The organism is Paenarthrobacter sp. NPDC090520, from assembly GCF_044769205.1.
Lineage (GTDB): Bacteria > Actinomycetota > Actinomycetes > Actinomycetales > Micrococcaceae > Arthrobacter.
This window is the reverse complement of the sequence record NZ_JBIVXM010000001.1, coordinates 1-57671: the sequence shown is the minus strand read 5'-3', so window position 1 is coordinate 57671 and position 57671 is coordinate 1. Positions and strand designations below refer to the sequence as shown.

At 63.6% G+C, this 57671-nt stretch carries 51 protein-coding genes and 1 tRNA gene (1 of these 52 running past the window's edge); 14 read left to right on the top strand and 38 right to left on the bottom strand.

The annotated features are described in order from the left end of the window. The 3 genes from ACIQTZ_RS00260 to ACIQTZ_RS00250 form a co-directional block, all read left to right on the top strand. Positions 1-47: the final stretch of a hypothetical protein gene (locus ACIQTZ_RS00260; protein ID WP_402976432.1), read on the top strand. It extends 358 nt beyond the left edge of the window; only the last 47 of its 405 coding nucleotides appear in the window; its start codon lies beyond the left edge, outside the window; it ends in the stop codon at positions 45-47. Further along, on the top strand, positions 40-369 hold the full coding sequence (locus tag ACIQTZ_RS00255; protein WP_402976429.1) for a hypothetical protein: 330 nt from the start codon (positions 40-42) through the stop codon (positions 367-369). Before ACIQTZ_RS00260 ends, ACIQTZ_RS00255 begins: the two co-directional genes overlap by 8 nt. 262 nt (positions 370-631) lie before the next feature. Beyond that, entirely contained in the window at positions 632-2383 is a 1752-nt protein-coding gene (locus tag ACIQTZ_RS00250; protein ID WP_402976426.1) for a hypothetical protein, read from the top strand. A 60-nt stretch (positions 2384-2443) separates the two neighbouring features. Here the strand turns inward: ACIQTZ_RS00250 and ACIQTZ_RS00245 are convergent, their stop codons facing one another. The 8 genes from ACIQTZ_RS00245 to galU all read right to left on the bottom strand — a co-directional run bounded on the left by ACIQTZ_RS00245 (position 2444) and on the right by galU (position 8841). Further along, entirely contained in the window at positions 2444-2605 is a 162-nt protein-coding gene (locus tag ACIQTZ_RS00245) for a hypothetical protein (protein WP_402976423.1), read from the bottom strand. Positions 2606-2687: 82 nt separating this feature from the next. Then, positions 2688-3935 (bottom strand): PIN domain-containing protein, encoded by a 1248-nt coding sequence (locus tag ACIQTZ_RS00240; RefSeq protein ID WP_402976420.1) that lies wholly within the window; start codon positions 3933-3935, stop codon positions 2688-2690. Positions 3936-4131: 196 nt separating this feature from the next. Beyond that, a complete protein-coding gene (locus tag ACIQTZ_RS00235) occupies positions 4132-5181 on the bottom strand; it encodes a DUF6602 domain-containing protein (RefSeq protein ID WP_402976417.1) in 1050 nt (349 codons plus the stop codon). A gap of 158 nt (positions 5182-5339) precedes the next feature. After that, positions 5340-5412 (bottom strand) — tRNA-Ala (locus ACIQTZ_RS00230). Positions 5413-5448: 36 nt separating this feature from the next. Further along, a complete protein-coding gene (locus ACIQTZ_RS00225; RefSeq protein WP_402976414.1) occupies positions 5449-6249 on the bottom strand; it encodes an SDR family oxidoreductase in 801 nt (266 codons plus the stop codon). A 6-nt stretch (positions 6250-6255) separates the two neighbouring features. Then, positions 6256-7122 (bottom strand): hypothetical protein, encoded by an 867-nt coding sequence (locus ACIQTZ_RS00220; RefSeq protein WP_402977249.1) that lies wholly within the window; start codon positions 7120-7122, stop codon positions 6256-6258. Between the two features lie 152 nt (positions 7123-7274). Further along, positions 7275-7901 carry a GNAT family N-acetyltransferase gene (locus ACIQTZ_RS00215; RefSeq protein ID WP_402976411.1) on the bottom strand — a complete coding sequence of 209 codons (627 nt, stop codon included), beginning with the start codon at positions 7899-7901 and terminating at the stop codon, positions 7275-7277. A gap of 7 nt (positions 7902-7908) precedes the next feature. Further along, positions 7909-8841: a UTP--glucose-1-phosphate uridylyltransferase GalU gene (gene galU / locus ACIQTZ_RS00210; protein WP_400329321.1), complete on the bottom strand. Its 933-nt coding sequence runs from the start codon at positions 8839-8841 to the stop codon at positions 7909-7911. Between the two features lie 104 nt (positions 8842-8945). On the opposite strand from galU, the gene ACIQTZ_RS00205 reads away from it, so the two are divergent. The 3 genes from ACIQTZ_RS00205 to ACIQTZ_RS00195 all read left to right on the top strand — a co-directional run bounded on the left by ACIQTZ_RS00205 (position 8946) and on the right by ACIQTZ_RS00195 (position 10787). Further along, entirely contained in the window at positions 8946-9545 is a 600-nt protein-coding gene (locus ACIQTZ_RS00205) for a 5-formyltetrahydrofolate cyclo-ligase (protein WP_402976408.1), read from the top strand. Between the two features lie 146 nt (positions 9546-9691). Further along, positions 9692-9967 carry an FmdB family zinc ribbon protein gene (locus tag ACIQTZ_RS00200; RefSeq protein WP_402976406.1) on the top strand — a complete coding sequence of 92 codons (276 nt, stop codon included), beginning with the start codon at positions 9692-9694 and terminating at the stop codon, positions 9965-9967. A 67-nt stretch (positions 9968-10034) separates the two neighbouring features. Next, positions 10035-10787: a Flp pilus assembly protein CpaB gene (locus tag ACIQTZ_RS00195; RefSeq protein WP_402976404.1), complete on the top strand. Its 753-nt coding sequence runs from the start codon at positions 10035-10037 to the stop codon at positions 10785-10787. A 13-nt stretch (positions 10788-10800) separates the two neighbouring features. On the opposite strand, the gene ACIQTZ_RS00190 is transcribed toward ACIQTZ_RS00195, so the two are convergent. The 7 genes from ACIQTZ_RS00190 to ACIQTZ_RS00160 form a co-directional block, all read right to left on the bottom strand. Then, positions 10801-15084, bottom strand: coding sequence for an AAA family ATPase (locus tag ACIQTZ_RS00190; protein ID WP_402976401.1), 4284 nt, complete (start codon positions 15082-15084; stop codon positions 10801-10803). A gap of 148 nt (positions 15085-15232) precedes the next feature. Further along, entirely contained in the window at positions 15233-16822 is a 1590-nt protein-coding gene (gene guaA, locus ACIQTZ_RS00185) for a glutamine-hydrolyzing GMP synthase (RefSeq protein WP_402976398.1), read from the bottom strand. A 110-nt stretch (positions 16823-16932) separates the two neighbouring features. Continuing rightward, positions 16933-17433: a DUF3817 domain-containing protein gene (locus tag ACIQTZ_RS00180; RefSeq protein WP_400329305.1), complete on the bottom strand. Its 501-nt coding sequence runs from the start codon at positions 17431-17433 to the stop codon at positions 16933-16935. Beyond that, positions 17430-18293 carry an SURF1 family protein gene (locus tag ACIQTZ_RS00175; RefSeq protein ID WP_402976395.1) on the bottom strand — a complete coding sequence of 288 codons (864 nt, stop codon included), beginning with the start codon at positions 18291-18293 and terminating at the stop codon, positions 17430-17432. The genes ACIQTZ_RS00180 and ACIQTZ_RS00175 overlap by 4 nt, the downstream gene beginning before the upstream one ends. 68 nt (positions 18294-18361) lie before the next feature. After that, positions 18362-18850 carry a PTS sugar transporter subunit IIA gene (locus ACIQTZ_RS00170; protein WP_400269639.1) on the bottom strand — a complete coding sequence of 163 codons (489 nt, stop codon included), beginning with the start codon at positions 18848-18850 and terminating at the stop codon, positions 18362-18364. Positions 18851-18915: 65 nt separating this feature from the next. Then, positions 18916-20670: a glycerol-3-phosphate dehydrogenase/oxidase gene (locus ACIQTZ_RS00165; protein ID WP_400329300.1), complete on the bottom strand. Its 1755-nt coding sequence runs from the start codon at positions 20668-20670 to the stop codon at positions 18916-18918. Between the two features lie 169 nt (positions 20671-20839). Then, positions 20840-21976 (bottom strand): GuaB3 family IMP dehydrogenase-related protein, encoded by a 1137-nt coding sequence (locus tag ACIQTZ_RS00160; protein ID WP_397322005.1) that lies wholly within the window; start codon positions 21974-21976, stop codon positions 20840-20842. Between the two features lie 182 nt (positions 21977-22158). Here ACIQTZ_RS00160 and ACIQTZ_RS00155 point away from each other — a divergent pair, with 182 nt between their 5' ends. Genes ACIQTZ_RS00155 through ACIQTZ_RS00145 form a run of 3 tightly spaced genes read left to right on the top strand, consistent with a single transcriptional unit; the run spans position 22159 to position 24393 of the window. Then, entirely contained in the window at positions 22159-23058 is a 900-nt protein-coding gene (locus tag ACIQTZ_RS00155) for a WXG100 family type VII secretion target (protein WP_402976392.1), read from the top strand. A 49-nt stretch (positions 23059-23107) separates the two neighbouring features. Continuing rightward, complete coding sequence (locus tag ACIQTZ_RS00150) at positions 23108-23737, top strand: hypothetical protein (RefSeq protein ID WP_400329294.1); 630 nt, start codon at positions 23108-23110, stop codon at positions 23735-23737. Between the two features lie 5 nt (positions 23738-23742). Continuing rightward, entirely contained in the window at positions 23743-24393 is a 651-nt protein-coding gene (locus ACIQTZ_RS00145; protein ID WP_402944500.1) for a hypothetical protein, read from the top strand. On the opposite strand, the gene ACIQTZ_RS00140 is transcribed toward ACIQTZ_RS00145, so the two are convergent. The 9 genes from ACIQTZ_RS00140 to ACIQTZ_RS00100 form a co-directional block, all read right to left on the bottom strand. Next, positions 24390-26273: an ABC transporter ATP-binding protein gene (locus ACIQTZ_RS00140; protein ID WP_402976389.1), complete on the bottom strand. Its 1884-nt coding sequence runs from the start codon at positions 26271-26273 to the stop codon at positions 24390-24392. The two genes, ACIQTZ_RS00145 and ACIQTZ_RS00140, sit on opposite strands and share 4 nt — an antisense overlap. A gap of 91 nt (positions 26274-26364) precedes the next feature. Beyond that, positions 26365-27876 carry an IMP dehydrogenase gene (guaB, locus tag ACIQTZ_RS00135; protein WP_400329286.1) on the bottom strand — a complete coding sequence of 504 codons (1512 nt, stop codon included), beginning with the start codon at positions 27874-27876 and terminating at the stop codon, positions 26365-26367. Positions 27877-28089: 213 nt separating this feature from the next. Continuing rightward, positions 28090-30156, bottom strand: coding sequence for an acyltransferase family protein (locus tag ACIQTZ_RS00130; RefSeq protein WP_402976386.1), 2067 nt, complete (start codon positions 30154-30156; stop codon positions 28090-28092). Between the two features lie 14 nt (positions 30157-30170). Beyond that, complete coding sequence (locus ACIQTZ_RS00125; protein WP_402976383.1) at positions 30171-32234, bottom strand: acyltransferase family protein; 2064 nt, start codon at positions 32232-32234, stop codon at positions 30171-30173. Between the two features lie 262 nt (positions 32235-32496). Beyond that, positions 32497-33624 carry a flavin-containing monooxygenase gene (locus tag ACIQTZ_RS00120; RefSeq protein ID WP_402976380.1) on the bottom strand — a complete coding sequence of 376 codons (1128 nt, stop codon included), beginning with the start codon at positions 33622-33624 and terminating at the stop codon, positions 32497-32499. Positions 33625-33822: 198 nt separating this feature from the next. Next, positions 33823-35457, bottom strand: coding sequence for a LuxR C-terminal-related transcriptional regulator (locus ACIQTZ_RS00115; protein WP_402976377.1), 1635 nt, complete (start codon positions 35455-35457; stop codon positions 33823-33825). A 168-nt stretch (positions 35458-35625) separates the two neighbouring features. Then, positions 35626-37239: a chaperonin GroEL gene (groL, locus tag ACIQTZ_RS00110; protein ID WP_402944515.1), complete on the bottom strand. Its 1614-nt coding sequence runs from the start codon at positions 37237-37239 to the stop codon at positions 35626-35628. Positions 37240-37325: 86 nt separating this feature from the next. Beyond that, on the bottom strand, positions 37326-37622 hold the full coding sequence (gene groES, locus ACIQTZ_RS00105) for a co-chaperone GroES (RefSeq protein WP_018776625.1): 297 nt from the start codon (positions 37620-37622) through the stop codon (positions 37326-37328). A 194-nt stretch (positions 37623-37816) separates the two neighbouring features. Then, positions 37817-38239: a hypothetical protein gene (locus tag ACIQTZ_RS00100; protein WP_400329271.1), complete on the bottom strand. Its 423-nt coding sequence runs from the start codon at positions 38237-38239 to the stop codon at positions 37817-37819. A 67-nt stretch (positions 38240-38306) separates the two neighbouring features. On the opposite strand from ACIQTZ_RS00100, the gene ACIQTZ_RS00095 reads away from it, so the two are divergent. Next, positions 38307-39530 (top strand): SAM-dependent methyltransferase, encoded by a 1224-nt coding sequence (locus ACIQTZ_RS00095; protein WP_402976374.1) that lies wholly within the window; start codon positions 38307-38309, stop codon positions 39528-39530. Between the two features lie 105 nt (positions 39531-39635). On the opposite strand, the gene ACIQTZ_RS00090 is transcribed toward ACIQTZ_RS00095, so the two are convergent. The 7 genes from ACIQTZ_RS00090 to ACIQTZ_RS00060 form a co-directional block, all read right to left on the bottom strand. Continuing rightward, the gene (locus ACIQTZ_RS00090; protein WP_402976371.1) at positions 39636-39845 is read right to left on the bottom strand and encodes a hypothetical protein; all 210 of its coding nucleotides are present in this window, start codon (positions 39843-39845) and stop codon (positions 39636-39638) included. Between the two features lie 711 nt (positions 39846-40556). Then, positions 40557-40937: a hypothetical protein gene (locus tag ACIQTZ_RS00085; protein WP_402944525.1), complete on the bottom strand. Its 381-nt coding sequence runs from the start codon at positions 40935-40937 to the stop codon at positions 40557-40559. A gap of 152 nt (positions 40938-41089) precedes the next feature. Next, the gene (locus ACIQTZ_RS00080) at positions 41090-43042 is read right to left on the bottom strand and encodes an alpha/beta hydrolase (protein WP_402976368.1); all 1953 of its coding nucleotides are present in this window, start codon (positions 43040-43042) and stop codon (positions 41090-41092) included. A 7-nt stretch (positions 43043-43049) separates the two neighbouring features. After that, positions 43050-43457 carry a DUF6507 family protein gene (locus ACIQTZ_RS00075; protein WP_402976365.1) on the bottom strand — a complete coding sequence of 136 codons (408 nt, stop codon included), beginning with the start codon at positions 43455-43457 and terminating at the stop codon, positions 43050-43052. A gap of 115 nt (positions 43458-43572) precedes the next feature. Then, positions 43573-44385 carry a shikimate 5-dehydrogenase gene (locus tag ACIQTZ_RS00070; protein ID WP_402976362.1) on the bottom strand — a complete coding sequence of 271 codons (813 nt, stop codon included), beginning with the start codon at positions 44383-44385 and terminating at the stop codon, positions 43573-43575. Positions 44386-44462: 77 nt separating this feature from the next. Further along, positions 44463-44585 carry a type B 50S ribosomal protein L36 gene (gene ykgO / locus ACIQTZ_RS00065; protein WP_011693081.1) on the bottom strand — a complete coding sequence of 41 codons (123 nt, stop codon included), beginning with the start codon at positions 44583-44585 and terminating at the stop codon, positions 44463-44465. A gap of 25 nt (positions 44586-44610) precedes the next feature. Then, the gene (locus ACIQTZ_RS00060; protein WP_402976359.1) at positions 44611-45741 is read right to left on the bottom strand and encodes a GTP-binding protein; all 1131 of its coding nucleotides are present in this window, start codon (positions 45739-45741) and stop codon (positions 44611-44613) included. A gap of 146 nt (positions 45742-45887) precedes the next feature. On the opposite strand from ACIQTZ_RS00060, the gene ACIQTZ_RS00055 reads away from it, so the two are divergent. Then, complete coding sequence (locus tag ACIQTZ_RS00055; protein WP_402944535.1) at positions 45888-47039, top strand: glutamate--cysteine ligase; 1152 nt, start codon at positions 45888-45890, stop codon at positions 47037-47039. A gap of 24 nt (positions 47040-47063) precedes the next feature. On the opposite strand, the gene tsaD is transcribed toward ACIQTZ_RS00055, so the two are convergent. The 6 genes from tsaD to ACIQTZ_RS00025 all read right to left on the bottom strand — a co-directional run bounded on the left by tsaD (position 47064) and on the right by ACIQTZ_RS00025 (position 52324). Beyond that, positions 47064-48182: a tRNA (adenosine(37)-N6)-threonylcarbamoyltransferase complex transferase subunit TsaD gene (gene tsaD / locus ACIQTZ_RS00050; protein WP_402976356.1), complete on the bottom strand. Its 1119-nt coding sequence runs from the start codon at positions 48180-48182 to the stop codon at positions 47064-47066. Continuing rightward, positions 48179-48682 (bottom strand): ribosomal protein S18-alanine N-acetyltransferase, encoded by a 504-nt coding sequence (rimI, locus tag ACIQTZ_RS00045; RefSeq protein WP_402976353.1) that lies wholly within the window; start codon positions 48680-48682, stop codon positions 48179-48181. The genes tsaD and rimI overlap by 4 nt, the downstream gene beginning before the upstream one ends. Continuing rightward, entirely contained in the window at positions 48682-49353 is a 672-nt protein-coding gene (gene tsaB, locus ACIQTZ_RS00040) for a tRNA (adenosine(37)-N6)-threonylcarbamoyltransferase complex dimerization subunit type 1 TsaB (RefSeq protein ID WP_402976350.1), read from the bottom strand. The genes rimI and tsaB overlap by 1 nt, the downstream gene beginning before the upstream one ends. Further along, positions 49353-49928 (bottom strand): tRNA (adenosine(37)-N6)-threonylcarbamoyltransferase complex ATPase subunit type 1 TsaE, encoded by a 576-nt coding sequence (tsaE, locus tag ACIQTZ_RS00035; protein WP_400329229.1) that lies wholly within the window; start codon positions 49926-49928, stop codon positions 49353-49355. The genes tsaB and tsaE overlap by 1 nt, the downstream gene beginning before the upstream one ends. Next, positions 49925-51166: an alanine racemase gene (alr, locus tag ACIQTZ_RS00030; RefSeq protein WP_402976347.1), complete on the bottom strand. Its 1242-nt coding sequence runs from the start codon at positions 51164-51166 to the stop codon at positions 49925-49927. Before alr ends, tsaE begins: the two co-directional genes overlap by 4 nt. 63 nt (positions 51167-51229) lie before the next feature. Continuing rightward, positions 51230-52324, bottom strand: a complete 1095-nt coding sequence (locus ACIQTZ_RS00025) for a carbohydrate kinase family protein (RefSeq protein ID WP_402976344.1) — start codon at positions 52322-52324, stop codon at positions 51230-51232. 46 nt (positions 52325-52370) lie between these two features. Here ACIQTZ_RS00025 and ACIQTZ_RS00020 point away from each other — a divergent pair, with 46 nt between their 5' ends. After that, positions 52371-53789 (top strand): 6-phospho-beta-glucosidase, encoded by a 1419-nt coding sequence (locus tag ACIQTZ_RS00020; protein ID WP_402976341.1) that lies wholly within the window; start codon positions 52371-52373, stop codon positions 53787-53789. Here ACIQTZ_RS00020 and ACIQTZ_RS00015 read toward each other — a convergent pair. Then, positions 53786-54304 (bottom strand): GNAT family N-acetyltransferase, encoded by a 519-nt coding sequence (locus ACIQTZ_RS00015; RefSeq protein ID WP_402976338.1) that lies wholly within the window; start codon positions 54302-54304, stop codon positions 53786-53788. The two genes, ACIQTZ_RS00020 and ACIQTZ_RS00015, sit on opposite strands and share 4 nt — an antisense overlap. An 82-nt stretch (positions 54305-54386) precedes the next feature. Here ACIQTZ_RS00015 and mshA point away from each other — a divergent pair, with 82 nt between their 5' ends. Next, complete coding sequence (gene mshA / locus ACIQTZ_RS00010; protein ID WP_402976335.1) at positions 54387-55631, top strand: D-inositol-3-phosphate glycosyltransferase; 1245 nt, start codon at positions 54387-54389, stop codon at positions 55629-55631. A 71-nt stretch (positions 55632-55702) separates the two neighbouring features. Beyond that, on the top strand, positions 55703-57391 hold the full coding sequence (locus ACIQTZ_RS00005) for a formate--tetrahydrofolate ligase (RefSeq protein ID WP_402976332.1): 1689 nt from the start codon (positions 55703-55705) through the stop codon (positions 57389-57391). Positions 57392-57671: the final 280 nt, after the last annotated feature.

Genomic DNA, 57671 nt, shown 5'->3' with positions numbered 1-57671 from the left:
CCATCGAGGCCGCCCCCGATCTGAAGCAGGAGGCTAGCCATGGCTGATCATTCCGCAATTGATACCACTCAGGCCAAGTACCCTTGGAAGACAGCCGTGCGGACCGCGTTCCAGGTCGGCATTCCAGCCTTCGTGGGATTGCTGGTAATCTTGCCACCGATCTTGCAGGACGTTGTGAATACGTTCGGTCACCAGTTGCCGGCCGCGCTGACTGCTTGGCTGGTAGGGGCGGCCACAACTATCACGGCCACCTCGGCCCTCCTGGCTCGAGTCTCGGCTATGCCGAAGGTCATCGACTGGACTCGGAAGTTCTTGCCGTTCCTAGCTCCGGATAGAGCGAAGAGCAACACACCAATAGCAGGAGAATAGATTGCCTGATTACGCCTTCGAATCGGAACTCGTGGCGGATCCTTACGCCTTCGAGCGAGCAGCTAACGCCGCAATTACCGTCTACGATGTAGCGGATACCAACGAGACCACACCCCTAGCTCTGAAGGATCTGAAGGGGCTGGCGCTCGCTAATCCTCTCACTTCTTCTTCCGAGGCATTCGTGCCAGGATTTCTCGCCCCATCACCGCAAGTCCGCCTGGTCGGAGGCGGATTGAGGGTCATTCGGTCCAGCTTTGAGGGTATGCGAGTGGAAGCCGCGGCTTCGAAAGATGCTGCAGAGGCGGCAGAAGCCAAGGCTGCGGAGGCCGCGCTGAATGCACAGGCACCGACGGATGCGCAGGTGGATGCCGGCATTATCCGCGCAGACATCCCTGCTATTGCTGCTGAGGTTGTGGCCAGCAACCCGACTGTGGCGGCTTCGGCGGCGTCGATGGCCCAGTCCGCCACCGGACTCATACCAAAGTGGAAGGCAAGTACGGCTTACGCGGCGGGACAGATGGTTGTCGCTCCGAGCGGCGATTTGGTGACTGCCAAAGTCAGTTTCACCTCGGCCGCCGCATATTCGGATACGAACTGGAATCTTTCCGTTGCAGCATCCATGGTGGCCAGTTCGTTGAGGAATCGGGGAGTGCTGGCCAATGGAACGGACATCAATACCCTGCGTGAAACCGGCGTTTACCATATTGCTTCCTCGACGTCCGCGGCCACGATGCTCAACCTGCCATTCAATGTCCCCGGGCAGGTGTTGGTGACCAAGGACCCTGGTTCAACATTGGTAACTCAGAAGGGTATAGGCATCCCTCTCACAGGCGGGAACATCTCGTTGTGGTCGCGGACTACACGTTCCGCATCAACATGGGATTCCGCTTGGGAGTCTGATCGTCAGGTCAAGGGCCCGCTCCCTGAGGGGACAAACCTAGGGACGTTCCGAACCCCTGGGACTTGGATCATCTCTAACGCCACCTCGGCAGCGACCATGACCGGCCTCCCGCAGCTCAACGGGGTAACGCTGGCTGACGCCGCTGTACTCGAAATCGCCACCTTTCCCGGCCAAAGCGCTGGCCAGGAGAGAATCGAAATCTATGTGGCGGACGGGAACTACGCGCGCTTCAGCCGTATCGCCCGGACCGCGAGCGGTTCATGGCCGACTTGGCAGCACGACAACCCTGCGCCCACCGCACCGCCGGCGACGGTGGCCAGCGACGCGGGGCTGGCCAACTCGGTGCTCATCAGCAACTTCACCCAGAAGATGGGCGGACGACGCAGAGTCACAACCGCGACCATTGCTTTCAGGTTCGACCACGGCCTGGCGAACTTCAACGCCTATGTCCGCGCGATCTTCGAAGCATATGGCTGGAAGTACTCGCTGGCGCTTTGCTCCGGTCAGTGGGACCGGTCGGAGAATGTCGGCGTCACCCAGGCAATGGTGAATGCCTGGGTTGCTGCCGGGCTCGCGGAAATCTGGAACCACACCAAGGACCACGGTTCCGGGGACAACTCCGAAGCTGCCTGGAAGGCAGCCATCAAGGACGGACTCACGGAACTGGAATCGCAGCTCCCGGCCGCCGCTGGGAAGATCTTCGGACTTGCGCCTCCAGGTTCTACCGGCACCAACTTCGGGGACTTCATCTTCGGGCAGACCCTGCCCGAATTCACCGACACCGACGGCATTCGTTTCATCCTCCAGAATCACGCCGTTGTTGCCGGCTACCTGACCACCGAGAAACGCGTCCAAGATGGTATGGTCCGGCAAGGCATGGGCCACGCCACGATCGACAACAAAAACCTCGCCTACGTGCAGGGCTATGTTGAGCAAGCGAAGGCCACCAAGACGGCCATGCAATTCATGCTGCACCCGTCTCGAATCAACACGGCTGGCTACATGGACACGGCAACCCTAACCTCGATCACGGAATACATCCGCGCCGAGGAACTGGCCGGGCGCATCAAGATTGTCAGCCCCTACGAACAGTTGCTCTGCGACGTCGTGTAGGTGCCGGCGAATAGACCCCCACCCTCGCGGGGTGGGGGTCTATTCGTCGTTTATTGGTGGTTACCGATCCCAAGCTTCAAGTTCGTCTTCAGCTAAGCCAAGGCTCAGTGTGTAATCCATCTCAATGAAGTCATCACCAGTCTCCACCGGTTCCGGCCGATATTGATTTTCCGCCTGACTGTTCAAGTCAGCGGCGTTGGGCAATGAGGACTCGTTGTTCATGTTCTGGACCGTAGCGAACGGACCTTGACCTTCCCCGGGGGAAGTCTGAGAGTTCACTTCGTTTCAGATGGGCTGGCCAGGATCACGGCAGCATCCCTGACACTTCCAGCTGTGTTCGCCTATCGACCAAGTGGCAAATGGGGCTGCGGTAGTCTTCGGCCCGTCGCCGGCAGTGCTCGGCCTCCGCGCTTTCAGGAGGAAAGTACACCATTTGAGCTTCGAGAGCGTTGGCTCTGGATTCGATGACGTCTATTTCAGAGACAACTTGCGCGTGATCCACTCTTACGGCTTCGCGAAGGGCCAGATCCAGCGCAGTGTTATCAAGCTCACAGCCCTCTGCCACGCGGTTAAGCAGGAGTTGGCGAGCAGATGCAATTGCGTTCGGGGTTGCACCCACGGGATGCGCGAGTGTGACCTGATGCATGATGGAGTCTATCGTGAACTCACGAGATGCTGCTTGCGCCTCGGCAACAGCTTCCATTTCCTGCAACGCGGCTTCAACTTCGCCCTGACGGTCACTCCCCACGGTTTCGCGCACCAGCCTCTGGTAGAAGTGCGCGCTCTTCATGATCAGTATGTCCTGCCCAGTTTCCTCCCGGAACTCTTGGATCAGTTCGGGCCTGGGAATTGACGGGTGCAGCTTCATCCACCAGTCTTCCTTGCTATCCTCCGTGACAAAGATGACGTCCCTTTTCTCCGACGCCGCGTGCTCCATGAGCTGTTTCCAAAGCAGGTAGTCACCAAATTTTCGGTTCCCGGGTTTGTTCTTGGCGTCCATGTAGCCAGGCGGAACCTCTTCAGCGAATCGTTTGGCCCCGTCCTTGAAGAGGCCATCCAACTGCTGTTTCCCGGGCTTCGGGCCGATGCGGCCATCGAATAGCTGAGTGATGCGATCCAGAATGACGTCCGGGTTCTTCGGGTCAGTCAGTTCGCTAATCGCTTTGAGCTCATCAGTCAGCTCATCGAGGTAGGCCTCCAAGGCGCTGATTGATGCTCCCTGAGCCGCTGTAGCCTTCAGCCTGGACTGCGTGGGGAAATTGCCAAGCTCGTTCTTGAAAGTCGTGATCCTGTTGATCCGCTGCCTGTGCGCTTCGGTCTGCTTCGCACGTTGCTTATGGGTGTTTCGGTAGAACTCATCTGCGACCTGGTACGGAATCCAAAGGCGATTCTGACGCTGTGACAGAGCATCAAAGTGCTCGTTGGCCGTCGACTCACGGACGTCATAAAAGAACAGCAGAAGATTAGTGTCGAGGGTGATAATCCCCTCTTCCCAGATTCTCTCGATCTCCGTCGTCGTGGGCTTGTGATAACCGCGGAACAGGTCACGCATTCGGTCCTCCATCATTCAATACTTGGTTCAATTCAACCGGCGACTGCCAGTTGATCCTAATCGGCTTCTGGGGAGGCCCGTATTTGGTGCAGCATCCTCTGACTCCGCCGCAGCTGCTTGCGAGCGAGCTGGATCAGCAGAGAGACCAAGGACAGTGACTGTCCGAGATCTCACCCGTCTGACTTTGCCAAATTTGTCACCCCAAGCTACTACCGAAGTGGCGCGAGTTTTCGCCGTTCATGAATGGAGCGCCGGTATGGGTCGCGGCGGATTCGATGACCGGTTCTGTCAGAACTTCCGCGACATCCCAGCTTCTTTGGTTGGCAGAGCCGCTTACCAAGCCGCCTGTTTGGCTGAAGGAGTCCGCCAGAGCTTCAAGGTCGGGGTCGCTCATTCCGAGGTGAGTATAGAGAGCCGTAAGGAATACGGCTATGGCCTGGCCGCCACCCGCGTTTGGTGTGGGAATATGCGCGGTCGTCAACTGTCCGCCAGATAGGTCACCTTGGATGGCGAGGGCAAGGTCTGCGGGTAGGTTTCCGGTCGCTTCCCTTCCCAAGTTGAGCGGAGGAAAGAAATTAGTGAATTTGGCCCATGTTCCCAGATCGGGGACGCAGATAAGATCGATTGATTCTCGTGGGTGGTGAGCATGTTCCATGTCGCGGCGGAACAGTTCGCTGGACACGTTTTCAGCTGGGTGAGAATCGGGTTGTTTCCAGTCGTGCGAATGGGCGAGGAGCCCGTACGGAAACGGGCGGACTAATTCCCTTCGAAGGGATCCAACTCGCGGCGAGAGGCTCCTCTGAGTTTGAGCGCACCGTCTGGTTGCTTCTTCAATCGACGCTGCTCGTATTGTGCTCTTAACAGAAAATGCCGCGGCGACGCCGGCGGCCAGAACCTGCGGCTTGCGGCGCAGTGCAGTTGGGTAACCTGGTCGAAATACCACGATGTCAGTTTCGAAGGCCGTGTCGCCTGTATCCACTTCACCAATAATGTACTTCTCTTGGGCAACCTCATAGGTCGGGGGAAGCCAGTTGCGAAGAAATTCTGCCCAAGCGGTCTGTATTTCTTTGCCACCCTCCTGGGTGCGGCTCTTGTCCTTTGATGTTTGGCTGTAGATTCGATCCCAATCATCCGCCATCTCCTGCGCCGTTAGGCTCAACCAACGCATGTGGGCGTGATTCATCGTTTCAGTTGAATCTGCACCTTGAACATTCAACTTATCTGAACCGGTTTCTTGTTGTTCCATATAGCAATACTTACCACCGCGGATGGGCGGTGACTTGAGCACACAGTAGCCGTCGGGGATGAGCCCTGCGGTACGTTTGCGGTACGCCCAGTTTTGCTTGGAATTCAGAAAAGCCCGCCGAGCCTGCGTTTTCGCAGGTCAGGCGGGCTTTTTCTCTGTGGAGCTAAGGAGATTCGAACTCCTGACCTCTTCGATGCGAACGAAGCGCTCTACCAACTGAGCTATAGCCCCTGGACCATGCTGTACGGCGTGGCCAGTGTCCCTAGGCTATAAAGTTTCCCGGCGCTTTTCCAACCACGACACGTACGACTCCGTCCCGTACTTTTCTCCTGGCGCCAGGTTGAGCCCTGCACGGAGGTAGCGACCCATGGGGCCGGGCAACGGGAACCCGACTACCCGTCCATGTGATCGCGTGACCGCCTTCCAGGACAGTGCCATGTCCTGCATGCTCAGCACCTCAGGACCACCCACCGTCCTCATCCGGTGGTTCTTGGGGGAACGCGGCGCCAGTGCTTCCTCAAGCAACGCCCGGGCGACGTCCGAAGGCGAGATCGTCTGGAACCTGGCGCCTTTGAACACTGGGATAAGCCCTACGCGGGCACCGGCGGCAAACACCATCTCCACGAGGCTGTGGAACTGCGTTGCCCGCACCACCACGGTCTCCAAGGCCGAGTCGGCGTAGACGCGTTCCTTCGCGGCCTTGGAAACGTAGAAGGAGTAACTGCTCCTGTCGCAATTGATGATGGACAACGCCACCGCCTTGGGAACGCCCGCCTGGTGGGCGGCGCCCAGAAGCCGGGAACCGCCGTCGGCGAAGTGCTTTTTCGCCTTTCCGAACTGGCCTTCCAGGCAGTCGATCACGACGTCGGCACCCGCCACCGCGGCCGCTAACCCCACGCCGGTGGTGACGTCACCCGCGTAGTAGGTGGCGCCGTCGTGATGCTTCGCGGAACCGGCGGGTGGTACGTGGCGGCTGAGGACGTTGACCGTGTGCCCCTGGCCCAGCGCACGCCGCACTACTTCGCGGCCCACCTGCCCGGTGCCGCCGGCGACGGAGACCACCGCCATGGGCGGCTAGGCCCGGCGTCGCTGCAGGACGTCGTCCAGATTGCTCAGGGCGCTGTGCCCCTTGGCCGGAGTGCGAACCTGCGTGGCGGCATCAGCCTGCTCCGCACCCTGTTTGAGGACCGGCTTCCCGACGGGCTTGGGGGCCTCGGGGAGGACCAGCGGCTCCGGCGCAGGCCGGTTTGCCTTGGCTGCGCCAACGTAGGTGGGCTTGGGAACCTCAACGGGCTTCCACGGGGTGCCACCGTCTTCGGGTGCGGCCTCGGCAGATGTGTCGCCGGCGGCGAGGGCTACGGCCAGTGCCGCTTGACGAAGTTCGACGGCGGAAAGCCTCGCCTTTTCGCCGTCTGCCTCGGCATCGAAAACAGGAGTTTCCTTGGCCTCCATGGGCGGTTCCTTGGGCAGGTACCGGGCGGGAGTGGGAATGGATTCCTTTTGGGCAGCACGGCGTGCCCGGCGTTCGCGGAGATCACGCAAGGCAAGCTGCCGCAAAACGACGACAGCGAGCACGGCACCGAGGAATGACACCAACGGCAACCAGATGGAGCCCTGCCCAAAGAGCCGGACAATGCCGGAAACCACGGCCGTCAGGAGGAGGATCAGGCCGGACAAGGCCAACGTCAGACGGGCGTACCGGATAGTGAACGGGGTACCGGACGTTTTCCGGGGAGTCGCATCAGCCACGCGGGATTCCAGGGGCGACGCCTGTGCTGTGCTGTGCATGGTCTCCATCGGTTTCTCCTGCTGAGGTGCCAAGGCCAATACCACCCCTGGCTGCGTCTCGTCGGGCTCGTCCTCGAATGGCTCTCCCGGCCCGGTGGCCGTTTGGACCTGTGGCCGCCCTTTGCGTAAAACATAGGGCGCGACCCACACCATCCAGAGCGCGACAGTGACAACGAGTATCACTGAGCTGCTGAGAGGGAAGTCCACATTCAAAACCGTAGAAGCAAATCGTCAGGTGCCGTGGCATTCCTGCCGGTGTGTCGCCCGCGAGTCCCTAAATGATTCCCGGGAAGCCCCAAAAGGGCCTATGACCTGCCCTTTCTTCCTTCCCGCCAGCTTTCCAGGAGTCCGTGCGGAACTTCGTCGGAGGTCAGCGCGAAAGATCTGTGGTCTGCCCATTCCCCGTTGATGTGCAGGTACCTTTCGCGGTAGCCCTCGTCCCGGAAGCCGAGTTTCTCCACCACGCGCAGGCTGGGTGCGTTTTCCGGCCGGATGTTGATTTCCATGCGGTGCAGGCCAAGCGTCCGGAAGCAGTGATCCGTCGCCATCGCCACAGCGGTGGGAGCGATTCCGTGTCCAGCGCGGTCCTTGTCCACCCAATACCCCAGGGTGGCCATCATGGCCGAACCCCAGACGATCGAGGAAACCGTCAATTGCCCCACGATGCGCGGTTCCCGGAAGCCGGGTGTCCACTCGGCGATGATGAACGGCAGGGCGGTGGCCTGGCGCGCCTGTTGGTTCAGGGAGGCCACCATCTGGCGGTAGCTTGGGAGGCTCCCACCCGGTGCGGGGTTGGAGGCCTCCCAAGGAGCCAGCCATTCACTGTTACGCGAGCGGACCTCGGACCATTCCCGCTTGTCCCGGTAACGGATGGGCCGAAGCACCAGGTCTCCGCTTTCCAGCGTCACCGGCCAGATCGCAGAGCCGTACATCCGGGTGTTACTGGGGAAGGGTGGCAGTGAAGTCCGGCAGCCACTCGCGGAGCTCGGGACCAAGGTCTTCTCGTTCGCAGGCCAACTCGATGCAGGCCTTCAAGTAGCTCAGCTTGTCTCCGGTGTCGTAGCGGCGGCCACGGAAGACCACGCCGTAGACGCCGTAGCCTTCGCCCTCGCCGCGGGCCAGGACCTCGAGAGCGTCGGTCAGCTGGATTTCTCCGCCGCGGCCCGGAGCTGTCTTCTCGAGGACATCGAAGACGGCCGGGTGCAGCACGTAGCGACCAATCACGGCAAGGTTTGAGGGGGCTTCATCAACGGAAGGCTTCTCCACCAGTTGCTTGATGCGGACGTACCCCTCCTCGCCGTTCTCCTCGACGTCTGCGCAACCATAGGCGCTGATCTTGGACGGTTCCACTTCAATAAGGGCCACCACGGATCCGCCGGTCTTCTGCTGCACGGCGATCATTTCGCTCAGGAGATCGTCCTTGGGATCGATCAGGTCGTCGCCGAGCAGGACGGCAAAAGGTTCGTGTCCTACGTGCTGCTTTGCGCGGAGGACAGCGTGGCCCAGGCCGTTCGGGTCGCCTTGGCGTACGTAGTGGATGTCACCAAGGTTGGTGGCCGACTGGATGGCTTCGAGCTTGGACGTGTCACCCTTCTCCGCCAAAGTGGCTTCAAGCGCAGGAACACGGTCGAAGTGGTCCTCCAACGCACGCTTGCTGCGGCCGGTGATCATCAGGACGTCATGCAGTCCAACTTTCACGGCTTCTTCGACCACATACTGGATGGCTGGCTTGTCAACCACGGGCAGCATTTCCTTCGGCATCGCCTTCGTGGCGGGGAGGAACCTGGTACCAAGACCCGCTGCGGGGATGACGGCCTTACGGACAGCATTGTTATGGTGAGTCACCGGACTAATGTAACGGACGGAACACATCAAAAGGTAAACCCCCGCCGTGCCGGGACACACAAATTGTCGGTGAATTGGCTGGTTGGGGCACTGGCGCCCCAACCGGCAAAGCACCGACGGAACGGACAATCATGGCATCGAAGGAAGAAATACGTGCCGCCCGCAGGCTGCACCGTCGCACGCTGACTCCTGAGCAGATAGCAATCGCCGGCGACGCCCTCGCGGCCCACGGAACGGCGTGGGCCAAGGACGTTTCAGGCGGCGCCCCCGGGACTTTCACCGTGTACTTGGGCGTGGCCTTCGAGCCTCCCACCCTCCCCCTGATCGAGTCCCTGCACCAGGACGGCCACCGGATCCTGCTTCCGGTGTGCGAGCCGGACAGGCAACTGAGCTGGGTGTTCTGGACCCCGGAGACGGTCTTCCTCCGCTCGGAATACGCACCGATTGACGAACCGGAGGGCGAGCGGCACGGCGCGGATGCCGCCGCGCACGCCAACGGCATCTTCATGCCTGCCACGGCTGTGGACGGAGACGGCAACCGGATCGGCCAGGGCGGCGGCTACTACGACCGCTTCCTCCAAGGCCTCGGCGCCTCGGGCCGGCAGCCCCGCACCATCGCGGTGACGTACGACGACGATGTGTTGCCTTCCGGCGCCATCCCGGCCGAGCCTTTTGACCAGCCCGTCCCCGAGGCCCTCACGCCATCGGGAATTGTGCGGCTCGGCAGGTAGTTATGGTGGCGTACGGCCGGCAACTTCAGGGTGGCGGTTGAACAGCCGGATGATAGAATTGGCACTCAGGCCCTGCGACTGCTAAGGCGGAGATCCCTCCGCCCGAGGCTGCACAGGACCTGACGTTTGTCCTGAGGAGGAATTCAGTGCCCACATACGCATACGCCTGCAAAGACTGTGACCATGCCTTTGACATCGTCCAGTCGTTTTCGGACAGTTCGCTGACGAAGTGCCCGGAATGCCAGGGCGCCCTGCGCAAGAAGTTCAACAGCGTCGGTGTTGTCTTCAAGGGCTCCGGCTTCTACCGCACGGATTCCCGCGATTCCAAGGGCAGCAGCACCGTTTCTGCTGCACCTTCGGCTGCACCGGCACCGGCATCTGCACCGGCCGCCACGCCGGCGCCCGCCGCTGCCGCGAGCTAGACCCACTTATCCACATAGGGCTGCAGGCCACTGCCTGACGGCCGGTGACGGTGGTTAGCGTGGCGTCATGCCACACTCACCGTCCTCTCCTCGCTTTGCCCGAACGCGCCATGCACATGGCGGAGTCCGCACGCGCTACACGTCCGGGCGTCCGTCAGTGCCCGCGTCTGGCAGCCTCCCCCGGCTGCTGTTCCTTTCCCGCCTTGCCCGTCACCGCCGGCTGCTCGTAGCCCTTCTGCTGTGCGTGGCGGCCGGCATCGCCGTCCAGCAGCTCACTCCCGCCCCTGAGCACCGCATCAGCATTGTGGTGGCCGCCCGGGACCTGCCCGCGGGGACAAGTCTCAGCCAAGGAGACTTCATCAGCATGGGTGTCCCACAGGACATGGCAATTTCGGGGGCCATTGGCGACCCCGCATCGCTGGCCGGACGCCAGTTGTCTTCGCCCTTGGCCAAGGGACAAATTCCTACCGAAGCGAATCTCCTGGGGCCGGGTCTTCTCATAGGGGCGCCCGCAGGATCCGCAGCAGTTCCCTTGCGCATGGCCGATCCCTCGTCCATTCAGTTGCTCTCCCCCGGACAACTCGTCAACGTGGTGCTGACCCCTGCTGACTCCTACGAAGGATCCCGCCAGAACCAGACTCTCGCTGGCCCCGTCCCCGTGCTCTGGACGTCGGGCCAAGGCGGGAAGGCCGGGCCCTGGCTGGGAACAAGCGATACCGACGGCCTGGTCGTGGTAGCGGCAGACCCTCAGCAAGCAGAAAAGCTTGCCGGCGCATCCACGCAAGGCAAGCTCTTCTTCGTGCTCATCAATACCTCTTGATCAGCGTCCGGGATCAGCCCCAGTGAGGCGGCCGCTGCTCTTTCAGCCACTGATCGTGGTCGTAGCCGGACTCGTCGCCCCACCGGCGGGGGTCGTCCTCCGCGGCCTTGTTGGGCAGGATTCCCGCGGAGGCGGGCTTCACAGCCCCGGACTTCGAGTCTTCGTCCTCCGCGCTCTTTTCGGACTCCAAGCCCTCGTGGGACTCGTTCGCTTCACGGGACTCGTTCGCCTCACGGGTCTCGTTGGCCCTACCCGACTCCTGGTCGACGGAGGCCGGTTCTTCGGAACCGTCGGAAGCGTTCGACAGTGCTTCCTGGCCCATTTCCTCGGGCTGCCCGTCCTTCTGTGCAGGCTCCACGGCAGGTTCTTCAGTGCTCACTGGCTCTTCTTTCACAACTTCACGTTCCGTGTTGTCCGCGCGGTCCCGAGACCCGACCGCGGACGGGCGCGCCACGAAACCGTGGACGCTGCCCACGTCCAATTGTTCTACGTCCATGTCCAGGAAACCATGGTGCGGGACGGAGGTTGCTTGCGGCAGGTGGTTCTCAAGGCCCAAGTAGGAACCAATACGGTCAGCGCAGGAAGAGGGATCAGTGAACACCTCGATGGTCCACAGGGACATGTACCGCCAGCCCATCCGCTCCAGCAGTTGGGGGCGCAACCTGCTGCGTTCCCGGACGCTCATCCGCCGGTAACGCTCGGTGCCGTCGGATTCAATGGCCACGGGGGTGGGGACCTCGGCACCTTCCCGGCCAATCGTGTGGACCGGATCGGCGGCGGCAGCAATGTCCAGCACTCCGTCATAGAGGTGCCATACCCGCGCTCCCCGCGCCCGCAGGCGGTCGCCAAGATCGGCCACCAGCGGATCCTCGCCGAGGGCCTGCTCACTGGCCACGGCGCGGGATGCCGGCGTGCCCAGGTTGCTGTTCCCGGACAGTTCCCGGTCCAGCAACTCATAGAAGTCCACGGCACCGTGCGACAAGCGGTCCAGGTCCAGGTCTTCAGGACGGAAGCAGCTCAGCACGTGCAGGGAACGGCGGGCTCGGGTCATGGCCAGGGCAAAGCGGTTGCGTCCGCCATCAACGGACAATGGCCCGAAGGAATGCAGGGCTCGTCCGTGCGGCGTGCGGCCATATCCCAAGGAGAAGATCACATGGTCCCGCACCAGTCCCTGTGCGCGCTCCAGATCCACCACTCGGAAGGACTCCGGTCCCGCACCAAAGAAAGCAGAGAGCAACGGATGGTTGGGCAACTGGAGCCTGATCGCTTCACCGATGCGGGCCGCATGCCGCAGGCTCGCAGTAACCACGGCCAAGGACGTGCGGGGGCGCAGCCGGGCGTGCTCGAAGACAAGGTCCACCACGCGGTTGACCTCCGCCGTCACGGATTCCACACCCTCATGGTCCGCCCCGGGAAGTCCGGTACCGTCCGGGATGTACTCCACCAGGATGGAACGGTCCAAGCCTGTCACGGAGCTGCCGTCCGGGAGGCGCCGCAACCCGCCGTCGTAATAGTTCTTGCTGAGCTGGAGGACCAGGTCCTCGTCCACGGCCCGGTACACCCAGTTCAGTTGCCACGTCGGCAGGACCCTCGCCAGCGCGGTGAAGGCACTGTCCACGGGTTCGTGGCTGGCAACTCCGGCCACTGGAGGTTCTACTGCCACGCTGAAGGTTCGGGCGTTGGCGATCTTCGCGTCGCCGAAGGCAATGACCTGGCGGGCACGGGCGATGGCCGGGAGCACTGCCTGGAGGGACGTCGACTCGGCGTCGATGATCACCACGGCATCGAACTTCTGCTCAGCGGGAAGCACCCCCGTCAGCAGGTACGGGCTGACCGACCACACGGGGACCAACAGCGGCACCAGGTCGGGTGCCTGGGCGCTCAATGCCGGGAGTGTCACCCGGCCATCCTTGAGCAGGGCGCGGAGCAGTTCTGCCTGGCGCGGGTGTTCCACGATTCCTTGGCGCCACCGGCTGGCCAGCTGCCACCGCAGGCGTGCGGCACCACTGGCAATATGCGCTTGGTCGGCCAAGCGGAATTCGGCCTCCAGCTGCCGCAGCGAATCGCCGTCGGACATGGCAAGGTAGTCATCGCCGCTGATCATGGCTTCCAGCGCAGACTGCCACCACGCGAGGTCAAGCTCGGCCGCGACGGATGCGGCAGGGACTTCACGCGCGGCAAGGTCGGTCAGCAATTCGCCCAGTCCATGCTCACGCATCTGCTCAATCAGGAGGGTGCGTTCAGGAAGGGTTTCCAAGGTGGCGGTATCGGCTACAAGCCGTTCCAGCCGTTCCATGAGCTCCGTGTAGGGACTTCCGTGCAGGGAGCCGCCATCGGAGGTGTGCTGGAGGGCCTCGCCAAGACGCTGCAACTCGCCGTCGAGTTCGCGGTAAAGCGCCCCAAGGTCGGCAAGGCCGGAAGGCACGGCGGGATGCCGCTGGGTGGTGGCGTAGCCGGCCCACAACGCGCGCTGCTCCTGGACCAGGACCAGCGAGCTATGGAGATCTGCGATGTGGACACCTGGTCGCACGTATTCCTTGGCTACCCGGCGCAAACGGGAACGCTGCATGGACGGCATCTCAAGGTTGCGTTCGCGGCGCCAGGAAGAGCTCGCCGTAGCGGAGATGAGGTCATGGACGGGACGGTCGAAAATGTCCGGGGTGAACTTGTCCAGGCTCTCACGCACGGCAATCAGCAGCTCGAGTTGGGTACCCCACTCGGTGAACGTCTCCCCGAGCCGGATCTCGGCATGGTCGGCCAACTGCTTCATCCGGTCGCGAAGGACAGGAAGCTTCTCCTCGGCCAGCCGGGCAAGCTGTTGCGCTTCCTCGGTCTCTTTGCGCGTGACCAGTCGAGCACCGTACCAAGGGCTGGACGTGGATGCCTTGCTGAAGCTGCCCAGTTCCGCAGCGCGGCGCAGGCGGCCGGCCAGTTCCTCGCGGTCCTTGATGTTGTCCAGGACGCTGCGCTTGAGCCTCACGGTGGTGGACGGGGCCGGGTGGATGGACGTCAGCTCGGCGAGGGACTGCATGGCCTGGTACGGCGAGCAGCCCCACCGTTCACGCACGTTGTGCAGCGAAGCCACATGGTCCGTCAGGGCATGGCGGTGCCCCGTCAAGGTCTCGTGGAGGTTGCCCAGCTGGGGTTCCAGGGCTTTCTCGTTCCGCATGATGGCCCGGACCAGCTGACCCTTCAGCTGTTGCGGCGTAGTGCCGTTGCCGGGGCGGAAAAGCATCGATTCGAGCCCCAGGGTGTCAAGATGCGCAGAGAGGGCTGCGAGGCTCGACTGGCGCTCCCCCACCACCAGGACGGACTTGCCCTCAGCCACCAACGCACCAACCGCGTTAATGGCTGTCTGCGTTTGTCCGCTGCCGGGAGGCGTGCTGACCACCAGGGAATCGCCGGCGCGGACAGCATCCACCACGTACTGCTGGTCGGTGTCGGCGTCCAGGAGCAGGAGTTCGTCGGCGGGATCGCGCTCGTCCAGGCTGGGGAAACGACCGGCCTTGATCGGCTCGGGCTCCACGTCGCCGCCATTGGCCGCCGTAGCCAATGCGGCCACGGTGGGGTTGTTCATGTTGATCCAAGGATCGTCGAGGTTGCCGGAGAGGTCGGCAAGCGTGGTTACCAGCAGGTTGAACTCAACGTCCGCACCATGGATCGGTTGTACCAGCGTGGCGAGGCGGTCGAGGACCGGCTGCGGATCCAGCCGCGCGGTGTTGTACGCCATCCGTGCTACCGCGTTGACGTCGAACACAATGCCATGGACAGTCTTGAGGTGCCGAACCAAGGCGGGGTTCATCCGGGCCTGTTCGGTCAATTGCAGCTCGAAGTCGTCCTCTCCAGGACGGACGGTCAGCGTGATGGCGGTCAGCATGACGGGCGCCGAAACGCGCTGCGGTTTGCCTCCTACGGCGGAAGTCCACACCACGGTTCCAGCAGAAAGGTAGCCCGCCTCGATGCCACGGTCGTTGCCGAGTTCAAAGATCTTGGAACGGATATTGCGCGCGGCACGGGCAGCAACCAGGTATTGCTGGCGGTCCCGGATCAGCGTGGACAAGCGTGTTCGGCGTCCTGCGAGCAACTGTGCCAGGCCGGACGGGTGCGCCGTGCTGAGGTCGATTGCGCCTTCCGGCGTCTTGACAAAGCGAAGCATGGTGTCCGCCCCGGTAACGGGCTTAAGTCCAGACAGCCATTTCCGGAGCTCTTCGGAGTCCTCTTCGTGGCCTTGACCTAATGACACAACTTCTGCCTTCTTTTCTGAACTAGCTTTAGACGCCTTGGACCATACCGGCATACTTTCGAGGGTAGCGGGAATACGCCCGGAGCCCGCTCCGCAACACTGGACATGGCAAAATTCGCCGTCATTTCACAGTCCCGCAAAGCATGGTCCAGGCGGTCAGCACAATGGCCGGCCTCCCGAAGGAGACCGGCCATTCACACTGCTATTCCCACTCGATGGTTCCCGGCGGCTTGCTGGTCACGTCCAGCACCACGCGGTTCACACCGTCCACCTCGTTGGTGATCCGGTTGGAGATCCGGGCCAGGAGGTCATAGGGCAGGCGGGACCAGTCGGCCGTCATGGCGTCCTCGGAGGATACGGGACGCAGCACGATCGGGTGGCCGTAAGTACGGCCATCACCCTGCACGCCGACGCTTCGGACATCCGCCAACAGCACTACCGGCATCTGCCACACGTCGTTGTCCAGGCCGGCGGCGGTCAGTTCCGCACGGGCAATGGCGTCGGCCTTCCGCAGCAGGTCCAGCCGCTCCTTGGTCACTTCCCCCACGATGCGGATGCCCAGGCCGGGGCCAGGGAAGGGCTGGCGGCCGACGATTTCCTGCGGCAGTCCCAGCTGGGCGCCAACAGCGCGAACCTCATCCTTGAAGAGCGCGCGCAGCGGCTCCACGAGTTCGAACTGCAGGTCCTCGGGGAGCCCGCCCACGTTGTGGTGGCTCTTGATGTTCGCTGCACCCTCGCCGCCGCCGGACTCGACGACGTCCGGGTAAAGCGTGCCCTGGACCAGGAACTTGATCTTTTCGCCTTCGGCAGCGGCCTGGGCGATGATGGCCCGCTCCGCCTCCTCGAAGGCGCGGATGAATTCCCGGCCGATGATCTTGCGCTTGGTCTCGGGATCGCTGACCCCTGCCAGAGCGGACTGGAAGCGCTCCTGCTCGTTGGCAACGTAGAGGTTGACGCCGGTGGCGGCCACGAAGTCGCGCTCCACCTGCTCGGCTTCGCCTTCACGAAGAAGTCCGTGGTCCACGAACACACAAGTCAGCTGGTCCCCCACGGCACGCTGAACGAGTGCTGCTGCTACGGCCGAGTCAACGCCACCGGAGAGGCCACAAATAACCTTGGAGTCGCCGATTTGTTGGCGGATGCGCTCCACCTGCTCCTCAAGGATGTTCCCGGTAGTCCAGTTAGGGGTCAGTCCGGCACCCTTGAACAGGAAGTTCTCGAGGACATGCTGGCCAAGGACGGAGTGCTTCACTTCAGGGTGCCACTGCACACCGTAAAGGCGCTTCTCCTCATTGGCGAAGGCGGCCACTGGAGCTCCGGCGGTCGTTGCCAGCACCTCGAAGCCCTCGGGTGCCTCATGGACGGAGTCACCGTGGCTCATCCAGGTGTTCTGGGACACCGGGACGCCGTCAAGGATGGAACGTGCGTCGCCAACAAGGAGGGCCTCAGTTGCGCCGTACTCCCGCAGGCCGGTCTGGGCAACCTTGCCACCCAGGGCGTTGGCCATGGCCTGGAAGCCGTAGCAAATGCCGAAGACGGGCACTCCGGCCTCGAAAAGGTCCGCTCCAACGTTCGGAGCTCCTTCGGCGTAGACACTGGAGGGTCCGCCGGACAGGATGATGGCTGCCGGGTTCTTGGCCAGAAGCTGCTCGGTGGTGAACGTGTGCGGAACAATCTCCGAATACACATTCGCTTCGCGGACGCGGCGGGCAATCAGCTGCGCGTACTGGGCACCGTAGTCAACAACCAGCACCGGCTTCTGGGAAGTCTGGGGTGCGGTGGGAGTAGTCACCAAACAAGACTACTTTGCCGGGCCGCCCCGGTGCACACCGGGGCGGCCTTGAAGTGGGCAAATCCGGGGCGGCCGTAAGGCATCTCACATGCGTCGGGCCACGGAGGAGCCTAGTAGCGCTTGGAGGCCTGCGGATTAGCAGCGAGCTCGGCCTCAACCTGGGCGTGGAACTTCTTCTCCACGATGAAGGACATGAGCGGAACAACGCCACCTGCCGCCAGGAGAATCAGCTTGGAGAACGGCCAGCGCAGGAGCGACCACAAGCGGAAGTTGGAGATCAGGTACACCACATACATCCAGCCGTGGACGATCAGGACCGTGGTGGAAATGTTGAATCCGCCGATCACTCCCTTGGGCTCCGACTCGGCGAACCCGAAGCCGAACGGCTGTCCGGTCACGGCGTCGGTTCCGCCGGCGAAGAGGGACACCCCAAAGCCGTAACGGGCGATCAGTTCAGCGCACAGGAGGAGCAGCATGGCACCGGTGAGGTAGGCCATGACCTTGTAGAACTTCAACGCCGAACGGATCTGGGCTTCCGTTCCGCCGAACCGCCGCTTCTTGGGCTTGGGTCCGGACTGTTCGGGCTGGATGGCCGGTTTGGGCTCAATCATGGTTGCACCTTTTGTTCTGGCTCACTGTTGTTCGGCTCAGTTGCTTGTTGTTCCGGAGCTGGATGGTCGTCCGGCTCGTCCTCGTACTCGTCGTCATCGCCTTCGAGGCCACGGCGATAGTCGTCCGCCACCATCCGCCACCAGATGTACAGGGCGAATCCTGCGAAGACCACCCACTCCACGGAGTAGAACAGGTTGAGCCAATTGACCTGTTGGGCCGGGGGTTGGGCAGGAATGTTCAGTGCCTTGACGGCGTCGTTGGCAGCAACGGGTCCCGCGTCCGTGGTTTGGGAGGTTGCGGCAACGAATCCGGGGTAGCTGGACACTCCCCAGTCGTTGATGAGTTCCGCAACGGCGACAGCGGACGCACGGCCTGGACCGGCGTCGACATTTGGCACCGGCGCTTCAGACGGCAGCAGGCGGCCGGTCACCGTCACAGTGCCCGACGGCGGCTGGTCGGCTTGGGCGGGATCGGCCACCCAACCGCGGGCTACCGGAATCCAGGTCTGAGGCGACGCTGCGACGCCGCTGAGCTTGGGAGCGTTGTCCACTGCGAACGCCGAGACGATCCAGTAGCCCTTTTGGTTGTCGAAGAGCCTGCCTTCGACCAGAACCTGCTTACCGGCGTCGTAGTGTCCCGTAGCGCTGACCATCTGGTCCTGGACCGAGCCGGGGAAGAATTGTCCTGGCTTGAGGACGTCCACCAACGGCTTGACATCCTCCACGCTGGACGGCTCCGGCGGTTCGTGCTGCGTCGAGCGGCTCAGCTGCCACTGGCTGAGCAGCACGAACACCCCGGACAGCAGGAGCGCAAAGACCAGTCCTGCGATCCAACGGGGTTTCAACGCAGTTTTCAACACCCCTTAACCGTACTTCGTCCGGCTGTAGAACAACGAAACGGGCCTGGAGTGGGACCCTGCCCCAATCTCTAGTGGTCGAAGAACACCAGGCTTGAGTTGATGAGCTCGGAGATGACCTCGGGATCGTGCGCACGGCGGAGCGATTCGCGGAAGGACTCCTTGGACAGGGACCGGGCCAGGGTGGCCAGGACTTCCAGATGGTCGGAGAAGGAGCTTGCGGGGGTCGCGATCAACAGGACCACAGTGGCCGGGCCATCGCTGGCGCCGAAGTCGAGGGAATGCCCGAACTTGGTGACGCCCACGGCGATGGAGATCCGGTCGACGTACTCGCTGCGTGCATGCGGGAGCCCGATGCCGCCCGGCAAGCCGGTGGCCAACTGGTGTTCGCGCGAATTGACGGTCTCCAGGAACCCTTCCAGGTTGGAGATCCGGCCGGCGGCGTAGAGCCTTTCCGCAAGTTGGGCCGCGGCATCACTCTTGTCTGCAGCAACAAGTTCAAGAATGACGGTGTCCGGCGTGGTCAGTTCCGCGTCATACCGGTCAAGTGGTTCGGCCAAGTCGTGTTTCCCTCCAGTGTGGCCTTCCGGCCGCAGCTCCCCGGCTTCATGGTTCCCGACGCGCGTCAGCGAAGGGGAACGATGTCATCGACTCCCATGCGCGCGGCATCTGCCGACTCGTCGTCGGGTTGCTCCTGGCTCAGCCGTTCGGCCTCCACCCGCGCCAGATAGTGCTTGATTTCGCTTTCGCGCTGGGTTTCGCTCCAGCCGAGGATTTCTCCCATCAGCTTAGCCACTACGGGCACGGCGGACACACCCCGGTCCCACGCTTCGATGGAAATCCGCGTCCTGCGCGTCAAAACGTCGTGAACATGACGTGCGCCCTCGTGCGTCGTGGCGTAGACCACCTCGGCTGCCAGGTAATCGTCCGCGCCCGGCAGCGGTTCTCCCAGCCCGGGTTGGCGGGCGATCAGTCCCAACACTTCCGACGCCATGGACCCATAACGGTTGAGCAGGTGCTCCACCCTGGCCACGTGGACTCCGGCCTCGTCGGCCGAGCGGGCGCGACGGTTCCACGCCGCTTTGAAGCCCTCAGCACCGAGCAGCGGAATAGTCTCGGTGCAACTGGAGGGAACGCGCTCGTCCATGGCCCGGGTTGCCTCGTCCACTGCATCCTTGGCCATGACCCTGTACGTTGTGTACTTGCCACCAGCCACCACCACGAGCCCGGGGACCGGGTGTGCCACCACGTGTTCGCGGGACAGCTTGGCGGTGGAGTCGTTGTCGCCGGCGAGCAGCGGCCGGAGGCCCGCGTAGACGCCTTCCACATCTTCCCGGGTCAGCGGACGCTTGAGGACGCGGTTGACGTGTTCCAGGACGTAGTCAATGTCCTTGCTGGACGCCGCCGGGTGCGCCTTGTCCAACTTCCAGTCGGTGTCCGTGGTGCCAATGATCCAGTGGCGGCCCCAGGGTATGACGAAGAGCACCGACTTCTCCGTGCGAAGGATCAGTCCCACGGTGGATTGGAACCTGTCCCGCGGGACCACCAGGTGAATACCCTTGGACGCCCGTACTTTCAACTGGCCCCTGTCGGTGACCATCGCCTGTGTCTCGTCAGTCCAGACGCCCGTGGCGTTGACAACCTGCTTCGCACGGACTTCGAAGACGGTGCCGTCTTCCTGGTTCTCCAGCTTGGCTCCCACCACGCGTTCGCCTTCGCGGAGGAAATCCACCACGCGGACCCGGTTGGCAGCGTAAGCGCCGTAGTGCGCAGCGGTCCTGACCACATTAACCACCAGGCGGGCATCGTCCACCTGGGCGTCGTAGTAGCGGATGGAACCCACGAAGGCGTCGTCCTTGAGGCTGGGAGCCGCCCGCAAGGTGCCACGCTTGGACAGGTGCTTGTGCATCGGCACGCCGCGGCTGTGGCCGGAGGTGACGCCGAGGGTGTCGTACAGCATGATGCCGGCGCCAACGTAGGGCCGCTCCCACACCCTGCGGGTCAGCGGGTACAGGAAAGGCACTGGGCGCACCAGGTGCGGAGCAATGGTCTGGATCAGGAGGCCGCGTTCCTGGAGGGCTTCCTGGACCAACGCGAAATCCAGCATCTCCAGGTAGCGCAGGCCGCCGTGAATGAGCTTGGAGGAACGCGACGAGGTTCCGGAGGCCCAGTCGCGGGCTTCCACGATGCCCACCGTCAAGCCGCGCGTCACGGCATCCAGCGCAGCCCCCGCACCCACCACGCCACCACCGACGATCAGGATGTCGAGTTCCTTGCCTGACTCCGCCGTGGCTTTCAGGGCTTCGATGGAAGCGGCGCGGGACTCCGGGCTCAGGGCTCCGGAGGGATTCACCTGTGGGCCGCCTGCGACATTGCTCATCGGACTCCTCCTCAAACGCAATTGCTGGTAGTCCCCCTACCCTACTTGCTGGCCGCCGTCGTGGGCAGTGCCGGCCCGGCAGGACGGCGAGGCGCCCTCGGAAGCAAAGCGAAACCCCCGCCGGGTCCGGATTGCTCCGGACCCGGCGGGGGTTGCTGATACCACGGTGTTAGTTGCCTGCGTAGGGCGAGACCACTACGTCCACGCGCTGGAACTCCTTGAGGTCGGAGTAGCCTGTGGTGGCCATCGACCGGCGCAGGGCACCGATCAGGTTGGACGTTCCATCGGTGTGGTGGCCCGGTCCGAACAGCACTTCCTCAAGCGGACCCACGGTGCCAACGTTGACACGGTCACCACGCGGGGACTCAAGGTGGTGCGCTTCGGGTCCCCAATGCCAGCCGCGGCCGGGGGCTTCCTCGGCGCGGGCGAGAGCACTGCCCAGCATCACGGCGTCTGCGCCCATGGCGATGGCCTTGACGATGTCGCCGGAGCTGCCCATGCCGCCGTCGGCGATGACGTGCACGTAGCGTCCGCCGGACTCATCCATGTAGTCGCGGCGGGCGGCCGCGACGTCGGAAATGGCGGAAGCCATGGGCGAATGGATGCCCAATGCACGGCGGGTGGTGGTGGTGGCACCGCCGCCGAAGCCGACGAGGACGCCGGCCGCGCCGGTCCGCATCAAGTGGAGGGCAGGCGTGTAACCGGCCGCACCGCCAACGATGACGGGAACATCCAGTTCGTAGATGAACTGCTTCAGGTTGAGCGGCTCGTGGTTCTTGGAGACGTGCTCGGCGGAGACGGTGGTACCGCGGATCACAAAGATATCGACGCCGGCAGCCACCACGGTCTTGTAGTGTTCCTGGGTACGCTGCGGGGTCAGGGAGCCGGCCACGGTGACTCCGGCGGCGCGGATCTCGGCCAGGCGGGAGCTGATGAGTTCCGGCTGGACCGGAGCCTGGTAGAGGTCCTGCATCCGGCGGGTGACGGCCGGGCTGCTGGTCTCGTCCGCCAGGCCGGCGATCTCGTCGAGGACCTTCTGCGGGTTTTCGTAACGGGTCCAGAGGCCTTCGAGGTCCAGGACACCGAGGCCACCCAGGCGACCCAGGGCAATCGCGGTTTCAGGAGACATCACGGAGTCCATGGGAGCGCCGATCACCGGCGTATCGAACTTGTAGGCGTCGATCTGCCACGAGACCGAGACATCCTTCGGGTCGCGCGTCCGGCGGTTCGGGACGATCGCGATGTCATCCAGGGAGTAGGCACGACGCCCACGCTTGCCACGGCCAATCTCAATCTCATAAGTCACGGCTCTTACTTTACTGGACCGCTCCCGGAACGCCGGTTCGCCCATCAGAGGGAGCACTTCACAAAGCGCGCCAATGAACTCACCGGAACGGCCCCTCCACATGGGCAGGGCTGCCCATGGCAGAGTCCGGGAAGTATCCGATAGCCTGCGAAAACACAACCACACCATGCAAGGGGGGACCCATGGCGCCTGGATTCTACGGAGCCGACATTGAACAGCTCCGCTCTTTATCCAAACAAATGGGACAGGCCGGCAGCCGGCTCCAGAACCAGGAACTCCAGATCAGCGGACTGATCTCCAGCGTTGCCTGGAAGGGAACCGACGGAGACCGGTTCCGCCGCGAATGGAGCAGCACCCTGCGGCCCCTCCTGCACAAAACGGCGCGATCGTTGGATGACGCATCCAAGACCCTCCGCACCCAGGCCGATGAACAAGACAAGGCAAGCACCCCGGGCGGTGCCCTCGGCTATGGACCAAATGGACCGGCTCGTCCGCCGATCCCCGGCGGAAGCGGAACCCAGCCAACTCCTGTCACCGGTCTCGAGGGACTGTTCGGCGTCACCGGCAGCGAGGGATGGTGGGCCGGCAACGGCCTGGTGACCGCCGGCGGCCTCTTTGCAGACAACATCCTTGCCCAGATGGCCAAAGGCGGATTGGTCACGGAACTGACCAGGTGGCCGTGGCTGAGTGCCCAATACGGTCAGGCCGCCGGTGCCGGATACGTCAAGGGCACCCAACTGCTCAATGGCACGTCGATGCTGGGCCGGCTTTCCGGAGCCCTGGGCATCGTCACCGGTGGGTTGCAGGTCTACCAAGGGATCCAAACGGGACATCCCGGAATGGCCGTAGATGGCGGGATCTCCGCTGCCTTGGCCGTAGGCAGCTTCGTTCCCGTGATCGGCCCTGCCTGCGCCGTCGCCGGCATCGCGTGGGGCGGCCTCGGCCTCCTGGCCACGCACTTGGGTTACGACTCCGCTTCTTCCATGGTGGCTGACGGCGCCAAGCATGTCTGGGAAGGCGCCAAGGACGTGGGGGAATCCATAGCCGACGGCGCGAAGAAGGTCTGGGGATGGCTCACCTGAACCACCCATTTCCTAGACTGGACACAGAATCGCTCAAGAGAGGGCAGAAATGACCACCCAGACCGAAGAAACCCAGGCTCTGCTCATCACCGAGCATGAGCTCATTGCCCTGATTGCGTTGGCCGGCACCGACGGCGCGCTGAGGTGCCAAACCCTGTTCCGCCTCGACCACGCCGCCGGGTCGCCGTTGGAACAGGCCGGTGTCTCCACGCTGCTGGAGCGTGGCTTGATGAAGATCGAAAACGACGCACTCTTGCCGGTGGGGCCGGCCGCGACGGTGACGGCTGTCCTGGCGGATTCCACCTCGTGGCTGGAAACAGCCCTGGTGACGCCTTCGTCGGAGCACGTCTCGTTCATGTTCGGCGCCGAGCAGGGCGCCCTGCTGCTCAACCTGAGCAAGTACGGCGTCCACGAACTCCACCCCATCACGGGCACAGAAGGCATGATCACCACGGCCGTGCAGATGGCGGATTACTATCTGAGCCAGGCGCCGGACGGATTCCCCGCGGCCGCCACAACCCGCCAGCATTTCATTGACGGAACCTCCCGCGCGGTCCACGTCAAAGCGGAAGCAGACGGTGCCTTGTCCATCGCGACAGGGGAAGGCGAGAACCTCAAATCGTCGGCGCTTGAGCGCGGGCAGCTCGACTCCCTGATCCGCGCAGGGCTGGAGCGATAACCCGGGTGAGCTACCAAACCGGCCCGTCTCCCCTCTCTCCTCCTGACCGTCCGCTGGACTACTGGCTTTCTCCGGAACTCGCAGCGGTCACCCCCGCGGGTGCGCGCTCACGACTGCGCGAAATCGCCGGGGCACGGGGCTCCTATATGGGTGCCTGGGCTGCCGGAGTGGGGATCGGCACAGTCCTGGTGCTGATGGGCGTCCTCCTGGCCGTTCGACTCGGCACGTTCGCGCTGCTTCCCTCCCTCGGCCTTCCGGGCGCGGCACTTGCAGTGCTCTGCGGAGTCTTCTACGTCAGGGTGCGGGATCGCTTGCCGCGGACAGACCGGGCGCTTGTCAATCGTGGGCCCGGGAACCTGCGGGGCGCGCTGTCCTTCGTGGCGTTCATCTTGATCGTCTTCATTGGGCTGTTTGCCTTCACGGCCAAACCATCCACGTGGCAGGATCCCGGGGTTCTGCTGACGTTGGCCATGGTGCTGGCGTTCGTCGTCTGCCTTCTGGTGGGCGCCATCATCGTCCCGGCCACCATCATGGGGCGTTCACGCGAATCCCTTCGTCGCAAGGCAGCGACCGATCCCCGTTTCCGGGCGCTCCTGGAACAGGACCTCGTGACCTGGCGCGATCCGTACGGCAACGCCGGATACGGTCCGCTCTAAGCCGCGGGATCCCGCCGGCTGGTCTCATCCACGGTGAGCTGGGACTCGAACATCCGGAAGTAGCGTCCGCGTAGGGCAACCAGTTCCTTGTGTGTCCCCTGCTCGGCAATCCGCCCGTCTTCCAGCATGTACACGACGTCTGCCTTCTCGATGGTTGCCAGCCGGTGGCTGATGGCGATGATGGTGCTGCTTCGGTCGGCGAACAGCCGGGTGAAGATCCGGTGTTCGGCCAAGGCGTCGATGGCCGAGGTGGGCTCGTCCATGACCATGAAGGACGCATCGCGGTAGAAGTTCCGGGCCATGGCCAGGCGCTGCCACTGGCCGCCGGACAATCCGCTGCCCTTCCGGCCACGCGGGTCCTCCATCCAGTTGCTGACGTGGTTCTCCAGACCATTGGGCAATTTGCTGATGAAGTCCATCGCCTCCGCATCCGAGGCAGCGCGCCGGACGCGTTGCTCGTCCCGAGGCTGTTCGACGTCGCCAAGGTAGATGTTTTCGGCCGCAGTGGCGAACTCGTATTTGAGGAACTCCTGGCTCAGGACGGCCAGGTGCCGGTGCCAGCTGGCCACATCAACATGGGCGAGGTCCACGCCGTCGAGCAGTACACGGCCGGAATCCGGCCGGTAGAGCCCGGCCAGGATACGGATCAAGGTGGACTTACCAGCTCCGTTCTCCCCCACGATCGCTATGTGCTGGCCGGCTTTGATGGTCAGCGAGATGCCCTTGATGACTTCGATGTCGCTGCCCGTGTAGCTGAAGCGGATGTCCTGCATCTCCACCGTCTGCGGGGACCGGGTCAACGGCGGCTCGTGTCCGCTGGGGACCGGGAGCGCCATGAACAGCTCGTAGTCCTTGAGGTTCGCCAAATCCTCGTCGATGGAGCTGAGGGAGGAGACCAGGTTGTTGGCCGTGGACAGGGCACGGCTCACGATCTGCTGGACGTACAGGAATTGCCCCACTGGTTGGGCACGGGCGATGATCTGGCCCACCACCCAGACCAACGAGACAACTTCTGCGCCATACTGCAGGGCGTCGGCGACCAGCTGCTTGGGGATGTAGCGCTTCTGGAAATCGAGCCGGCGTCGTTCGTCCGCATCGCGCAGCCGGGAACGGAGATCCATCAGGTAATTCACAATCCCGTAGAGCCGCATCTCCGCGATGTGCTGCGGGCGGAGCAGGTTCTGCTCGATCATCCTGCGCTGGCGACGCGAATCAACCTGGGTATTCCAGTGGGCAATCTGCTCGCGGGAGAGCTTGAACTGCAGGTAGACGCTGGGAACGATCGCCACCAGGACAATCACGGCGATCCACCAGCTGACCAACACCAGGGCTCCGATGGCCAGGATGACCGAGACGAGCTGCGTGAAGATGGCGGCTATGCGGTCCAGCACCCGGGCGTAGGAATCGGAGAAGCGCTTGGCACGGTCGTAGAGGTCTACGGTTTCCTTGTCGTCGTAACGCCAGAACTCCAGCGCGAGGAACCTCTGGTACATCAGGTCCCCCACGATCGCGCCCACGCGGAAGCTCATGAGCTGCTGGATATAGCGGTCTACGCTGCTGAACCCGCCCCAGAACAACCCCAGCGCCGCGGTAATGACGACGTACAAAACTGCCCGCGGACCGGCGTCGGGGTCTCCCGCGTAACCTGCCGCCAGAGCAGTGGTGGTGAGCGCGGCAAAATAGGTCGTGACCAGCGGCAAGGTGGCCGAGATCAGCGAGCCGACCACCTTCATGATGACCGCTGCCGGCGAGGCCTTGAAACTCACTTTCAAGACCTGTCCGACGGCGCGTGCGTACGGGCGCAAGGCCAGCTTGCGGGGCGGCGTCTTGGTCACCCGGACGGATTCCGGGTGCCGTGGCCCCGGGGGTATCGCAGACATGTGCACAGCCTATGCCCACTCCCGTGCGCCGGTGGGGTGGGCCCGAAAACAAAGGTTCCCCGTGGACAATCCACGGGGAACCTTGGGTGTGTCAGCGGGAGTTGTAGTTCGGCGCCTCGACGGTCATCTGGATGTCGTGCGGGTGCGATTCCTTCAGGCCGGCCGGCGTGATGCGGACGAACTTGCCGCGGGCCTTGAGTTCGGGAACTGTGGGTGCGCCCGTGTAGAACATGGTCTGGCGGAGGCCGCCGACGAGCTGGTAGGCAACCGATGCCAGCGGGCCGCGGTAGGCCACGCGGCCTTCGATGCCTTCGGGGATCAGCTTGTCGTCACCGGAGACGTCGGCCTGGAAGTAGCGGTCCTTGGAGTAGGACGTGTTCTTGCCGCGGGACTGCATGGCGCCGAGGGAACCCATACCGCGGTAGCTCTTGAACTGCTTGCCGTTGACGAAGATGAGGTCGCCCGGGGACTCCTCACAACCGGCGAGCAGGGAGCCGAGCATTACGGTGTCGGCACCGGCTACGAGGGCCTTGCCGATATCGCCCGAGTACTGCAGGCCGCCGTCGGCGATCAGCGGCACGCCGGCCGGAATCGCAGCCTTGGCGGACTCGTAGATGGCCGTGATCTGGGGAACGCCCACACCGGCCACCACGCGCGTGGTGCAGATGGAACCGGGGCCCACGCCAACCTTGATGCCGTCGGCGCCTGCGTCAATGAGGGCCTGGGCACCTTCACGGGTGGCCGCCTGGCCGCCGATGATGTCCACGTGCGCGGCAACGGGATCCGACTTCAGGCGGGAGATCATGTCCAGCACGCCCTGCGAGTGGCCGTTGGCCGTGTCCACGAACAACGCGTCCACGCCGGCGTCGATGAGCTTCATGGCGCGCTCCCAGCCGTCGCCGAAGAAGCCGATGGCAGCGCCTACGCGCAGGCGGCCCTCGTCGTCCTTGGTGGCGAGCGGGTACTGCTCCGCCTTGGTGAAGTCCTTGGTGGTGATCAGGCCCTTGAGGCGGCCCTGGTCGTCCACCAACGGGAGCTTCTCGATCTTGTTGGTGGCCAGCTTGTGGGAAGCCTCTTCCCGGCTGATGCCCACGTGCCCGGTGACCAGGGGCATCTTGGTCATGGCGTCGCTGACGCGGCGGGTGGGGAACTCGGACTCGGGAATGAAACGGGTGTCGCGGTTGGTGACGATGCCCAGGAGGCGGCCCTCCGGGTCGACCACCGGGAGGCCGGAAACACGGTAGCGGGAGCACAGTTCGTCGAGCTCCTGCAACGTCGCTTCGGGATTGATGGTCAGCGGGTTGGTGATCATGCCGGACTCGCTGCGCTTCACGCGGTCCACATGCTCGGCCTGGTCGTCGATGGACAGGTTGCGGTGGACTACCCCGAGGCCACCCTGGCGTGCCATGGCAATGGCCATGCGGGACTCGGTCACGGTGTCCATGGCTGCGGAGAGCAGCGGCGTCTGGACGGAGATGCGCCGGGACAGGCGGGAGGAGGTGTCAGCGTCGGACGGAATGACGTCAGTGTGTCCGGGAAGCAGCAGGACGTCGTCGTAGGTCAGGCCAATGAAGCCAAAGGGATCGTGTTCGGGCTGGGTCATGAGTGCGCCTCTTACCTGGGTTTGGGGACTGGAACTGGTAGGGGTTGCAACTGATGACCAGCCCGTCATTACGGGACTGGCCTGTGCAGAAGTGTTGGATAAATACTAGAACCTCTGCGCCGATCGCCATATTCCGCGACGGGTGAGTGTGAGCAACAGCACTGGCGGCAGGCCGCCGTCGTGCTTCACCTGGTGCGCAAGCGGCAGGTGGGGCTAGCTGGCTGACCAGCCAGTCGCCGCCAGCAGCCGCTCCTCGAACATGGGAATCATGCTCTGCACGTAGGTCTTGGTGAGGTGGTTGTCGTCCTTATAGACGTAGACGTTCCCCACCACGGCAGGGCATGTTCCCTGCTCGCAAATGAAGTCGCTCATGTCCATCAGGAAGAGCCGGTCCACCTTGCCCACGTAGTCATCCAGTGGCGAGGACGCGGCCAGCGACTCTTCCAGCGGGGCGTTGCAATCCGGGGAATCCGGGCCCTTTTTCTGGACGCACTCGGGCATGTTGATGCTGAAGCGTGGATTGTCGCGGACTCCAACCACGTCAATCCCGGCATCCGTGAACGGTTTGATCCCGTCGAGGTACCCGGGCACCTCCGTCTCGAACGGTGCTGTCACGTGCGTCAGCGAGGCAACAGTGAACACCGCGTCCGGTTTGTGTTCCATGACGTACTGGGCGCTGGCCTTGTTGAAGTCATTGCATTCGTCGGTCCGCTCCTCCGACTCCGCCCCGAAGCGGCAACTGCCCTTCAGAAGTGTCACGACTTCCCAGCCGTGCGCCTTGGCAATGGGGCCGAGAGCCGCCATGTACTGCTGAGCATGCGAGTCGCCCAGGACCACGATCCGCTTCGTGACTACCTCGGGCTCGTCGTTCTGGAGGCAACCCTCCAACAAGGGATCGGACGGCACGTTGTCCCCGGTGCACAGACCGTCGATGTCCGCCCATTCGTCCTTCATGGCTGCCGGGGCAGGGATGATCTTGGCATCCGGTGTCGGTTGGCCTGCATTTTGCGGCGCCAGCGCGGCAGCGCCGGGAGTCAGCTCCATGGGCTGGTCGGCAATGGCAGCGCTCTCCGAAGAAATGGCACCCTGCCAGACGGTGACCGGCAAGGCGAGCAGCGCACCGCAGGAAGCAATCACGACGGCGGCACGCCAGGACCGCACGTTCGGCCACTCCCAGCGGCGCATCGGACGTTCCACGTAACGGGTGGTGGCAACGGCCAGCACCATGGAAACCGCCATGATGGCCAGGCCCTGGAGGATGTTGGGCGTGGCGGTTTCGGTGACCAGGAGGAAGAACACCAGGACCGGCCAGTGCCACAGGTAAAGGGCGTAGGAGTTGTCGCCTACCAGGACCAGCGGCCTCGAGCTGAGGAAACGATCCGCGCCAAAACGGCTATCGCTCTGACCGGCGACGATCACGGCAGCGGCGGCCAGCGTAGGCCACAAAGCGACGAAGCCCGGGAAGGAGCGGTCAACAGTCAGGATCAGCCCGCAGGACAGCATGGCGGCCAGCCCGGCCCAGCCCAGGAACACCCGCAGCCGGCGCCCCGGCTTGAGGTAGGGCAATGCCAGAGCCAGCAAGGAGCCCAGCGCGAACTCCCACAGCCGGGTGCGTGTATCGAAGTACGCAATCTCCTGGTTGGTGGCCGTTTGGTCGATCGAGAAAAGGAGCGACGCCACGAAGATCAGCCCAAAGGCCATGAACAGCAACTGCCTGTGGGCCACGGCCTTGCTGCGCGGGAACAGTTTGGCCAGGTACGGCTGAAGGAGGGCCACCCCGGCAAAGACCAACGGCCAAAGAATGAACACCTGGCCCTGGACGGACAGGGACCAGAAGTGCTGCAGCGGGCTGGCACCGGAGTGGTCCTGGGCGTAATAGTCCACCGCAGATTCAGCAAGCTGCCAGTTCTGCCGGTACAGCAGGGAGGCCCACGCCTCGGCGAGGACGTCAGGCCAACGGCTTTGCGGAATAAAGGTCCAGGTAGCGGTGAGGACCGCAAGCAAAACCACGACGACGGCGGGCAGCAGCCGCTTGAAGACGTGCAGCCAGTGCCTCAGGAGTTGGAGTGGCTTGTGGCTCTCCAGCTTCCGGGTGAAGGACAAGGTCAACAGGAATGCCGAGATGAGCAGGAATACATCCACGCCGCCGGACACCCGGCCGAGCCAGATGTGGTAGGCGGCCACCATCAGCACCGCCAAGGCACGCAGGCCTTGGACCTCCGGACGGAAGGCGCGTTCCGCCGTCGTTTTTTGTGCCGTATCCATCACGGCTTTAGCCATCGCTGCTTTAGCCATCATCGCGTCCACCCCGTCGCGGCAAACCACCTCTCGTCAAACATGTCCCCCATGCTGGTGACGTACGTCTTGGACAAATGGTTATCGTCCAGATAGACGAACACGTTTCCAATGACGCTGGGGCACGTCACGCCGTCGCACAGGAGGTCGGTCATATCCAGGAACGCGGCGTTGCCAAAGGTCCCCTGCACCGCGGCAAACGGGCTTTCGGCGGCCAGTACGTCCGGCTCGTCCGACTTGCACTCCGAACTGTCCACGCCCTTGGCCAGGGCGCACTCGGTGACGTTGTAGTCGTAGCGTGGGTTGTCGCGGATGGCCACAACCTGGATGCCCAGGTCGTTGAAGTTGGTCACCGTCTGGTCAAAGCCATAGACGAGCTTCTCGTCCGGCGACGACGGGGAAGCCATGGTTCCCACCATGAACACAGCGTCCGGCGTCTTCGAGGCCACGTACTTGAAGGCCGCGGCGTTGAAGTCGTTGCACTGCGCTTCGGCGTCCGGATTCTGCGGCATGAAATGGCAACCGCCCAGCAGGAGTGCAGTGACCTTCCAATGTTCAGCCTCGGCCAGGGGGCCGATCGCCGCCAGCCATTGCTGCGAGTGGGAGTCACCCAGCACCACGATGTTCTTGACGGCGTCGTCGCCAACACCGTTGGTCTGGCAGTTGTCCGCCAGGAGTTTGTCATCCGGCTTGGTATCTCCCTCACAGGAGTCTCCAAGGTGCGCCCAGTCTTCCGGCAACTGTTCCGCCGTCGGAAGCGTCTTCGCGCCGTCGGCCACCAAGTCCACGTAGCCCGGAAGGAGGGCGTGCGCGCCGGGGTTGTCGTTGAAGGCCTGGGTCTCGGCGGCCTTCTGGTTAAGGTATTGCTTGTACTGGAAGCCCAGGAGCGGCGTGCAGGCAATGGCCAGGCAGGCAACGATGGAAACCGCAGCCCGCCACTTCTTAACTTCAGGCCACTTCCACTCACGGAAGGGCTTCTCCACGAACTTGGTGGTCAGGAACGCCAGGACCAGGGCCAAAGCGACGATCGCTGATCCTGACAACCAGCCAGCGTGTTCCTTTCCGCTCCAGGCCAACGCAATGACCAGGATGGGCCAGTGCCACAGGTAGAGGGCGTAGGAGTTGTCACCCAAGCGGACCAGGAACTTGGAGCTGAGGATCCGGTCCACGCCGAAGCGGCTTCCGGTTTGGCCGGCCGCGATCACGCAGACGGCAGCGAGCGTGGGCCACAGCGCAACGAAGCCAGGGAAGGCCGTCTGCACCTGCAGAATGATCCCGCAACTGAGCATGGCCACCACGCCAACCCAACCCATGACCACGCGGACAGGCTTGGAGAAGTTTAGGGCCGGAAGTATGAGGGCAACCAGCGTTCCCAGGGCGAATTCCCACAACCGGGCGAAGGTATCGAAGTAGGCCACAGCCTGGTTGTTGGCTGTGAAAATGATGGAGTACGCCAGCGATGCGATGAAGATGATCGCGAAGACGTAGGCCAGGGAGGCACGGTAGCGGAGGTTGAACTTCCGGCAAAGGATCGCCATGGTGGCGAAGATGACAGGCCACAAAATGAAGACCTGGCCTTGGATGGAGAGCGACCAGAAGTGCTGGACAGGGCTCGCAAGGCTGTGGTCGGTTGCGTAGTAGTTGACTGCGAGGGTCTGGAGCAGCCAGTTCTCGAAGTAGAACAGGGATGCCCATGCCTGGTTCACCACCTCCACCCACCGTGTGGGCGGAAGGAAAACGAACGTTGCGGCGAGGGTGCTGAGCAGGACCACAACCACGGCCGGGAGCAAACGGCGGAACAAGTGGAGCCAGTGCCGGATGAGGTCCACGGACCTCCGCTGTTTATAGCGTCCGGTGAACTGAAGTGTCATCAGGAATGCGGAGATCAGCAGGAACACGTCCACGCCGCCGGACACGCGTCCGATCCAAATGTGGTAGCTGACCACCATGAGGACTGCCAGGGAGCGAAGGCCTTGGATTTCCGGGCGGAACTTGGACTTTGCAACGGGTCCGGCGGCCCGCCTGTCGGGACGGGCGGGCTGTTGGATCGTTGGTGCAGTCACGTTAGGCGATTCCTCAAAGGCTCATTCACAAAGGTTCCATCATATGCGTTTTCGCGCATGCGACCCAGTCACGTGGGCCGGACAGACCCGGTTCCGGAGGTCAATTAGTTCATTCATCGCTATGGATCAGCACAGTTGAACCTGTGTTCTGACTGTGCCCTTCCAAGCCGATTCCGGGCCTCACAGGGGCAAACGATCCTCAGTTGCCTTATTTCCATCGTACTGAAAAATTATGTGACGTATTCCACGGACATTAATGCCTTCAGGCGCTGCGCTTTTCCGCTGGTTGGCGTTGCCTATCCGTGATTCCCCGTTGCGTGGCAGGTCGAACCGATGCCATGACGCCGGCCAGGTACCGCGCGTCCCTGCCAACTCCCGGGAGCGTGGCGGAGGCGGCAGCGAACTGGAATTCCTGGCCCAGGAAGTAGAGCCCGGGTACGGATTCCACCACGCCGCGAGGGTGGTCCAATGAGCCTGCGTCCTGCAGTTTGAGCCATGAGAAGTCCTCCCGGTATCCGGTGCACCACACCACATTTGCCACGTCCAGGGTGGTTCCGTCCTCAAGCACCGGCTTACCTGCATCAATGCCGGCCACCCTCGACACCATCTGGATGCCCGCCGCGCGGAGCTCCTTGCTACGTGTCCGGATCAGGGGTGCTGCCATCGCCTTGAATCCAGGTGCTGCCTTGCGTCCGATCGGGGTGTTCAGGGTCAGGACATACAAACCGAGGAACCTGATCACCGGCAGGAAGAACCGAGCTCCGGCCCGGCCATGGCGGACGGGAAGTTCACCGCTCGGTTTTCCTGCCACGAACGTCTGGTGCGTCCGGCTGGCTTCCAACGCTATTTCGGCCCCGGAATTGCCGAGGCCCACCACCAGGACAGGTCCCTGTTGGAACTGCTGCGGGTTCCGGTAGTCCGTGGAATGCAACTGCACGATCCGACGGTCAAGGCTGTTTGCGAAGTCCGGCCGCTTCAGCAACTGGTGCCCGCCTGTGGCCACCACGACGTTCCGGGCATGCCACCTCTGCTCCCCCGCCACGACGACGAAGCCGTCGGCATCCTGCAGGACCTCATCCACCCGGGCACCAAGGACCAGAGGCAGGTCGAAGCGTCGGGAGTAGTCCTCCAGGAAATCCGCCAGTTGATCCTTGGTGGGGAACGCCAGATGGTCGCCCGGGAACGGCATTCCCGGAAGGCCGTCGTATTTTGCGGGCGTGAACAGCCGAAGCGAGTCCCACCTTGCCCGCCAGGCCGCACCTGCCCTGGGGTTCTCGTCGAGGATGACGAAGTTCCGATGCTGGCTGGCGAGGTAATAGCCCATCGCCAGTCCGGCCTGCCCGCCGCCCACCACGACGGTGTCCACCTCAGTGCGCTGGTTCTCTTGCATGGCAGTTGTCCTCCTGAATAGTGCTGCGAATGCTGATACGGCCAAGGTATGGCGCCAGGTGTTCCCGGCGCGTCGGGAGGATTGCCCAGTCCGCTGGAGAGAATGTGGGTATTTATGCGCAGCGAGAGAGCGATCGCCAGAAAGGGGCGTTCGGTGAGAGAGGATCCGGGGTGGGGGTGGGGGTGTGTCGAGCGGGATTCAGGGGATGAGGTGGTGTTCGAAAGCGTAGGTGGTGGCTGCCGCCCTTGAGGGGACGCCGAGCTTGGCCAGGATGTTGCTGACGTGCCGGGCCACCGTTTTTTCGCTGAGGTAGAGCAGTCTCGCAATGGATTTGTTCGAATGCCCCGCCGCGATCAATGCCAGGACCTCGGACTCCCTGGGCGAGAGCAATGATTTGTTTCCGGATTGTCCACCCCGGAGAGCCTGAACCCCGGCCATCGCCGGTGCTGCGCCGAGGTCGGCAAAATCGGCCAAGGCTGCCTCAAATTCCATGGCCGCCGAATCGGCATCCCCCAGTGCGGCACATGCTCTTCCAGCCATGACCCGCGCCGCTGCTGCGTGGAAAGGCGCCTCCAGGGTGTACCACAGCCGCCAAGCCCGCCGGGCCGCTCCAAGGGCGCGCTCCCCTTCCCCTTCTGCCAGCAGGACGGCGGCCTCGGCCTGGGCGGCGAGGGCGACCTCCAAAGGCCGGCTTCGGGGATTCAGCCAGCCGGCCAATTCGTCGAGGGCGGTTCTCGCCGCTGCCAGGTCACCGGACTGCAGATCAATCTCGACGACGGCGGGAAGCAGCCTTCGCCGGTTGGCCGGGTCAGCGCCGGCCGCGGCGCGGTGAATGCGTGCCTTCGCCTCTGCTGTCTTACCGGCCGCGAGCCGAAGCAAGGCAAGGCCCGGTTCCGGTTCGAAGCCTGTCTCCGACGCATTCTTGAAGGCTTGCTCGGCTTCTTCCCACTGGCCACGGAGCCTGAAGACTTCGCCCTCCTGGTACCAGGCACCAAACGTCGCGTCGGGATCGCCTTTGCGGATCCGTCCCTCGGCGGCACGGGCCACGGCCAAAGCTTCGTCCCAGGCACCATGGAGGATCAGCAACTCGGCGCGGAAAGCCTGGCATTGCGCCCCGAACATCACCATGTCAGGGCGTTCCCCACACCACCGCTCCAGTGCGGCCGTCCATTCCTGTGCCCTTCCTACGTCCTGGGCCAACCGGCAACTACCCAGGACGGCGCAGTAGATGATCCCGGTGGGTATGGGTGAAACTTCGCCGGCAGTCACCGATACCATCACCTCGTCCAGCAGTTGCAGGCCTTCCTCGGGGTAGCCGAGCGCCAGGCGGGACGTCCCCACGCCGAGGCGGCCCATGGCCTGGAGATCCTTTTCGCCAAGCGACTCCCCAATCTCCAGCGCTCTGTTGAAGAACCCGTAACCAGCTTCGGGGTCGCCGCCACGCAGAGTGCCGAGCCCCGTCGGTATGAGCAGGTAGCCCTCGCCGGCAGAAGGATGTCCAAGTCCCTCCACCAGGCGCTTGGCCTTGGCCAGCCACCCGCTTCCCCGCGCGTATTCGCCCATGTCCATCAGGAACATCACCAGCCATGCGGCGCAGCGTGCAGCGCTGTCCGGGTCCCCAACGGTCAGGTGCTCGTCGTGCGCCCGGCTGAGGTACTCCACCCCGTCACCGTTAAGCCCCAGCAACATGGCAACCGAGGCGAGGAGCTCCATGTCCTGGGGCGGCAGCCCACCCTCCGAATCGGCGCGGACGAGGCACTCCAAAGCGTCGCTCCAGCGGCGTTCCGTGAAAGCCGAGCGACCCAGGTCCAGGGCAGTGACAGGTGCTGTCATATTTCACTTCTCCGGTGGAAGCGGCACGGTTGGCGTACCCAACCGGCACTTCCAGCGTCAGGTTACCGCCCGCCGTCGTACGCGGACAATAGCCATCCCGAACCCCTCAGAAGGCACAAAGAAACCCCGGCCACGCAGGCGTGACCGGGGTTTCCAGGAGCAGGCAGCTTAGTGCTGGTGGCCTGCGTGTGCGTCTTCTTCCTCAGCCGGCTTCTCGGCAACCAGGGTCTCGGTGGTGAGAACCAGGGCGGCGATCGAAGCCGCGTTGCGGAGAGCGGAGCGGGTGACCTTGACGGGGTCGATCACGCCGGCGGCGATCAGGTCCTCGTATTCACCGGACTTGGCATTGAAGCCGTGGTTGGCGTCCAGGTCGGAGACCTTGGAAACCACCACGTATCCGTCGAAGCCGGCGTTCTGGGCGATCCAGCGCAACGGCTGCGTCAGGGCGCGGCGAACGATGCCGACAGCGGCAGCTGCGTCACCCTCGAGAGCCTTGACGGCGGGAGCCTCGTGCAGCGCCTTGAGGGCGTGGATGAGGGCGGAACCACCGCCGGAAACGATGCCTTCTTCAAGGGCGGCACGCGTGGAGGAGACAGCGTCCTCAATGCGGTGCTTCTTTTCCTTGAGCTCAACCTCGGTGGCTGCGCCAACCTTGATCACGCCGATGCCGCCGGCCAGCTTGGCCAGGCGTTCCTGCAGCTTCTCGCGGTCCCAGTCGGAATCCGTGCGGGTGAGCTCAGCGCGGAGCTGTGCAACGCGGTCGGCTACGTCCTGCTCGGTACCGGCACCGTCCACGATGGTGGTGTTGTCCTTGGTGACCGTGATACGGCGTGCCGTACCCAGGACCTCAAGGCCAACGGTGTCCAGGCTCAGGCCGAGGTCCGGAGACACGACCTGTGCACCGGTGAGGGTGGCGATGTCCTGGAGCATGGCCTTGCGGCGGTCGCCGAAGCCCGGAGCCTTGACGGCCACAACGTTGAGCGTGCCGCGGATACGGTTGACGATCAGGGTGGAGAGGGCTTCGCCTTCGATGTCTTCGGCGATGATGAAGAGCGGCTTGGAAGCCTGGAGGGCCTTCTCCAGCAGCGGCAGGAAGTCCTGCAGCGAGGAGATCTTTCCCTGGTTGATCAGGATCAGCGCGTCTTCGAGGACGGCTTCCTGGCGCTCTGCGTCGGTGACGAAGTACGGGGAAAGGTAGCCCTTGTCGAACTGCATGCCCTCGGTGAGGACCAGTTCGGTCTGCGTGGTGGAGGACTCTTCAATGGTGATGACACCATCCTTGCCCACCTTGCCGAAAGCCTCGGCCAGCAGTTCGCCAACCTCGTCGCTCTGTGCGGAGATCGCTGCGACGTTGGCAACCTGCGTGCCTTCGACTTCGCGGGCGTTCTCCAGCAGGCGGGCGGCGATGGCTTCCACGGAAACCTCGATGCCGCGCTTGATCTCGCCCGGAGCGGCGCCGGCTGCGACGTTGCGCAGGCCTTCCTTGACCAGGGCCTGGGCGAGCACAGTTGCCGTGGTGGTGCCGTCACCGGCAACATCGTTGGTCTTGGTGGCGACTTCCTTGGCCAGCTGTGCGCCAAGGTTCTCGTAGGGGTCGTCCAGCTCAACTTCGCGGGCGATGGTCACGCCGTCGTTGGTGATGGTGGGCGCGCCCCACTTCTTGTCCAGCACCACGTTGCGGCCGCGGGGGCCGAGGGTCACCTTGACGGTGTTGGCGAGCTTGTCGATACCGGCCTCAAGCGACCGGCGGGCAGCGTCGTTAAACGCAAGCTGCTTTGCCATGGTTGTGTCCTTTCAGAACGGAAAACCCGCACCACTGGCGGCTGGAGGATATTCCAACGATGCCTGCGGTGCGGGGTTCCAGGAAGTTACTTGACGACGATCGCGAGGACGTCGCGGGCGGACAGAACGAGGTACTCGCTGCCACCGGTCTTGACTTCGGTTCCACCGTACTTGGAGTAGATAACGACGTCGCCAACGGCTACGTCCACCGGTACGCGGTTGCCATTGTCATCGAAGCGGCCGGGGCCGATTGCAACAACTTCGCCTTCCTGCGGCTTCTCCTGTGCGGAGTCCGGAATGACCAGGCCGGAAGCCGTGGTCTGCTCTGCTTCGAGCGGGCGAACAACAATACGATCCTCAAGAGGCTTAATCGAGACCGACACTCGGATCTCTCCTTTTCATGAGCTGATTCATGGACTAAGAACAAGGGTGCCGAGGCGTGCAACCGTCGTCGCGGTGCCGGTAGCTGCCTGGCGTGGTTAGCACCCACCAAGGGAGAGTGCTAACCAAGACTCTATGTAAGGCGTTAGCACTCGGTCAAGGTGAGTGCCAGCATTTCGTCATGGGTGAACCCGGCTTACTGGTCCCTCAGGTCATCGAGGTCGAAGTCCTCGTCGTCGCCGTCCGCCGCTGAGGCCCCGCGGTTGAGGTACAGAACGATGCCGGCTGCAACGGCGACGACGCCGGAAACCACCAAGCCGATGATCCCGCCTGCGCGGACTCCGCTGTACAGCTCCCGGATGTCGCGGGCCTCGTCGGTTGCGTCATTGACACTCTTGCCCGTCACCGAATAGGCGGCGGCATTGAAGGAGTCCAACGCAAAAATCACTATGAGAAGGCCGACGCAGATCACGGCGATCACGACGCCGGCAATCAAGGCCGGGCGGGCATAGGTGGAGAGGGACCGGCCGGCGGAATGCTCTGCGGCTCCTGGATGGACGGGCTGGTTCCCGTCCGGGCTGTCGGCGTCGGAGGGCTGCGGAGCTGCGGTGTCTTCCATGAAATCAACCCTATCGGGCTGATCGGTCCGGTCTCAGCCCCGGACGCGAAACGTTAAGCTGGATGCCATGCCCAATGCTCCCCAGGAACACCTCGCGCCCTTGCTCACCACCGAAGGATGGGAACTGCTTGGCTCGCTGGGACCCTACCGGGAAGCCGACGCGCTGGCCCTGAACGCCTCGCTGCGCAAGGCCGGGCACTCCCCCGAGCTTGTAGCCGCCGTCCTGACGCAGTCGCGCCTGCGGACCAAGGCCGAGGCCAAGTTCGGCGAGTTCGCCCATCAGATGCTGTTTACCCAGGCGGGCTTGGAACAGGCCACCCGCCTCAATGTTGCAGCCCGGCACGCCGAGCGCTTCGTGAAGGCAGGGATCTCCCACGTTGCTGATCTGGGGTGCGGGTTGGGTGCCGATTCCCTGGCGCTGGCGTCCATGGACGTCAACGTGACCGCGGTGGAGATGGACGAGACGACGGCCGCCTGCGCAACCATCAACCTGATGCCGTTCCCGCGTGCCACGGTGGTACATTCCGATGCCACGTCTGTGGACCTCTCCGGGGTGGACGGTGTGTGGCTCGATCCGGCCCGACGGACCACCTCAACCTCTGGAACAAAGCGAATTTGGGACCCCGAGGCATTCTCTCCCCCGCTCTCGTTCGTCGAGGGCCTGGCAGCATCCGGCCGTGCGGTGGGGGTCAAAATGGGCCCGGGCATGCCCCACGATTCCGTCCCGGGCGGCTGCGAGGCCCAGTGGGTTTCCGTGGGCGGTGACGTCACCGAAGTGACCCTGTGGTTCAACGCCGTAGCCCGCCCCGGGGTTCGCCGCGCAGCGCTGGTGATCGGCGCCCAGGGCGCTGCCGAAATCACCAGCGGCGAGGATTTCGACGGCGGTCCGGTGGCCGCCGTCGGGCCCGTGGAAGGGTTCCTGTATGAGCCCGACGGCGCGGTGATCCGAGCGGGTCTCGTGGCCGACGTCGCAGAACGGATCGGCGGGCATCTGGTGGACGAACACATCGCCTACATCTGTGCACCCAAACTTCACGACACCCCCTTTGCCCGCGCCTACCGCGTGCTCGAGGTGATGCCCTACAACGTCAAGGCCCTCAAGGCGTGGGTCAAGGCAAACGGCGTCACCGTGCTGGACATCAAGAAACGCGGCACCGCCGTCACGCCTGAAGAACTCCGGAAACAACTGCTGTCTGGGAAGACGTCCGGCAAGGCGAAGATAGCCACGCTGGTGCTCACCAGGATCGGCGAGGAGCGGGTGGCTGTTGTGGTGGAACCGGTTAGCGTTTAGGCCTGCTCTCCCCCGACATCATCAAGACCACCACCGCCATCGCTGCGAAGGCCTTCGAACGCCGTCGAGTCGGCCGGGAGGGTACGGCGAATCCGCGAACCACAACTACGTCGTCTTCTTGGCGGCAGCAGGGTCCAAGGTGCATTCGCTGTGAACGTTTATGAATGACGTACCCTTCGACGGTGTGAACTGCACGAGCAATCCCCTCGAACTGCGGGCATTGATCTGAATACCGGTGGTGTTTCCACCCATGTTGTCGAAGATGTTTCCAACCTTGTAGCCCTTGGACTCCCAGTGGGCCTTCATGGAGTCCACGGCAGCCCGCGGATCCTCGACAGGGCCGCCCTCGATCTGCGTTAGGTAGGCCCTCCCATCCTCACGAGCATGAATCGAGCACGGCCCGGGGAAGAATCCTGCGGTATGACTGCGATCCCAAATGGGCCAGTCTGCACCAGACTGCTGCACCGTGTCATCAATGGCCTCCAAGAAGTCCGTAAAGACTTCCTGGGCGCTCCGCTCTCCGGGTCCCGGCGTCCCGTTCTGACGGATGCCCGTTGGGTTTGCAGCGCACCCTGACAAGCCCAAACACAACACGGCCACCACCGCGAAGACTTTCGAACACCGCCACGCACCCTGGGAGCGCACTGAGAATTCACGAACCAATTACGTCGTCTTCTTGTCGGCAGCCGGATCCAGGGTGCATTCGCTGTGAACGTTTATGAATGACGTACCCTTCGACGGTGTGAAAATCAGGAGCATGCCTCGCGGGGCTACAGCATGAATCTCAATGCCAGTGGTGTTTCCACCCATGTTCTCAAAGACGTGCGTAATCCTGTAACCCTTCAATTTCCAATGGGCCTTCATGGCGTCCACGGCAGCCTGCGGATCCTCAACCGGGCCACCCTCTATCTGTGTCTGATAGGCCCTACCATCGTCCTTGCTATGAATCGAGCACGGCCATCACTGCTAAGACCTTTGAGCACCGCCGGGCAGGCCAGGAGGGTACGGCGAATTCGCGAACCATAACTACGTCGTCTTCTTGGCGGCCGCAGGGTCCAATGTACATTCACCGACAACTTTGATAAACGAAACAGTTTTCGTCGGCGTGAAAATTAGGAGCATGCCCCGCGGAGTCACGGCATGAATCTCAATTCCCGTGGTGTTTGGGCCCCTGTTGTCGAAGACGTGTGTAATCCTGTACCCCTTCGACTCCCAGTGGGCCTTCATGGCTTCCACGGAAGCCTGCGGATCCACGACCGGGCCGCCTTCGATCTGCGTCTGATAGGCCCTGCCATCATCGCGGGCATTCACCGAACACGGTGGCGGAAAGTAGCCGGAAGTGTCGTTGGGATTCCAGTTGGGCCAGGTCGCTCCCGAATGTTGCACCGTGTCGTCCATGGCATCCATGAAGTCCGTGAACACCTCCGCGGCGCTCCGCTGCCCTGGCCCCGGACCCCCGCCTTGGCCACCACCCGCTTGGTTTGCACTGCACCCTGACACCATGAAGCACCCCACCATCACCGATACCAACCACGCTTTGCGGTTGGACTTTGTCGCTGTCATTTGCCTCGTTCCTCCGCAAGTTCCTGAAGAGTCAGGTCACGTTCGATCCACGACCCATTCGAAAAGTACATGCCGCCGTAGCCCGCTTGTGTTTCGCGGCGCAGTGGTAAAAGGTGCTTGATCTGGCCGCCTCGTCCAGTTGAGGTCATGGCGATGTTGCGCGCAGACTCGGTGTCCGGGTCGAGGTAGCCGTGGAGTTCAGTGGCGGCGAACAATGAGTTTCCGCTGCCATTCACTGCCCACCCTTTGGCATCGTGGCCGGTGGTCCGCTTATAGAAGTGGCCGGTGTCCGGATCGTAGCCGCCTTCGGATGAGAAGGTCTTACCCCCAAACCACTCACCAGTTGGATCGAGGCGCCCCTCGCGACCCCGCAGCCCACTCCCCATAATCCCCCAGGGCGCCACCCGGTCTTCGCTCGCCGCGGTCAGATAAACCTCGGCCCCGCCGTCGATGTCTTTAGAAACATGCAGATCCTCTGTAGACCCGACATCCTGCCCTGCAATCCCAGCAGAGCCAAAGAACGTAGCCGTCGCGACCTCATGCGAGATGGTCTTCAAGGCATAAGAGGCCGTAGTGGTCCCATAGGAATGGGCCACAACGTTCAGTTTCATGGCGTTCTCCCCTAATACGGCGCGGGTCTCGCTGAAGCCATCCAACGCCGCGGCCAGCTTCACCCCGCCAGCCTTGGCCAAGTCTGTCGACAACACCTCACCACTCGGCGGAGCCTCGGGAGTGTCATAGCCAACCCAAGAGACAACAGCACGACTCAAGTTCCCGGTCCCCTCGACTGCACGCCCTTGTCCGTCATAGAGGTCCTGTGCCGACTTCGTCCATGATTCCAAGCCGTCAGCCACGGTGGTTTTCATGCCCGGGACATTCCAGGTCACATTGGCTGCTGTGTCCAGGTCCCCGATCGCGATGGCCACCAGTGGCTTGGAATTGTCATCCGGCGTGAAGGACACGATGCTTCGCGGCGGAGCATCCGTCCTGTCGTCGGCAGGAAGGAGTGAATCGTAGATCACCCGCAGCACTGCCTTGTCCCCCTCGCTCGTCCGGGTGTCGGTGAAGATCGCGTCAAGGTTGGCACGGTTGGCCTTCGCCCTGACCGCATATGGGATCCCGTTGAGGTTTCCGATGATCCCCGGTGCGGCCACCAACAACGCCGCCTGTTGCTCGGAGGTCAGCCCAGTCCACCATCCTTGGACGTAGGCAACGGCCGGCTGGGCCTTGAGCCCGTTGCGGAGGTAATCCGTCTCAGCCGAACCGTAGTCCAGCAACTCCCCGGCCGACATGGACTTCAGCAGGGCCAACGTCTCCACAGCACCTTCAGTGCCGCCCCCACCGCTGGCCTCCAACTTTTGCAACCGGAACCTGGTGAAGTCCGCCCGGAACTCCCTCGCCGCTCCGCCGTCGTAATACACCGGAACTGACGGGTCGATCGAATAGATGCGATTGATCTGGCGGGCGCAGTCCTGCTGCGCTTGTTCATGCTGCGAGGCCAGCAACCGCACCCGGCGCTCCAGGTCCGCGGCCCGCAAAGCAAGAGCAGCACCGCCCGACGAAGCCAGCAGGTCACCCGCTTGCTCCATGAACGCCGCCCGCTCCTCATACCGGTCCCGCTCGCGATGAAACTGCCCGATCTCATCCAGCAACAAAGCACGACGCCGGTTCAGGTCTCGGATGTCATCCGCATACGCCATCAACGCCCGATACACCACAGCAAGACCGGCCCGGATCCCCTCACTCTTTTGGGTTACCGGCTTGAACAAGGCCAACAATTCCGGTGCCTCCGGAGCCCGGTACGCATCAGCCATGGCAGACCACTCCGACGCCGCCATTTGCACAATGTTCACGATGCCTTGCGCATTCTCCGTCAACGGATTCGCCGCCATCTCCAACGCGTCAGGGTCCGGCCATCCATCCATCGCGGATGCATCAACCTGGTACACGACAGCCCTACTTCGCCGGATTCCAAGGGGACATGTCACGTGGGAAATCCCTGGAGTTGGGATTCCAGTAGGACATGTCCAGCGGCAAATCTCCGGGGCGCAACACCACGATGCTGCGGGCATTCGCCAGGGCCGTGGCCGCCATGGCCTCGTCGCACGCCACGTAGGCAGCTACCGCCTCGCGGGTACCACCAAAGACGTTGGCCGTTCGCCGCGCCAGCCCATGGACATCCACCGTGAGTACAGAGTCTTCGTAACTCTCCATCGCCGTATAGACGGGCCCACTCCGCAGTGCGCCACGAATGTCATCACACACATGCCTCAACTTGGCCTGAACGGCTGGGAGCTGTTCCATGCGCTGCTTCGAGGCAGCCACCACCGCCAGAGTCCTGCCCGTATCAATGTCGAACGTCACTGCTGCTCCACCAATTTCGTAAGGATTCTGATTAATCCATCGAAATGATTAATCCCTCACGAAGCGTATACCGACGGCAGACTCTCAGACTGGATCGGACTAGGACATCCGAACGTCAGCGACGGGAGAACTCCGAGGCTTGACGAACCTGTTCCGGCGTTGGCCTGACGCCGGTGTAGAGGACAAACTGCTCCTCGGCTTGGATCGCAATGACCTCCGCTCCCGTAATGACCGGCTTGCCCGCCCTGCGGGCCGCAGCGATGAGAGGCGTTTCCGACGGCAAGGCCACCACATCGAACACCGCCATCGCCGCAGCGATGGTGGAATCGTCGAAGGACTGGGCAGTCTCGTCGGCCCCAGCCATGCCCAGCGGCGTGACGTTGATGATGAGATCGGCGGTGGCTCCGTTGACGTCATCCTGCCATCCGAAGCCGTAGAGTCCAGCGAGCGCCCTGCCCGCGGTTTCGTTACGTGCCACGATGGTCACGTTGGTGAAGCCGGCATCCCGCAAAGCAGCGGCCACAGCCTTGGCCATGCCGCCCGCTCCCCGCAGGAGGACCGAGTGCGTTGTGGGCACTTCATGATCCTTCAAGAGCCGGGCAATAGCGATGTAGTCGGTGTTGTAAGCAGTCAGCACGCCATCGTTGTTGACGATGGTGTTGACGGAGTCGATGGCCTTGGCGGACGGGTCCATCACATCCACCAGTGGGATAACGGCCTCCTTGTAGGGCATTGATACCGCCGCACCACGAATGGGAAGGCCCCTGATTCCGGCCACGGCGAGGGTAATGTCCGCGGGCGCGAAGGCCTTGTAGACAAAGTTCAGTCCGAGCAGGTCATAGAGGTAGTTGTGGAACCTGGTTCCGATGTTGCTGGGTCGGGCAGCAAGCGAGATGCAGAGGGCCATGTCTTTGTTCAGGATGGGCATGCACTCATTAAACAACTCCAAGGGGCAAGCCGGGTGAATAAGTCATATTTATTTTGCCAGCTTGCCCACGGGATGGATCAGCCCTGCCGCGCCTTCATGCGAGGGTTCTTTTTGTTGATGACAAACGTTCGCCCGCGCCGGCGGACGATCTGCGCTCCAGGGATCTTCTTCAGCGCGCGGAGCGAGTTCCTGACTTTCATGGTTATTCTCCTTGTGTTGTAGGGATCAAAGGGTTTCACTGAGCTCGAAGGGGTCGTTCCATTCCCCCGGATGCAGCGCCATTTCCGCCTCGGTGACCTGGCAATCGTCCAGCAGGCGGCGGATCTCCCCGGGGTCGACGTCCTCCGAGCGCCCAGTGATGGCCAGGACCGTACCGCGGTCACCATGGCGGGGATGCCAGTCGAGGACGGCGTCGACGTCGGCTCCCGGACCTGCGGTACCGGCCGCGTCCGCCAACCAAGGCCCAGTGCTTTCCAGCCACACGCGGGGACCAATGCCCTGGATGGCAATCCGGACCCCCGCCGCGGACGCAATCCATAGGCGACCCCGCATCCAGTGGGTTCCCGCCGCCAGTTGGGGCAAGGCCTCCCGAAAGCGCCCAGGATGGAGCGGCCTTGCCGCCTTGTGCAGGACAGTACTGAAAAGCCCGGGAGCTTCATCGAGCGGAATGCGCACCGTACCGGGCTTGGTCCGGGCTGTCGCTTCGGCATCGTCATAGCATCCCGGCCTGAACTCATCGGCGGAGCCCACCACAGCGGCATGCGGAGCCAGTTCACCGAGCAATTCAACTCCGGATCCCCAGGCCTCCGAATCCAACCGCGAATCACCCGCGAGCTCGGCCCCCAAGCCCGCAGACAGCATGACGGTGTCCACCTGACCGAATTCGCCAATGAGGAATTCCCCACTGGTGCGGTCATCCTGCGGCATGGACGTGAACCCGGATTCGAACAGGGTATGGCGGTCCCAGACATGGTCTTCAACGTCGGCCGGATCCAGGGCCAGTACCGCATTGTCGATCACCAGCGAATTCCCCGGGCGTTGTCGGAGTTCGGCTACCACCATGCCCGCGGCCACCCCCGGCGGCAGGGCAAGGACCGCGTGGTCGAAGCCGCACGAGGCGAGCCGCTCCGCCGTCGGAATAATGTCCAGCCGCACAGTGCAGCTCAGGCATCCATGCTCGAGGACGGTGGATTCGCGCTCAAAGAGTTGACCATCCCGGTATACGCGGCGGAGGACCACGGAGCCATCCAGCAGGTCATGGAAAACGACGGCGGAGTTGCTGTGGGTCCGGCCGAGCCGGGCTGCCGCCACTTCGCGGCAATGACTGTCCAGGGAACTGACGATGGAGAGGTGCATGCCATCATTCTAGTTAAGAATCATTCTCATTATCAATTCATGGAGGGTAATTCCGGCATCTCCGGACCGGGCCGCTGCACTAGACTTGAGCCGACCGCTGGCGGCCCCGCAGCGGGGAAGCGCGACGAACATAACGAGGGGACTACGTGCAGATTGATTTTGCGCCATCCAGGCAATCGACACTGGGTGTGGAATGGGAGCTGGCGCTCGTCAACGCACGGACAGGGGAACTGGTCTCGGTCGCCAACGATGTCCTGAAAGGCGTCGCCGCCAACCACCCCGACCTCAACGAGGACGACGAGCACCCGCACATCAAGCGCGAACTCCTCCTCAACACCGTCGAACTTGTCACTGGGGTCTGCGAAACGGTCAAAGAGGCCAAGGAAGACCTCAGCCGCTCCCTGGCCGCCGTCCGCGAAGTCACCGACACCATGGGTGTGGAGGTGTTCTGCGCAGGCAGCCACCCTTTCAGCCCTCCGCTGCTCCAGCCGGTTACGGACAAGGAACGCTACGCAAAGCTGATTGAGCGCACCCAGTGGTGGGGGCGCCAAATGGTGATCTACGGCGTGCACGTCCACGTGGGCATCGACCGCAAGGACAAGGTCCTGCCCATCCTGGACGGCCTGGTCAATTACTTCCCGCACTTCCAGGCACTGTCCGCGTCCAGCCCCTACTGGGCAGGCGAGGAAACGGGCTACGCCTCCCAGCGCGCCCTGATGTTCCAACAGCTTCCGACGGCGGGACTTCCGTTCCAGTTCGACGCCTGGGAAGGGTACGAGGCCTATGTCCAGGACATGTTTACCACCGGCGTCATCGACGCGATCTCGGAGATTCGCTGGGACATCCGCCCGGTTGCCGCCCTGGGCACCATCGAGATGCGCATTTGCGATGGCCTGGCCACCCTTGAAGAAGTGGGCGCGATCGCAGCGCTGACGCAGTGCCTGGTCCATGAGTTCTCCGGCATCCTCGACGCCGGAGGAACCATCCCCACCATGCCGCCGTGGCACGTCCAGGAAAACAAGTGGCGCGCGGCGCGGTACGGCATGGAAGCAATCATCATCCTCGACGCCGAGGGCAACGAGAAGCTGGTGACCGACCATCTGACCGAAACCCTCGAGCGCCTGGGCCCCATCGCCGCCGAACTCGGCTGCTCCGAGGAACTCGCGGATGTGGCCCGGATCATCGAACGGGGCGCGAGCTACCAGCGCCAGCGCCGCGTGGCAGCCGAGCACAACGGCGACCTCCAGGCTGTGGTGATGGACCTCGTGCAGCAAATGCGCAAAGGACCGGACGCCTAACGTCCCCTCCCAAGCAACCCGGGGCTACTCGGGGACCGACACCGTGGTTACCGGCATGGACGAATCCGGGGCGAAGGACACTCCACTGGGACCAATGCCAGCCATGATGAGCTGCGCACCAAGAGCCGCAACCATGGCACCGTTGTCCGTGCACAGGTTCAAGGGCGGAACGTGGAGCTTGATGCCGGCCGAGGCGCAGCGCTGACCCGTCAGTTCGCGAAGCCGCGAGTTGGCAGCGACGCCACCGCCCAACAGGAGATCCGTGATGCCGTGTTCCCTGCAGGCCAGCACCGCTTTGGACGTAATGACGTCCACCACGGCTTCCTGGAACGCCGCAGCGATATCAGCCACGGGGACGTCTTCGCCACGGGCTTCGAACTGTTCCACGCAGCGGGCCACAGCGGTCTTCAAGCCACTGAACGACCAGTCGTAGCGGTGCGGGCCTTTCTCTTCGGCGGTTCCCATGTATTTGGGCTGCGTCAGGCCGCGCGGGAAGCGGATGGACTTCGGATTTCCCTGCCGCGCCAGTTTGTCGATGGCTGGACCGCCGGGATAGCCGAGGCCAAGGATGCGGGCCACCTTGTCATAGGCTTCGCCTGCGGCGTCATCAATAGTGGAGCCGAGCAGCTCTACGTCGTCGGTGATGCTGCGGATCCGCAGGATCTCCGTATGGCCTCCTGAAACCAGGAGTGCGCCGAGGTTCTCCGGCAGTTCCCCGGCACCGAGGCCGGCGGCAGCACCGCCGTCGTTCTTTGCATCCAGCAACCCGACTCCGACGTGGGCCACCAAATGGTTGATCGCGTAGAGCGGCTTGCCGGTAGCAACGGCGAGGGCCTTGGCCGCGCAGACACCCACCATCAGCGCTCCGGCCAGGCCTGGTCCCGAGGTGACGGCGATGGCGTCGATGTCATCGAGGGTCACCCCGGCTTCATGGAGGGATTCCTGCAAAGTGGGCACGAAGGCGTCCAGGTGGGCGCGGGAAGCAATCTCCGGGATGACACCGCCGAACCGCACGTGCTCGTCCATGGACGAGGACACCGTGTTGGTCAGGAGCGTGGTTCCGCGCACGATCCCGACGCCGGTCTCGTCGCAGGACGACTCGATGCCCAGCACCAGCGGCTGCGTGGAAAGTGCGGCGCTCACGCGGAGGCTCCTTCGGTTGGGGTGGAGTTGTCCAGCGGCAAGCGCATGATCAGGGCATCCGTGCCGTCGCGGTAGTAGCGGGGACGGATGTGGATCTGCTCGAACCCAAAACGCAGGTACAGCTGTTGGGCACGGGGATTGTCCGCGCGCACCTCCAGCAGGACGTCGGCCGCACGGCGGCGCCGTGCTTCCTCGATCAGTTCGGTGAGGATCGCGGAGCCGATGCCCTTGCCTTCGAATTCAGGAACGACGGCGATCGTCTGGACATCCGCAATGGGCTCGATGCACATCAACCCGGCGTAGGCGATGATCTCCCCCGCCGCCTCGGCCACGACGTACCGACGGGTCTCCGGCTGCGAGAGCTCATCGAAGAACATCTGCAGCGGCCAGGCGTCCACAGGGAACAGGCGGCGTTCGAGGGCGTCGACGGCAGCGACATCCGCCTCGGTCATGTCCCGCAGGGAGACGCCCTCGAGTTCAAGTTGGGGTGAGAGCTTCATCAGAGCGCCCGCTTCCGTGGGCCGGGAACCTGGGCATCGGACTCCCGCAGGTAGAGCGGCGTTGAATCAAGGAGCTCCTGCCCTGCCGTGAGCTTGGCCAAGGCAAATTGTCCCAGCGAAGCGGCGTCCGGTTGCGTTTCCACGAAATCCTCGTTCGCGTTGAGCACCTCTGCGTAGAGCCCGGCACCGGCACCGAAAACGGGGAGGTCCGGGAGGTCGGCGGCGAAGCCCACATGGGGTCCGTCCACGAGCTCCGGAAGCTGGCCCTCGGCGAGGGTGTAGCGGGCCCAGTACACCTCTTTGCGCCGGGCATCCGTTGCCACGAGGAACTCCGGGACAGCGGCAGTGGATTCCGCTACTTCCAACGCGATCGCGTCGAGGCTCATCAGGCCGTAGAGGGGCTTGTTCCAGACGAAGGCCAGGGTCCGGGCTGTGGCGATGCCGGAGCGGAGACCCGTGAACGGACCCGGGCCCACGCCGGTGACGATCGCGTCGATGTCGGCTCCCGTGACCCCGGCGCCAGCCAGGAGCTTCTCGATTCCCGGCGCAAGGACCTCAGCGTGGCTGCGTGTGTCTTCCGTGGCGAAGGAGTCCACCACGCCTTCCATGGCATCCTCGGAAATCAGTGCGGCACTTGCCACGGCCGAGGTGTCGATGGCCAGGATCAGCATCAGTTGCCCCCTTCGGGAAGTGTGGTTTCAAGGAGTGCGGGGGCTTCCAGCCAGCGTGGGCCGAAGCCGCGGAAGACGATGGTGCGTGGCTCGTCGTCGTCCTCGGTGTCAAAGTCGAGGACCTGACCACCGGGCGCGGCCTCACCGCCAACCGAGCGGTGCAGGTCCACGTCCAGCCGGCTCTCGGACAGGTGCTCCACCCGGTCGCGGCCCCACTCCACCACAGTGACCGAGGTGTCCATGGTGTTTTCAAGGTCGATGTCGTCAATCTCCCCCGACGACTCCAGGCGGTAGGCATCCACATGGACCAGGTCCGGGCCGCCGGGACGCGGACCGTCAGGCAGGTTTGGATGGATCCTGACCAGGACGAACGTGGGTGAGATGATGCCGGACCGCACACCGAGGCCTTCTCCGAGTCCCTGGGTGAAGGTCGTCTTCCCGGCCCCCAGTTCACCAGTCAGGACCAGCAGGTCTCCGGCCTCAAGTACCCCACCGAGCGCTGCGGCGAGCGCGTGGGTCTGATCCGACGTCGTGACTTTAACACTGCGTTCCCAATTGGCGGGCGTGCTGTTCACAGGGCGGCTGCCTTCGATGCCGCTGCGACCTCGGCCGCCGAGGGAACCTCGTTGACGTAGGTCCGGGGAACGCGGGGGCTGATGCGGGTGACGATCTCGTAGTTGATGGTCCCCGCTTCGGCAGCCCAGTCGTCGGCCGTGGGTCCGCCGTTCGTCCCGTCGCCGAACATCACCGCTTCGCTGCCCTTGAGTCCGGCAGCTTCCTCTTCCGTGAGGGGTCCAAGGTCAATGACCATCTGGTCCATGGCGATCCGACCCACCACGGGGTAGGTGACCCCGTTCACGCGGACCGGCCCGCCCGTAGCAACACGTGGCACACCATCCGCGTATCCCAGCGGGATCAGCCCAAGCGTGCTTTCGGTGGCGGTGTGGTAGTTCAGTCCGTAGGACACGCCTTGGCCTTCGGGAACTTTCTTGCAGTTGGAAAGAAGTGTCCGGACCGTCATGGCCGGGCGGAGGCCGAGTTCTGCGGAAGTCGCTCCCTGGAATGGCGAGAGACCGTAGACGCCCAGGCCCACGCGGACCAGGTCGAAATGCGAGTCGGGCCGGGACAACGTGGCAGGAGTGTTGGCGATGTGCCGGACTTCGGTGTCCACCCCGGCGTCCTCGGCCATGGCCAGGGCATCGCGGAAGACCGTAAGTTGCTCATCGGTTTCCGGCCGCTGCGGTTCATCGGCAACGGCCAGGTGGGAGAAGATCCCCACCACGCGCAGCAGGCCCTCGTCCTGGTACTCCATGGCCTGGCCCAGGAGCTGGTCCCAGTCGGCGATGGTGCAGCCGTTGCGGCCCAGTCCGGTATCGATTTTGAGGTGCACGCGCGCGGGGCGTTCCTGGTCACGGGCTGCCGCCACTACGGAGTCCAGTTCCCAGCCGGAAATTCCGACGTCGATGCCGGCGGCGACTGCCGCTTGGAAGTTGCTCTCGCGGGTGTGCAGCCAGGCAAGCAAGGGCGCATCGATGCCCGCCGCGCGCAGGGCGAGTGCTTCGGAAATATGGGCAACACCCAACCAGGAGGCCCCGGCTTCAAGGGCGGCACGGGCAACCTGCACCGCTCCGTGTCCATACGCGTCGGCCTTGACGACGGCCATGACGGAGGCGGGCGAAGCGATACCGACGAACTGGCGAACGTTGTGCCGAACAGCTTCGAGGTCGATCACGGCCGAGCGTTCAAGCATTGCCGACTTTGCTATGGAGGGCTTGGACCCGATCCCGATATCTGCTGCTGCTTCGTAAGTCACCCTAGAGATTCTAGTGCTGTGGGTGAACCGGGGTTAACTGCGCTGCGCCCTTGGCATGGCCAACTACCGCGCGTCGGACAGGTGCGCAATGGTCGCCCGGGCCCGCCGCTGCGCCTCGGCCGGGATGTCCCGCACGATCGGCTCAAGGAAAGCGAACCGCCGCAGCCACTGGCTTGACTGGCGCTCCTTCCGCGCGTTGGCCCTCTGCCACCAGTCGGCAATGTCGCCCCAGCCCGGAGCTGCCAGGGAGCCGCCCACCTGCTGTACGGCCAGCGAGGCACAGAGGTTCGCGAACCTGAGGCGGTCCCCCAGCTTCCAACCCGCGAGGCTGCCCACAATGAACGCCGCCCCGAAGCAGTCCCCTGCCCCCGTGGGATCCGAGGCGGAGACGGGCAACGAGGGCACCCATTCCTCCTCGCCGGTCTCGGAATCGACGGCCATGGCCCCCTGCGGCCCGAGCGTCACCACCGCCACGGGAACACGGTCCGCCAACGAATAGAGCGCCGCCCAAGGGTCGGCTTTCCCGGTGAAGGCCATGGCCTCGGGCGCGTTGGGCAAGAACGCGTGGTAATGCTCCAGCTGCTCCAGCCTGCGTTGGGACCATTCGCCGCTCGGATCCCAGCCCACCACGCCGAAAAGCTTGGTACCGGCTGTCTTGGCGGCGAGCATCCACGGTTCCAGTTCCTCGCCGAGGTCCGCTACGGCCGCGAGCGCCTTGGGCGGAAGGCCGATGAGTTCCGAGGCGTTCACCGGTGCCGGGTGCCCGTGGGTCACCATGGACCGGTCCTGGTTGACGCACATGGACACCGTCACCGGCGAGTGCCAGCCGGGCACGCGCCGGGACAAGGAGAGATCCACATGCTCCTGGGTTTCCAGGATCTCCCAGTTGTAGTCGCCGTACCCGTCGTCGCCGAAAGTGGCGGCCAGATTGGTCCGCAGACCCAGGCGGGCCGCAGCGATCGCCTGATTGGCCACGCCGCCAGGGCAACTGCCCATGCCTTCGCTCCACACTTCGGTGCCGGGTTCGGGTGCGTGCGGAAGGCCCGTGAAGATGATGTCCTGGAAAACCGTTCCGGTGAGCAGGAGATCGCACTGGTTTTCGCCATCGGACCGAACGGAGGCAAGGGGATCATAGCGACGCTGGGGCATGGCATCCATGCACGGCAGACTACGCTGCACGTTCGGGGCTGCATAGACTCGGACCATGCGGCTCATGATCGCCGGCGGCGGCGGATTCCGGGTTCCCCTTGTGTACCGAGCCTTGTGTTCGGGTCCTTTTGCCGGGCTCGTGGACGAGCTGATCCTGTACGACGTGGATGCCTCACGTCTGGTGGCGATCGAGTCGGTCCTGGCGGCCATGCCGGTACCGGAAGGTTCCCGTCCCGCCGTCGTGGTTTCCACGGACCTTGGCCAGGCGCTGGCCGGGACGCGCATGGTGTTCGCGGCGATCCGTCCAGGCGGGACGGCAGGCCGGATGGTCGACGAACGCGTGGCTTTGGACCTGGGCGTCCTGGGCCAGGAAACAACCGGAGCGGGCGGCATCTCCTACGCGCTGCGTTCCATCCCCCGGATGCTCGAACTCGCCGAGGCCATGCGGGTGCACTGCCCCGATGCTTGGCTCATCAACTTCACCAATCCCGCCGGGATGGTCACCGAGGCATTGGTGCCCGTTCTGGGCAAGCGGGTGATCGGCATCTGCGATTCGGCCGGCGGCCTGGTGAAGCGGGCCGCGGCGGCTGCGGGGACGCCGCTGCCGGACGGGCGGCTCGACGGCGTGGGCTACTACGGGCTGAACCACCTCGGTTGGCTTTACCGGTTGGCGCCGGCAGGAACGGACCTGCTGCCCGGGTTGCTGTCCAGCCACGACGCGCTCGCCTCGATGGAGGAGGGCCGGCTGTTTGGCCAGCACATGCTGGAACTGCTCGGTTGCCTCCCCAACGAGTACCTGTATTACTACTACGAAACGCACCACGCCACGCAGGCCATCCGCAGGCAGTCCGAGACGCGCGGGGCCTCCATCCATGGGCAGCAGGCAGCGCTCTACCCTGGCTTGGCTGGTTCCGCCGATGCGTATGCCCGATGGGACGCTGCCCGGCTGTCCCGCGAGGAGGGCTATTTGGCTGAGTCGCGCGAAGAGGGCGAACAGCGGGACGAGTCGGACTTGGCCGGTGGCGGCTACGAACGGGTGGCTTTGGCGGTGATGCGGGCGCTCTCCGGTTCGTCGTCCGGGGCCACCGAGTTGATCCTGAATGTGCCCAACTCCACCGTGGCACCCGTCGCCGGGGTGGCCACCGTGGCACCCGTCGCCGGGGTGGCCACCGCGAAGGTGGCCGTGCCCGGGTTGCCGGCGGACGCCGTCGTCGAGGTTCCCTGCCAGGTGACGTCCGACGGCGCGTTGCCGCTTGCGCAGGAGCGTCCCGGCGGGCAGTTCCTCACCTTGATGCGGCACGTCAAGGAGGTGGAACGGCTCACCATCCAGGCCGTCCGGGAAGGCAGCCGCAAGGCTGCGCTCCAGGCCTTCGCGGCCCATCCCCTGGTGGGTTCGGCGGATCTGGGCCGGCAGCTCCTGGAGGGCTATGAGGACAGTTTCCCCGAGCTGGCGCAGTTGTGGGTGGAACACTAGAGCTTCTGATACATGACGTGCAGGCCCACGTAGCCAATCTCAGGGTGGTTGAAGGCCTCGGGAACCGTGGCAAGGATCTTGAAGCCCATGGACTGCCACAGCCACACGGCGCGGACGTTGCTTTCCACCACTGCGTTGAATTGGATGGAACGGAACCCGGCTGCCTTGGCCTCCTTCAGGGAGTAAGCGCACAGTGCCCGCGCAATGCCTTGGCCAGAATGTTGGGCACCCACCATGTAGCCTGCGTTTGCTACGTGGCTGCCGCCGCCGGCCTGGTTGGCATGGAACTCGCCGGTCCCAAGGATTGCACCATCCGCTGAACGCACGGCCACGAAAGTTTGCCCGGGGGCTTCCTTCATCCATTTGGCCTTGGCGGTTTCCTCATCGGTGTCCCTGTCCCACGTGAAGGTTTCGCCCTCGCGGATCACCGGTTCCAGCACGGACCAGATGCCCGGCCAGTCGTTGTCCGTGGCCGGGCGGATGTCATAGCTGTTTTCTTGGCTCACAGCGGACACGGTAGCAGCCTTGTGGGTTCCGGGCAGGAGTAGTGTTTTCTGCAGGGAAAGCCGGTTTTGCGATGAAGGGCAGGAGTCAACCGTGACATTGATCCGTCGGGTCGCGTTCCTGTCCTTGCACACCTCCCCCATGGAGCAGCCGGGGGCCGGGGATGCCGGTGGCATGAACGTCTACGTGCGTGCGTTGGCCATGGCCTTGGCAGAAACCGGGGTGGAGGTGGAGATCTTCACCCGTGCCACCAAAGCCGGGCAGCCCGCCGTCGAACATCCCGGACCGAACGTCTGCGTCCACAATGTCATGGCCGGTCCGCGCCGCAAGCTGCCCAAGGAAGAACTGCCCGCGTTGCTGCACCAGATGGTGGAGGAGATCGACCGGATCAGGCAACAACAACCGCACGGCCGCTATGACGCTGTCCATTCGCATTACTGGGTGTCAGGGGTTGCGGGTTTGGAGTTGTCCCAGCTGTGGGGTGTTCCGCTGGTCCACACCATGCACACCATGGCCAAGGTCAAGAACCTGGTGCTGGAATCCGGCGAACGGCCCGAACCCCGGCGCCGGGAAGAGGGCGAGCAGCGGATTGTCGACGGCGCCACCCGGCTCATCGCCAACACGCCCGCAGAGGCGGAGGAGCTGGTTTCGCACTATGGCGCGGACATGGACCGCATCGATGTGGCACCTCCCGGCGTGGACCTTCGCGTCTTCACGCCCTCGTTCCGGCGCAAGTCCCGCAGGGAACGGGAGGTGCGGCCGGACAGCTTCCATCTGGTTTTCGCCGGCCGGATCCAACGCCTCAAGGGGCCACAGGTGTTCGTCAAGGCTGCCGGATTGTTGAGGCAGCGTCGCCCGGACATCGACCTTGAGCTGACCATCCTTGGTTCGCTTAGCGGCGCCAAGGATTTCGACCTGCAGCACTACATCGAAGAGGCCGGATTGAACAACGTCGTCACACACCGGCCGCCGGTTGTGGCACCGGAGCTGGCCGGCTGGTTCCGTTCAGCGGACGTCGTGGTGATGCCTTCCTTCAGTGAATCCTTCGGGCTGGTGGCCTTGGAAGCACAGGCGTGCGGTACCCCGGTGGTAGCCACCAACGTTGGCGGATTGTCCCGTGCCGTCTCCGATGGCCGGACCGGCATTCTGGTGGACGGGCACGATCCTTCCGACTGGGCCGATGCCCTGGAAGACCTGTACGACGATATCCGGACCCGCGAGGACATGGGCCGGGCGGCGGCAACCCACGCCGAGTCCTTCGGTTGGCAACGCACTGCCGCCATCACTTTGGAGAGCTACCGCGAGGCCGTCTCCGGGTTGCTGGTTCCCGGGCGCTGACATCCGTTGGTGAGGGCGTGCCGGCTGGTAGATTGACGCGCACAGCGTAAGCACCGAGTCGAAGGACAACGATGTCTGAAAACAACGTCCTGTCAGATCTGGAGATCGCCAAGCGCGCCCGGATCAGGCCCATCGAGGAAATCGCCGAACAAGCGGGCATCAACCTGGATGCACTGGAGCTCTACGGACCCTACAAGGCCAAGATCAATCCGGCGCTGCTCAACCTCCCTGCCGCGAAGCCAGCCGGAAAGGTAGTCCTCGTCTCGGCCATGTCCCCTACCCCGGCAGGCGAAGGCAAATCCACCACCACTGTGGGCTTGGCGGACTCGCTCGCGCGGGCCGGGCACAAGGTGATGATCGCATTGCGTGAGCCTTCCCTGGGACCCATCCTGGGCATGAAGGGCGGGGCGACGGGAGGCGGCTACTCCCAAGTGCTGCCCATGGACGACATCAACCTGCATTTCACCGGCGACTTCCATGCGATCACCTCAGCCAACAACGCGCTGATGGCGTTGGTGGACAACCACATCTTCCAGGGCAACGAGCTCGGGATCGATCCCCGCCGCATGACCTTCAAACGCGTGCTGGACATGAACGACCGCGCGCTCCGGGACGTCGTCATTGGCCTCGGCGGGCCGGCGCAGGGCGTGCCCCGGCAGGACGGCTTCGACATCACCGTCGCCTCCGAAATCATGGCGGTCTTCTGCCTAGCCACGGACCTGGACGACCTCCGGACAAGGCTGGGCCGGATCACCTTCGGCTATACCTTCGACCGGAAACCCGTCACGGTCGCGGACCTGGGCGTGGAAGGGGCCCTCACCCTGCTGCTGAAGGACGCCATCAAACCGAATCTGGTGCAGACCATCGCAGGGACTCCCGCCCTGGTTCATGGCGGCCCGTTTGCCAACATCGCCCACGGCTGCAATTCGCTGATCGCCACGAGCACCGCCCGGCAATTGGCGGACATCGTGGTCACGGAGGCAGGCTTCGGCGCGGACCTCGGCGCCGAGAAATACATGGACATCAAGTCCCGGATCGCCGACGTGTCCCCATCCGCCGTCGTGGTGGTGGCTACCATCCGCGCGCTCAAGATGCAGGGCGGCGTACCCAAGGAGGACCTCAAGGTTCCCAACGTCGAAGCCTTGGCCGCAGGCGTCGAGAACCTGAAGCGGCATGTGGGCAATGTGGCCAAATTCGGGATCTCACCCGTGGTGGCCATCAACAAGTTCAGCACCGACACTCCGGAAGAGATCGATTGGCTGCTTGCGTGGTGCGCCGCGGAAGGCGTGCAGGCCGCCGTCGCTGATGTGTGGGGCCGGGGTGGCGGAGGCGACGGCGGGGACGAGCTCGCCGCGAAGGTGGCGGCCGCGCTGGAGTCGCCCTCGAATTTCCACCATCTGTACCCGCTGGAGATGTCGGTGGAGGACAAGATCCGGACCATCGTCCAGGAGATCTACGGGGCCGACGGCGTCGAGTTCTCCGTACCCGCGCTGAAGAGGCTTTCCGACATCGAAAAGAACGGGTGGAGCGGGCTGCCGGTCTGCATGGCCAAGACCCAATACTCGTTTACCGACGATGCCTCGCAGCTGGGCGCGCCCAAGGGCTTCCGCGTCCATGTCCGGGAACTGATTCCCAAGACCGGCGCGGGCTTCATAGTGGCGCTGACCGGAGCCGTCATGACCATGCCGGGACTGCCCAAGGAGCCTGCGGCCATGCGGATGGACGTAGGCCCCGACGGCAACCCCCAAGGCCTCTTCTGACCCTCTCTCACCAAACCGCCCCATTCGGCGAACCTTCTCTCACCAAACCGCCCCATTTGGCGAACCCTCCCTCACCAAACCGCCCCATTTGGCGAACCCTCTCTCACCAAACCGCCCCATTCGGCGAACCCTCTCTCACCAAACCGCCCCATTTGGCGAACCCTCTCTCACCGCGGTGAGAGCGTGGGACTGTCTGAATAACGGTGTGTGGGGTCTGGCCTGATCTGAAGGAGACGGCCGTGTCTGAATCCACGACTGGGATGGCAGGGATGATGATCGA

Excerpts from the sequence above, each read along its gene's own strand:
- ACIQTZ_RS00255 (WP_402976429.1), top strand. The coding sequence starts at position 40 with ATGGCTGATCATTCCGCAATTGATACCACTCAGGCCAAGTACCCTTGG.
- ACIQTZ_RS00250 (WP_402976426.1), top strand. The coding sequence starts at position 632 with ATGCGAGTGGAAGCCGCGGCTTCGAAAGATGCTGCAGAGGCGGCAGAA.
- ACIQTZ_RS00245 (WP_402976423.1), bottom strand. The coding sequence starts at position 2,605 with ATGAACAACGAGTCCTCATTGCCCAACGCCGCTGACTTGAACAGTCAG.
- ACIQTZ_RS00240 (WP_402976420.1), bottom strand. The coding sequence starts at position 3,935 with ATGCGTGACCTGTTCCGCGGTTATCACAAGCCCACGACGACGGAGATC.
- ACIQTZ_RS00235 (WP_402976417.1), bottom strand. The coding sequence starts at position 5,181 with ATGGAACAACAAGAAACCGGTTCAGATAAGTTGAATGTTCAAGGTGCA.
- ACIQTZ_RS00225 (WP_402976414.1), bottom strand. The coding sequence starts at position 6,249 with ATGGCGGTGGTCTCCGTCGCCGGCGGCACCGGGCAGGTGGGCCGCGAA.
- ACIQTZ_RS00220 (WP_402977249.1), bottom strand. The coding sequence starts at position 7,122 with ATGGTGTGGGTCGCGCCCTATGTTTTACGCAAAGGGCGGCCACAGGTC.
- ACIQTZ_RS00215 (WP_402976411.1), bottom strand. The coding sequence starts at position 7,901 with ATGTACGGCTCTGCGATCTGGCCGGTGACGCTGGAAAGCGGAGACCTG.
- galU (WP_400329321.1), bottom strand. The coding sequence starts at position 8,841 with ATGTGTTCCGTCCGTTACATTAGTCCGGTGACTCACCATAACAATGCT.
- ACIQTZ_RS00205 (WP_402976408.1), top strand. The coding sequence starts at position 8,946 with ATGGCATCGAAGGAAGAAATACGTGCCGCCCGCAGGCTGCACCGTCGC.
- ACIQTZ_RS00195 (WP_402976404.1), top strand. The coding sequence starts at position 10,035 with ATGCCACACTCACCGTCCTCTCCTCGCTTTGCCCGAACGCGCCATGCA.
- ACIQTZ_RS00190 (WP_402976401.1), bottom strand. The coding sequence starts at position 15,084 with ATGCCGGTATGGTCCAAGGCGTCTAAAGCTAGTTCAGAAAAGAAGGCA.
- ACIQTZ_RS00180 (WP_400329305.1), bottom strand. The coding sequence starts at position 17,433 with ATGATTGAGCCCAAACCGGCCATCCAGCCCGAACAGTCCGGACCCAAG.
- ACIQTZ_RS00165 (WP_400329300.1), bottom strand. The coding sequence starts at position 20,670 with ATGAGCAATGTCGCAGGCGGCCCACAGGTGAATCCCTCCGGAGCCCTG.
- ACIQTZ_RS00155 (WP_402976392.1), top strand. The coding sequence starts at position 22,159 with ATGGCGCCTGGATTCTACGGAGCCGACATTGAACAGCTCCGCTCTTTA.
- ACIQTZ_RS00150 (WP_400329294.1), top strand. The coding sequence starts at position 23,108 with ATGACCACCCAGACCGAAGAAACCCAGGCTCTGCTCATCACCGAGCAT.
- ACIQTZ_RS00140 (WP_402976389.1), bottom strand. The coding sequence starts at position 26,273 with ATGTCTGCGATACCCCCGGGGCCACGGCACCCGGAATCCGTCCGGGTG.
- guaB (WP_400329286.1), bottom strand. The coding sequence starts at position 27,876 with ATGACCCAGCCCGAACACGATCCCTTTGGCTTCATTGGCCTGACCTAC.
- ACIQTZ_RS00130 (WP_402976386.1), bottom strand. The coding sequence starts at position 30,156 with ATGGCTAAAGCCGTGATGGATACGGCACAAAAAACGACGGCGGAACGC.
- ACIQTZ_RS00120 (WP_402976380.1), bottom strand. The coding sequence starts at position 33,624 with ATGCAAGAGAACCAGCGCACTGAGGTGGACACCGTCGTGGTGGGCGGC.
- ACIQTZ_RS00115 (WP_402976377.1), bottom strand. The coding sequence starts at position 35,457 with ATGACAGCACCTGTCACTGCCCTGGACCTGGGTCGCTCGGCTTTCACG.
- groL (WP_402944515.1), bottom strand. The coding sequence starts at position 37,239 with ATGGCAAAGCAGCTTGCGTTTAACGACGCTGCCCGCCGGTCGCTTGAG.
- ACIQTZ_RS00100 (WP_400329271.1), bottom strand. The coding sequence starts at position 38,239 with ATGGAAGACACCGCAGCTCCGCAGCCCTCCGACGCCGACAGCCCGGAC.
- ACIQTZ_RS00095 (WP_402976374.1), top strand. The coding sequence starts at position 38,307 with ATGCCCAATGCTCCCCAGGAACACCTCGCGCCCTTGCTCACCACCGAA.
- ACIQTZ_RS00085 (WP_402944525.1), bottom strand. The coding sequence starts at position 40,937 with ATGGATGCCATGGACGACACGGTGCAACATTCGGGAGCGACCTGGCCC.
- ACIQTZ_RS00070 (WP_402976362.1), bottom strand. The coding sequence starts at position 44,385 with ATGCCCATCCTGAACAAAGACATGGCCCTCTGCATCTCGCTTGCTGCC.
- ykgO (WP_011693081.1), bottom strand. The coding sequence starts at position 44,585 with ATGAAAGTCAGGAACTCGCTCCGCGCGCTGAAGAAGATCCCTGGAGCG.
- ACIQTZ_RS00060 (WP_402976359.1), bottom strand. The coding sequence starts at position 45,741 with ATGCACCTCTCCATCGTCAGTTCCCTGGACAGTCATTGCCGCGAAGTG.
- rimI (WP_402976353.1), bottom strand. The coding sequence starts at position 48,682 with ATGAAGCTCTCACCCCAACTTGAACTCGAGGGCGTCTCCCTGCGGGAC.
- tsaB (WP_402976350.1), bottom strand. The coding sequence starts at position 49,353 with ATGCTGATCCTGGCCATCGACACCTCGGCCGTGGCAAGTGCCGCACTG.
- ACIQTZ_RS00025 (WP_402976344.1), bottom strand. The coding sequence starts at position 52,324 with ATGGATGCCATGCCCCAGCGTCGCTATGATCCCCTTGCCTCCGTTCGG.
- ACIQTZ_RS00020 (WP_402976341.1), top strand. The coding sequence starts at position 52,371 with ATGCGGCTCATGATCGCCGGCGGCGGCGGATTCCGGGTTCCCCTTGTG.
- ACIQTZ_RS00005 (WP_402976332.1), top strand. The coding sequence starts at position 55,703 with ATGTCTGAAAACAACGTCCTGTCAGATCTGGAGATCGCCAAGCGCGCC.